Genomic DNA, 57,671 nt, shown 5'->3' with positions numbered 1-57,671 from the left:
TAACCTTTATTATTTAGTGGTTACTCGATATATAAGCTCATTTTGACTGGAAACCGTATGCGTCTGAAATCATTGCATACAATTTGGCTAACGTTATGTACAACGCTGATACTGCTGGTATCTAGCGTGGTAAATAGTGCGCCTTTAATGAGCCTAAAAATGATGTCGAGTGATGCCATGATGTCTGCTCACATGACGGAAATGGCAAGCGAGAACGATCACTGCGGCTCCCCGAGTATAAGCATGGAGATGGCCTCATCGTTGAGCTCCAACTCTGCAGAGATGACCATGAGCTGTGTTGATGGCTCCGGTATGATCCACAATTGCTGCACAGCATCTTGCTCATTCGTTTTTGTCCCATTACCAGTCACTGACAGCCAGCTCTCCCCATTGGCTTGTCGCGCATCCATTGCCTCAGAAATTACCGCACCAGTGGTACAAGTCACCCATGATTTGTATCGGCCTCCGATAGTTTAATCCATATAAAGCATTCGACCCTGCATCGCTTTGCAGGCAGTTTCTTTGCGCCCAACTGATAGCGTGCTTACCTCAGCTATTCGCTCGTAACTCCATTTGTTACCTGCTATTTAGCGATAAAAAAGTGCGTCATCCGTTTGGCAAATACCAACGCTCTCATGCTCGGTTCAATCGATCCGAAACGCAAAAGAGCTTGGTATCAATTTGGATGTAAATTATGGAATTCAACCCAAATCGCTTAGTGGCACCAGTATGCTCACTGGCTCTGGTTGCTCTACCTGCTTTCAATGTGGTGGCACAATCGCCAGCCAATACGAAAGCACAGCAAGAAGCGCAAGCTCAATCAATCCAAGCTCAGTCAACCAATGAGCTAGCAAACCTCATTAGCGTTGCGTTGAGTAACGATGGCAACCGTAAGCAGTTCTATGCTCAATCGGAAGCAATGCGTGAAACAGGCGTAGCCAGCGCAACCTTGATGGACCCGAAATTGAAAGTCGGTTTTGGTGGTTTGCCTGTCGATAGCTTCAAATTTGACGAGGATCCGATGACCAATATCTCCGTCGGTTTGATGCAACAGTTCGAACGTGGCTCGACGCTCGATCTTCAACAAAAGAAAGCCAATCAACAAGCCGATGGTTTGTCGTTGCAAGTTCACGCACGGGAGCTTGAAGTGGCAAACAGCATGACTCAGCTTTGGTTGGAGCTGGGCTATCAGCAGAAAGCAGAGCAAATTTTGCTAGAAAACCGTCGGCTCATGACGGAAATGGAAAACTTCATTCAAACCAATTACTCAATCGGCAAAAGCGAAGCGCAAGATTTACTGAATGCACAGCTTCAAGTGAGTAAGTTGGATGAAAAGCTGCAAGCCAACGCACAAATGCAGCGCCGTTTGGTCTCGCAACTCTCAGAATGGTTGGGCTCGGACTGGCTCAATACCTATACCCAAAACGGACGCTCAACACTTCAAGCCAGCAACACACTGACTTGGGCGTCATTAAACCAAAAGTTGTCTGCAAATAACGAAACGACCAAGCACTACCAACAGTTGAGTGAGCACCCGATGGTGAAAATGGCAGACGTAAGTATTTCTGCCAATGAAACTCAAGTGGACATTGCAGAGCAAGCTTACACGCCTCAATTCGGTGTGGAAGTGATGTACGCCTATCGTCAAGCCAACAATATGAAAGGCGAACCTGCATCGGATTTGGTGAGCGCGTATCTAACAATGGACATTCCCCTGTTCACTGGCAATCGCCAAGACCGCAACTTAGCCGCCGCTCAGTATCAAGTGGGTGCTGCTCGCTCACAAAAAGATACGTTACTGACTCAGATGAACGCGAAGGTCAACACATTGCTGGTTGATCGCGCCAACTTGAGTCAGCGTTTAGAGCGTTATCAATCCACCTTACTTCCCCAAGTTCAAGCTCGTATTCACGCGGTAGAAAGGGGTTATCAAAACAACACCGCACAGTTTAACGACGTGATCATGGCAAGCACAGACGAGCTGGCGCTAAAGCTCGAACAGCAACGTCTTATTACCGATTTAAACATCGTAAACAGCAACTTAGCGGCTTTATTGGGTGGTTTCGAATATCAAGTATCCGCACCCAACATCACGACTGAAGCAAGCGCGAACTAAAACAAAACATGAGAGAACCCAAGTTTGGGGACGATGGCGAATGCACACCAATAAACAATCAACATCGCTGTCATGCCTCATGGGGAAAATAAGGAATTAGGAATGAGTTCAAATTCAATCAAGATAGCAACCATCGCTCTGCTTGTTGGCGGGGCACTAGGGTTTGGCGTTAATCAGTACCTATCTGGTGCAAACCACGACATGAGTGGCTCAGGCGCTAACGCTGCAAGCAGCTCAAACGAGCCACTCTATTGGGTTGCTCCAATGGATCCAAATTATAAGCGCGACAAACCGGGCAAATCGCCAATGGGCATGGACTTGATCCCAGTGTACGCTGAAGATCTCGCGGGTGAACAAGACAAACCCGGCACGGTAAAAATTGACCCATCAGTTGAAAACAACTTAGGTGTAAAAACTGCTCAAGTCTCTTTAGAGCAACTTTCACCTCGGATTGAAACTGTCGGCTATATCGCGTTTGACGAAAGTCATTTGTGGCAAACCAACGTTCGCGTGGCTGGCTGGGTTGAAAAGCTTTACATCAATGCCGTGGGTGAAAAGGTCAACAAAGGCGATGTGCTGTTCACGCTGTATTCGCCTGAGCTAGTCAAAGCACAAGAAGAGCTACTGAACGCCTACCGAACTGGGCGTAATGGTCTGGTGAAAGGCGCGACAGAACGTTTAGTGACACTGGGTGTTGATCGTTCTCAAATCAGAGCCATCACTCAACGCGGGAAAGCATCGCAAACTATTGAAATTAAAGCTCCGGAAGATGGCGTCATCGCGAGTTTGAACGTTCGTGAAGGTGGTTACCTATCCCCTGCTCAAGCGGTAATCAGCGCGGGCCCACTTGAAAACGTATGGGTGGATGCCGAAGTATTTGAGCGCCAAGCGCACTGGATGAAAGCAGGAAGTAGCGCCACTATGACGCTGGATGCTATTCCAGGCAATGAATGGAAAGGGGTTGTCGACTACGTATACCCTATTCTGGATCCTAAAACTCGTACCTTGCGTGTACGCCTCAAGTTCCCTAACCCGAATGGCGATCTTAAACCTAATATGTTTGCCAACATTGCCCTTCAACCAGTCACTGATAACGCAGTTATGACGATTCCTAAGTCTTCCGTTATTCGATCCGGCGGTATGACCCGAGTCGTGTTGTCTGAAGGCGATGGTAAATACCGCTCAACGCGCATCAAAGTTGGGCGTGAAGCCGACGACAAAATCGAGGTGCTACAAGGTCTGTCTCAAGATGATCGCATCGTAACCTCTGCACACTTTATGTTGGATTCGGAATCGAGCCAAACGGCTGATCTATCCCGTATTTCATCACCTACTGAAGCCAAAGTAGAAACAGTTTGGGCTAAGGGTGAAATCACCGATGTGATGAAAGATCACCGTATGTTGACCATTAATCATCAGCCCGTAGCAGAGTGGGATTGGCCGGGTATGGTCATGAACTTTACCCTCGCAGATGACGTTGATGTGGGCACTCTGCAAAAAGGCCAAGCTATCGAGTTTGAAATTCAGAAAACAGAGTCCGGTCAATATGAAGTCGTTGACTACAAAACCGATGACAGCGTTGTCGTGACTGACGTATGGATTACCGGAGATATCAGCATGTTGATGGCGGATTTTGGGATGATAACTCTCAACCACCTCCCAGTTGCAGAATGGAACTGGGAGGCAGGAGAGATGAACTTCTCTGTGGGTGATGAAGTGGATCTATCCGGATTCAAAGAAGGTCAGAAAGTACGGTTTTTAGTTGAAAAACAAGGAGCTGACTACGTCTTGAAGCAACTTGAAGCGGTTGAGGGCTAACTATGATTGGAGCAATAATCCGCTGGTCGATCAAAAACCGTTTCATGGTTTTGATCGCTACCTTAGCGCTTGTTTTAACCGGACTTTACAGTGTAAAGAATACACCTGTAGACGCCATTCCGGATCTTTCTGATGTTCAAGTGATCATCAAAACAAGCTACCCAGGCCAAGCACCTCAAGTAGTTGAAGATCAAGTTACTTACCCACTAACAACCGCGATGCTCGCCGTACCGGGTGCAGAAACCGTTCGTGGTTATTCATTCTTTGGTGACTCATATGTTTATATCATTTTTAACGATGATACCGACATGTATTGGGCACGTTCGCGCGTTTTAGAGTACCTAAGCCAAGTAGCACCTAAATTACCACCGAGTGCAAAACCGACATTAGGACCAGATGCAACGGGTGTGGGCTGGGTCTACAGCTATGTACTGCAAGATAAAACAGGCAACCATGATCTTGCTGATCTACGCAGTATGCAAGACTGGTTCTTGAAATATGAGCTGCAAACCGTCGATGGCGTCTCTGAAGTCGCAACCGTTGGCGGTATGGTGAAACAATATCAAGTTCAGATTGACCCAGCTAAGCTACGTGCTTACAACCTGACACTGCAACAAGTGAACATGGCGATCCAAAACGGCAATCAGGAAACGGGCGCCTCTGTTGTTGAAGTAGCAGAAGCGGAACATATGGTTCGCACTACAGGTTACCTAACGAGTATTGAGGATATTGAATCACTCCCGCTCAAAGTGACAGAGAAAGGTACACCGCTCTTATTGGGCGACATTGCTGACATCAACTTAGGTCCGCAAATGCGTCGCGGCATCTCTGAGCTTAACGGCGAAGGTGAAGCGGTTGGTGGCGTTATTGTCATGCGATTCGGCGAAAACGCGAGTGAAGTCATCAGCAAAGTTAAAGACAAACTGGAAGATTTACAGCGCAGCTTACCGGATGGTGTAGAAATCGTGCCTACTTACGATCGCTCCACGCTGATTAACGCTGCCGTAGAAAACTTGTGGAAGAAATTGGCGGAAGAATTCATCGTCGTGGCGGTTGTTTGTGCCCTTTTCCTATTTCACATCCGTTCATCTTTGGTTATCGCACTGAGCTTGCCCGTCGGTATTTTATCCGCGTTTATCGTCATGCATTCTCAAGGCATTAATGCCAACATCATGTCGCTCGGGGGGATTGCCATCGCCATCGGTGCTATGGTGGATGGTGCCATCGTGATGATAGAAAACGTTCACAAGCATATTGAACGAACGCCTCTCACGGATAAGAACCGCTGGCAAGTGATTGGCAAAGCCGCTGAAGAAGTGGGCGCGCCCCTGTTCTTCTCACTGCTTATCATCACGTTAAGCTTTGTGCCAGTGTTTGCACTGGAAGGTCAAGAAGGCAAGATGTTCTCCCCTCTCGCCTTTACTAAGACTTATGCCATGGCCGCTGCGGCAGGTTTGGCAATTACCCTCGTACCTGTGCTCATGGGTTATTTCATCCGTGGCAACGTATTACCAGAGCATAAGAATCCAGTAAATAGAGGCTTAATTGCGCTGTATCGCCCGTTGCTGAATACCAGCCTCAAGTATCCTAAGAGTATGATCGTTATCGCTTTAGGCCTAATGGCGTCAGCTTACTATCCAACCAGTCAACTGGGTAGCGAGTTCATCCCACCATTGGATGAAGGCGACTTGATGTACATGCCGACTACGTATCCGGGAATCTCGATTGGTAAAGCACGTGAACTAGTTCAGCAAACTAACAAACTGATCAAAACCGTACCGGAAGTCAAAACGGTTTGGGGCAAGATTGGCCGTGCAGAAACGGCTACCGACCCTGCGCCACTCACTATGATTGAAACTGTTATTCAGCTAAAACCTCACGATCAATGGCGTGAAGGCGTGACGACAGAGTCGTTACGCAAAGAGTTCGATGAACTGATTCAGTTCCCGGGACTCACCAACGCATGGGTAATGCCGATCAAAACGCGTATCGACATGCTTGCGACGGGCATTAAAACGCCAATTGGGATCAAAATCGCAGGCCCAGACCTGAAAGAGGTCGAAAAAATTGGTGCTCAGCTGGAACCTATTCTTAATAGCGTTCATGGCACCTCATCTGTATATGCGGAGCGTGTCGCGGGTGGCCGTTACGTGACGATTGATATCAAACGCCGCGCAGCTGCGAGATATGGATTGAGCATCAAAGACGTTCAGCAAGTTATCTCAACAGCTGTTGGGGGTATGAATGTTGAAGAAACCATTGAAGGCTTGGAACGCTACCCGATTAACGTCCGCTATCCGCAAGATTACCGTGACTCGGTTGTTAAACTGCAAAACCTACCACTGGTAACCCCCAACGGCGCACGCATCGCACTCGCAGACGTGGCAGATATTCGTTATGAGGATGGCCCACCGATGATCAAAACCGAAAACGCGCGTCCAAACGGTTGGGTTTTCGTGGATATCGAAGGTCGTGACCTGGGCTCATACGTCGTGGAAGCACAACAAGTAGTAGCAGATCAACTTGAATTACCTGCGGGTTATTCGCTGGCTTGGTCAGGTCAGTACGAATACATGGAACGCGCCAAAGACCGCTTAAGTGTCGTAGTACCAATCACTATTGCGATCATCATGATGCTACTTTACTTCAGCTTCCGCCGTGTGGGTGAGGTGCTGATCATCATGCTGACGCTGCCTTTAGCAATGGTTGGTGGCTTATGGCTGATGCATTATCTGAACTACAACTTCTCTATTGCCGTGGGGGTTGGGTTTATCGCCCTCGCCGGCGTTGCGGTGGAGATAGGCGTCATCATGCTGGTGTATCTCAACCAAGCATGGCACCACCGAAAACTGGATGCAGAAGAGAAACAACGACCACTTCAAGCGCGGGATCTTACAGACGCAATTCGCGAAGGCGCTGGCTTGCGTGTGCGGCCTGTCATGATGACCGTATTAACGGTAATCATTGGTCTTATTCCAATCATGTACGGCGAGGGGACAGGCTCTGAAGTGATGCAACGCATCGCTGCACCGATGATTGGTGGCATGGCTTCTGCCCTGCTGTTAACGCTGCTTGTGTTACCTGCCATCTTCAAGCTGTGGAAACAGCGTGAAGTGAAATCAACTCAACACCAAGATAAATAACAACGAGCGCCATTATTCAGAGAGTAATGGCGCGATAGCTAATTGATAGTAAAGGAAATCAACATGAAAAAGACTCTTATCACTCTTGCTCTAACCATGGTATCGGGTGGCGTATTTGCTCAAATGGATAACTCAAACATGAACCACGAAAATATGGAGCATGGTCAAATGGATCACGGTTCCATGAACATGGATAAAATGCCGATGGATCATGGAAAAATGGACCACGGTAAAATGGATCATTCTGGTATGAGCGGCATGCCGGGCATGTCAGCGGTTGGTATGCCTGCAAATGGCGCAAAACCAGACAAAGTCGTTCATGTACTCTTAACGGATGATATGAAAATTACATTCAAAAAAGACGTGACAATAGAACCGGATGATGTGGTTCAATTTGTGGTAATGAATACAGGCAAAATCAATCACGAATTTACCATTGGCTCAGCAGAAGAACAACTTAAACACCGTGAAATGATGAAAACCATGTCTGGCGATCACATGCATGACTCCGGCAATGCTGTCACTGTTGAACCAGGCAAAGCGAAACAACTCCTGTGGCACTTCCATGGCGATAAAAATGTAGAGTTCGCGTGTAATATCCCCGGACATGCAGAAGCCGGCATGGTCAAAAAAGTGGAACTGTAGTAAGACCGGATTAACGCATTAACACGGTTCATAGACGTTAAATATAAATAAAAAGGAGCTAATATTAGCTCCTTTTTATTTCGCCCCAAATACTAGATTATCGCATCACAAACAGCTCTTCATGATAGCGATGTTCTATATCAAAACGATATACCTCTAACTCTTTTTTCAGGGTTCGAGAGAATACCTCCGGTCCACAGAAATAAAACTCATAACGCGATAAGTCGCCGCATTCCCTCGCAATTCGTTCAACATTAAGTCGAGGTGAAACCGCAGTATCTATCACGTTTAGTTTCACTTGTGCCTGATGCGCGGCATTCCACAGTTCATCCACTAAATGACTATCTAAGCCACGTGTGCAATAAAACAAATGCACTGGCGGATGTATTTTTAACGCTTTCAGTGAAGATAAGATGGCAAAGAACGACGCTATCCCGACACCACCAGCAATCCAAACTTGCGGCTTGTTGACATCAAACTCTAAACGTCCATACGGCCCTTCAACAACAACCTCATCGCTCGCTTTCACGCGTTGGTACAAATTGGTCGTGAAATCGCCTAGCTCTTTGATCAAAAAGCGAATCTCTGGATCGTGCTCACCTGAAACAATCGTAAACGGATGCGGATCTTCATTACCAAAACGAACATAAGCAAACTGCCCGGCTTTGTGTCCTTGCCAAGGTTTTCCTTGACCGTTATTGCTTGGCGCCAAAACCAGCTCCATCACGCACGCTTGAGGGAAGTAGCGAGTCGACACCACTTTGGCGGGATAGCGATTCGCTCGTCCGACAAAGCCAAACAAGCTATAAACGGCAGCCGCAGAGCCCATCAATGCAAAACCAAAAGCGATAAAATGAATGGGATCGCCCCAGTACGCGTGCTTGATCAGCAAAACGGAGTGAACAGCAACCATCAAATACACCACAGCCATTAAACGATGGGATAACTTAAACGGTTTGTATTTAACAACAGTCCAGAGTGACACTGCCAGCAATACCAATAGCAAATAAAAGCCCCACTCACCTAAATCCAAGCCTATATCACGCAGTTCTTTAACCCATAACTCAAAACCAACGAAGTTATTGCCTGATGGCCCTGCTCCAGTGTGTTTTACTGGTTTTTCCAACCAACCAGCAGCAACGAGCCACTTCGGCACTTTATACATAAGCCAATGGATCACACCCAAACTGACGCCTGCTATACCTAACCACTTGTGTACTCGATATGCCTTGTCCATGCCATGAACCCATTGCTCTATCACAGGTAAGCGCAGCGCCAGCACCATCGCAATAGACATCAAAGCTAACGACAAAACACCAGAATATTGAATAAGCGCGGAGCGCCATTGGAAGAATTGGGTCGAGGAAAGCAGTTGCGGTTCACTCATCCACCACAACACAGACACGGCGGCAATTATCATCCATACAAAATTTCGTACAGTTTTCATGAACATCACTCTCAAATTGACGACAACTCTAGTTTAGTTTTTCTAGCGTAATGCAACGTCAATATTCGTAAAGTTGAGTAAACCCACAATATGCCTAAGGTCAATAACAAACTTGGAGGTATTGCGCAGAATCCTACAAAAAATCGACATGGATTTAACAGTGGTTAGAGTATTCGCTCGTTATAGTTTGCGTAACATCGCCACAGTGCGAACCAAAACCAAAATGAAGAACACGACGCATGAAAAAGTTATTTTTGTTGGCTGGGCTAATGGTTTGCTCAACCCTAAGTTACGCTTCCCAACTGAATGAAGACATTTCTCTCATCGAACAACAAACCTCAAGCAGAATTGGAGTCTCGGTTTGGGATACGCAAACCGATGAGCGCTGGGATTACCGTGGCGATGAACGCTTCCCACTCATGAGCACATTCAAAACCTTGGCTTGCGCCACAATGCTAAGTGATATGGACAGCGGTAAGCTAAGTAAAAATGCGACCGCGAAAGTCGATGAGCGCAGCATCGTTGTGTGGTCTCCAGTGATGGACAAACTCGCAGGCCAAAACACACGCGTAGAACACGCTTGTGAAGCTGCGATGTTGATGAGTGATAATACTGCTGCCAACTTAGTATTGAATGAAATCGGCGGCCCTAAGGCCGTGACAATGTTTCTGCGAACTATTGGTGATAAAGCGACGCGCCTAGATAGATTAGAGCCACGTTTAAACGAAGCGACACCGGGAGACAACCGCGACACAACCACACCTAACGCCATGGTAAACACTCTGCGAACCTTGATTGAAGGAGAAACGTTGTCTTACGAGTCTCGCGTGCAATTAAAAATCTGGATGCAGGACAACAAGGTTTCAGACTCGTTAATGCGTTCAGTATTACCAACAGATTGGTCTATCGCCGACCGCTCTGGTGCGGGTGGTCACGGTTCGCGTGGTATTAACGCAATCATATGGAAGGAAAACCATCGTCCTGTTTACATTAGTATCTATGTCACAGAAACCGAGCTATCACTGCAAGCCAGAGACCAGCTCATCGCGCAAATCAGTCAGTTGATTTTACAGAAATACAAAGATAATTAATTCACTGCGTACATATTTACTTTCCTAAGTTTACCCTCTTTGCCCTTCTCTTCCCTGAAGGGCTTTCCTATTCTTTGGTTCTACCTCAAAAACACCCCTTATTGAGTAATGACTTACTTATAAATAGGTATAACATTTATTCATTTAGGCGTGAGTTAACGCCCACATTAAGCAATTGAACACACATAGATGGCGATAAATAAACCATAATCTTACGTAGAAACGCATTTTTCTTGAAAATAGCTTCGTGTAACTTATTGTTGGTATTTGCAACATCGCAAGGAGATGTCTATTGAGACTTGAAAGAACTTTTAACCCTGATGACTTATCGATGCAGAACATGGAAAGTCCGATCTGTATGCCGATAGGGTTTGTTCACTTTTTAGCTCAATCGGAAACATTGCAGCAGGTGCTTGATACGGTCGCAGAATGGATAAATCGTATATTCAATTCCGACCGCGCGAGTATCACGCTTTATGAAAATGATGATCATCTGAAGGTCTACTCTTTCTCTGGTAATAAAGCGATTCCGGCTGAATTCTTGGTACCTATTCACCAAGCTTTTGTTGGCCGAGTGTTCAAAAAACAACAACTGATGATCTGTGACGATGTCACTCAATCTGATGAGGTCGATTGCGTGATGCTGGCATCCAATGGCATGGGGACGTGTATGGATGCGCCTTTAATGCACGGTAAAGTCTGTTTGGGCACGCTCAATGTTGCACATCACCAAACGCACACTTATACAAATGAACAAGCGGCACAGCTTCAGTGCATTGCTAACTGGATTGCTTTAAACATTGCCCTTCATATACAAATTATGAAAATGGAGCATCTCGCCACAACGGATGATCTGACTGGCATTCCAAACCGCAGAGAATTCATGCGACAAATCGAAAGCCGCTTGACTGAATACCGTACCCAAGGCATTGACTTCCATGTTGCTATTCTAGATTTAGACAACTTTAAGAGCCTTAATGATCGGTTTGGTCATGATGCTGGCGATAAATCGCTGATCCATGCAGTCAACACCATTCAAAGTCATCTACTTGACTGTGACTTACTTGCCAGAGTTGGCGGTGAAGAGTTTGCCATCGTACTAAGAAGCCGCTCATCGCAAGAAGCCCTAAACACATTAGAAACGATTCGCAATGCGCTAGAAACTACGACGATTCAACACTCAGGTCGTGATATGAGCTTTACCGCTAGTATTGGTGTAACTCAAGTCTGTAGCTTGGATGACTCGTTTGAACCACTCGTAAAACGCGCCGACTTAGCCCTTTACAAAGCCAAAGAAACCGGTAGAAACCGTGTTGAGGTTCATAAAACAGAAGAAAACTAGAAAAGAGAGTGATAAAAAAGGTAGCGACTTGTTGCGCTACCTTTTATAAATTCTAACCCGCCTAAAATAAGTAATACGAACTTTAAGCCAGTTTAGAAATAAGAGTGAGCAAATTTAATTATGCTTTCTTAAGATCTTTAGCTGGGTAAGTTAGCGTTTTCTCGCCTGCTTTTACGTGTGTGTAAAAACCGCCACTGCTTAAACCTGTAACAACCATTTCGCCAAGATCGATACCTTTAGTCGCTACTACTACGTCACCGATTGAAAACATATTGAATACCTTGTTTATTTAGATTAAGACACTAAGTCGTTGCGCGGTATTTAATATGATATTAGGCAAACCACCTAATCGAATTTTTTATCGTAAAGATTAATTTTTATTTGGCGTGAACTCTAAGTTTCCATATTGAAAAAAACACAATATTTCCCAAAAACAGATGCGCTATTCTTGTTAAATACGTTAAGATTTTCTAGCATCAATTGCGGAGGTTTACTCCGCCTCATTGGAGATAAATGATGAAGAAAGGCCTAAAAATGCGTGCACTAGAACGCTCTGATTTGCGCTTTATTCACGAACTAAATAACAACCGAAATATCATGGCCTACTGGTTCGAAGAGCCTTATGAATCTTATGATGAGCTCGAAGAACTGTACCGAAAACATATACATGATGACGCAGAAAGACGCTTTGTGGTTGAAGATGAAGACGGCATAGTGATTGGATTGGTCGAACTTATTGAGATCAACTACATTCACCGAAGCGCTGAGTTTCAGATAATCATCGCCCCAGAGCATCAAGGACGAGGTTATGCGACAGAGATGATTAATCGTGCATTGGATTACTCCTTCTCGATTCTTAATCTACGTAAAATATACTTATTGGTCGCAGTGGATAATGAAGTCGCTATTCATTTATATAAGAAATGTGGTTTTATTGAAGAAGGCCATTTAGTAGAAGAATACTTTATTAACGGAGCCTATAGCGATGTTAAGCGCATGTATATATTAAAACACCAATATCAGAAAAAGATCGAAGAAAAGAACGCGATTCACTAATTTATTCCATCAAAGTAAAAACGCAGCCATCGTTGCTGCGTTTTCAATTTACTCAAATTGATATTGGTAAGATAATGCGACGCGCCTATCTGCCTCATCTAAATACGTGTTGTTGTCCATGACAAACGTCATTACGTTAAACGAGTGACGTTTATTCACGAGATAACCAAGGCCGATACCACCAAAGAAGCCTTTGTAGTTCTCTCCTTCACTGTTTTCTGAGCCGTAAGTGCCTGCTGCGAAGCTGATTAACGTCAGTTCTTTGGTAAACGATTTCAGCGCAAATGCACCAACGTAGCCGCTGCTGCCTGAAGAGCTCATCATATTGAAGCCATTCTCTGCACTTGGAGTGCCCGTAAAGTTAGGCTCGCTACAGTGGCTACTTTCTGCACCGTCACAAACAGGAACATCACCAGTGTTGTACGTATAGCCTGCCATTGGGAAAATTTGGAAGCCTGCTGGCTCAATCCCGAAATAACTTAGCGGCATAAAGGTACCAACGCTGTAGTTGGTTTGATCCGCGCCGTTTACGTATTCATTTTTACCGAAGTTGAAGTTCACGATACCGACCGGAAACAACCACGAGCCACCAATACGCCACTCGCTCGCATCATCATTGATACGCAGGTTAATTTTGCGCGCTTGGTCAAGCGCAAGTGAGCCCGAGAATGAGATGTTTTGATCATCAAAATCGTAGTTGTTTGCGTACGACGCGCCAAATTTCGTAATGACTTTTGTTGGGTCATCCGCCAACTTGTTTTTATTGTCTTTTACTCGGTGCTCGGCACCATGAGCCAGCGTACTGACCAACAAAGTCGTACACACTAACGCTAGTTTATTTTTCATTTTTAGTCCTTTGAGATGTTGAATACCCGCACTTAGCCGCGCAGATACTTTTTAAATCATCACTCACTGGGTGTGACAGAAGCGCCCTAACTACCTTAGATAGCGTTACAGCATCCAGTGCAGGTAGTTAGGGTAGAATGGCCTGTAAGGAAGGCGTTTTAGCGATTAGGAATGATTAGTTTTTCCAGTTGTAGCTCATGCTCATGAAGTACAGAGCAGGCTCATCAAAGCCAGCTTGTAAGCTTGGCGTTTCTGACGATTCCATCAAGATCGCTTCAAACGCGAAACCAATTGAGTTTTCTGAATCCAATGTGTAATCAATGCCTGTACCAATGCGGTACGCCTTGCCAGTAGGAACGGTAATATCACCGTTTGATTGGCTCTCATACATGCTGGTATCGAATGCAAAACCTGCATTCCACATCATTTTTTCATTCAGTTTGTACTGAGTACCCAATGCGATTTGGTAAGTGTCTTGTGTCTCTACGTTCAGCGTGGTTGTGTATTCGCTCCAGTCTTGCCAGTTCACGTTCCACATCACCGCTAGGTCATCATTCAATTCGTGGTAAGCACTGAAGATAAGTTGTTGTGGAGCAATGGAGTTGCTGTTGTCGAATTCAAATTCGGTTTCAGAAGAGTAAGACAGACCAAGACGCGTGCCTGGTGTTGCCTCATAAAGCACACCTACTCGGCCATTAACCTGAGTATATTGGTCTTCGTCATTGAAGTTCAAGGCTCCCTTCGTTTCCACTTCATACATACCGTACTGAATGCCAAGCGCCGCACCCACAGACCAGTGATCATTGATGCGGTAAGAAGCGGAAGGTTGAATGGTCAAGGCTTGCGTCGTTGCTGTAGGAATATCTAAATGATTATTCAAAAGACCTTCGTATTCTAGGCCAAGACCGTAGTTGCCATACAGACCAATACCCAGCGTCCATTTGTCGTTCACTTGTTGGCTGTAAAATGCCGACGCCATAGGAACAAAACCAATCACGTTGCCCGCAGCGCCAGTCATCGTGTCTAGTTGCGCGTCACCGTAAAGACCAATCAGGTTACCAGAGAAAGATTTACCAGAAACATTCGCCAGACCAGCCGGGTTTGCTGCCATTACTGAGGCATCTTGCGCACGAGCCGCCATACCAGCGGATGCCAAACCAATATCCGATGCTGTCGTTTCGTAAAGGTATAACCCACCCGCTTGCGCAGCAGCACACGTCAGTAGAGAACTCGCTACGACGATTTTTGAAAGATTTTTCATGTTAAAACCTATTATTGTTAGGGGAACCCACGCTGCGACGGTGGTTGTATATCAATGAAAGGCATTGGCCAATCGCACACAGCGTGGGGGTGTTGTGGAGTCAGTCGGTTGAAATCAGCGTTATTGCTCGCTCACCTCAAGTTCAGAGGGTTTCTTTCGCTTAAACTTCTCGCGCAGAGATTGCATCATCACGAAGAACACTGGCGTCAGCAACGTGCCTACAAACGTAGAAAGAATCATGCCGCCGAATACCGCAAAGCCCAGTGAGTGACGAGATGCCGCACCGGCACCCGATGCAATCACCAACGGGAATACCCCCCAGATGAAGGCGAACGCAGTCATCTGTACTGCACGGAAACGGATTCGAGCAGCTTCTTTGGCAGCATCAATGATTGATAAGCCCTTTTCTTCTCGCAGAACTTTGACAAATTCCACGATAAGAATCGCCACTTTGGCGGACATACCAATCAAGATGACCACACCAATCTGCACGTACAAATCGAACGGTTGTCCCACCAGCAGTAGCGTGCCCATTGCGCCGAGAATCGCGACTGGAACCGCCATCATTACCGCAGCAGGAATAGTCCAACTTTCGTACTGAGCCACCAAGAACAAGTAGGTGAACAGCAAAGACAATGCGAACGCGATTGGCGCCATGTTGCCTGCTTTCATCTCTTGGTACGTCATGCCTGACCACTCGTACGAGTAACCACTTGGCAAAGATTCCGCAGCCAGTTTTTCAATGGCTTTTACAACATCACCCGAGCTGTAACCTGGCGCTGGCGCACCGTTCACGGTTGCAGAACTGAACATGTTGTAGTTCGACAAGGTATCCGGGCCGAAGATCGGCTTCACTTTCACTAGCGTTGCCAGTGACACCATTTTTCCAGAGCTTGAGCGAACAAACAGATGGTCGATGTCGTCGATGTTGTCACGGTATTGCTCTTCTGCTTGCACTTTCACTTGGTACGAACGACCAAACAAGTTGAAGTCAGAAATGTAGGTACCGCCCAACTGCGCTTGCAGTGTGCTGAAGATTTCATTCAACGGTACGCCCATCGAAATCGCTTTATCGCGGTCAATATCGATGTAACGTTGCGGAATGTTCGCACGGAAAATCGAGAACGCACGCGCCACTTCAGGCAGTTGATTGATTTGGCCAACAAAATCAGCGGTTGTTTTTGCCAACTCTTGTGGAGAACGGCCCAAGTTGTCCTGCAGCACAAGGTTGAAACCATCCACCGCACCCATGCCTTTGATTGCCGGCGTCGCGAAAACGAACGAAGCGGCATCTGGCGTTGAGTTCAGCATTTGGTTAACTTTATTCATCAACGCGCGTTGGTGTAGCTCAGGGTCTTTACGTTTGCTCCAGTTATCCAGTTTGATGATCAACATGCCCGAGTTTGGAATCGACGCCATGTTAATTACCGAGAAACCCGCAACCGAAACCACGTTCTCCACACCTTTCATCTGTTTTAGCTCATCAACGTACTTCTTCATTAATGGTGCAGTACGCTGCAATGCTGCTGCGTCTGGCAAACGCATTTCGACCATGAACACGCCTTTATCTTCGTTCGGTACGAAAGAAGAAGGTACGGTCATGAACGCAAACGCCAGCACCGCAATAAGCGCGCCATACACAGCGATACTCAGCACAATGCGGCGGCTCAAGAAGCCAACTAAACCTTGGTATTTACGCGTTATTGCTTCAAAACCTCGGTTAAACGCACGCAAAGGTGCAATAGGTTGCGAGTGAGTTGATTTCAACATCAACGCACAAAGCGCTGGCGTTAACGTTAATGCGTTGATCGCAGAGATCAGCACCGACACACAGATGGTGACCGCGAACTGGTTGAACATTCGACCAGAAATACCCGGCAATAGCGCAACCGGTACGAATACCGCCAACAAAATAAGCGTTGTTGCCAATACTGGCCCCGTCACTTCTTTCATGGCTTGGATCGTGGCCGGAATCGGGTCTAAATGCTCTTCATGGATAACCCGCTCCACGTTCTCTACCACGATGATCGCATCGTCCACCACGATACCGATGGCGAGGATCAAGCCAAACAACGAGATGGTGTTAATGGTCATGCCCATCACGCCCATGATTGCGAACGTCGCAATAATGGAAACCGGAATCGCTAAGGTTGGTATGATGGTCGCTCGCCAGTTCTGCAAGAAAACGTACACAACGAAGGTTACAAGAAGTACCGCAATCACTAGCGTCTCGTACACTTCATCAATCGATGTCTCTACGTATTCGGTAGAGTCATACGCGATGTCGTAGACCAAATCATCTGGGAACGATTTCTCGTACTCTTTCATGGCCTCTTTCACGCGTTCCATCACGTCTAGCGCGTTCGCTGTCGGCAACTGGTACAAGGCCAGAACGGCGGCTGGTTCGTTATTCATACGACCATCAGCTTCGTAACCTTGTGCGCCAACTTCGACACGAGCCACATCTTTCAAGCGAATCAAAGAACCTTTCTTGCTCGCGCGGATGATGATGTTCTCGAACTCTTCCGCAGAAGTAAGGCGACCTTTGGTTTGCAAAACATATTGATATTGCTGGTCACCCGGAGCTGGCATACCACCGATCTTACCCGCCGCCACTTGGATGTTTTGCGTTTTAATTGCGCCGATAACATCGCTAGCAGAAAGCTTCAAGGTGGCCAATTTATTTGGGTTCAACCAAATACGCATTGAGTAGTCTTTCTTACCCAACAGCGTAATGTCACTCATACCTTCGATACGTTTTAGACGCTCAACGATATTGAGATCCGCATAGTTAGAAAGGTAGATACTGTCGTAAGACTGTTTCGGAGAACGCAGTGTGATAACGCCTAGCATGTCGGAAGATTTCTTCTTAACCGTCACACCGATTTGGTTTACTTCTTGTGGTAGAGACGACGTCGCCTGTGCAACCAAGTTGTTCACACGAACCTGCGCCATATCGCCATCTGCGCCCACTCGGAAGTAAATACGCAATGTATATGAGCCATCGTTACCAATCACAGAAGACATGTAAATCATGTCTTCAACGCCGTTGACTTTGGCTTCTATCGGTTGTGCTACGGTCTTTTTAACCACGTCCGCGTTTGCACCCGGATACATGGTGCTCACCGTAATTACCGTTGGAGAGATTTGAGGATACTCAGAAATTGGCAAGACTTTCAGGGCGATCATACCCATCAATGTCATCGCCAGTGAGATCACCAAAGCAAACTTCGGCCGGTGAATGAAAAATTTACTTAACATCAGTACTCACTCAGCCTTGCTCACTCTGTAGTTCAACGTCTTTCACCGTTGCACCCGGACGCACTTTTTGAAGACCATTGACGATGACTTTTTCGTTAGCCGCCAAACCAGTCAGCACAGCACGTTTCACACCGTAGGTCTGACCGAGTTCAACGTTACGACGAGACACCACGTGATCATCACCAACCACCATGACGTAGTCACCCGCTTGGTCTTGTTGAACAGCCGCCGATGGGATAAGCAAACCATCAATGGTTTTGTTGCGCAGCTTGATGGTCAAGTTGCCATATTCACCCGGCATAAGCGCGTAAGTTGGGTTATCGAATTGTGCTTCTGCTCGAATTGAGCCTGTTTCTAAATCGATCTTGTTGCCAACGGCGTAGATCTTGCCATCAAGCGGATACAATGAACCGTCTGAAAGCGTCAGTGTTAAATCAACATCCAGTTTGTCATCGTTACGATGAGCCACATCAATGGCACTTCTTACGCGGCGGTAGAGCTTCTCATCCACATCAAAGCCAAAGCGAATTGGGTCGATTTGAGTGATCGAAACAAGAGGAACGAGTTGAATTTTCGAAATACGGTCACCCACTCGGAAGTTGCTGAAACCCACGCGGCCAGAGAAAGGAGCACGCACAGAGCTAAATTCAAGATCGAGCCTTGCTGAAACCAGCGTCGCTTTCGCCTCTTCTACCGAAGCAATCGCTGCGGCGTGCGCAGCAATGGCGTCATCGTATTGCTGCTCACTGATGCTTTTATCTTTGATGAGTTTCTTCACACGTTCTGCATCACGCGTAGTTTGAACGAGTTGTGCTTTTGCTTTTTGCAACGACGCTTTTGCATACGCCAGTGCCGCTTTGTAAGGACGGTCGTCGATTTCAAACAGCAATTGGCCTTTTTCGACCATATCGCCATCTTTAAAATGAATCGCGGTTAATTCGCCACCGACTCGAGGCATAATATCAACGTCATTTACCGCTTCAGTTCGACCGATAAAAGTATGATAAGGAGTGATTTTTGTTTCGGTTAGAGTAACGGTTTCAACAGAGGGTGCTTGGGCAGTTTTCGTTGCGATATCGCCAGTTTTGCATCCTGATAGTAATGCAGAAGATATAGCAATAGATACCAACGCAAATTTATATTTGGCTTTCATGATAAACCTACTTTATGTAGAAAGTGCCCTATCCTAAATATTTAAATATATGGATAAACACACTTTCTATTCTGGAAATAAACGAGGGAGTTAGAATTGGTAGTTAAATTCGATACGGTGATCACCATCACCGAAATTAACGTGCTCATTCCAGTTTGCAAAGTAGCGAATATTTGCGCGAGGATTAATTTGATAAGACAACGCAAACTCATGAGTTAAGATATTATCTTCACCCGCGTAATAAGTATCTTTATATTGACTAGACCCTGACAATGTATGCATATACATTGGGTTGTAGTTAATCCAGATCTTATCGGTTAATTCAATTTTTGAGTACATACCGACAACGGTGAAAGTACCTGGAATTTCATAACCTTTGTCATCACCACTAAAATCATTAGCAATAGTGACACCCGCACCAGCCAAAGGAAATAACTGCAACATGCCAAACTTAGGTAGACCTTGAATAAAGCTATAAGATGCATCTAATTTATCGTTATCAACATCGTAGTTTACATCTAATTGACGGCCTAGACCTTTTGCGACTTCTACTTGGAAATTACGTAGTCGGAAAGAGTCAATGCTGTCATCAACATTGGCATACATTGGATCGTCATTGTCGCGAATGCCAAATAGCTCACCACCAATGCCTTTCATTTCGATGATGTTCATCGCCATGGTGCCAGGCTGGCTAGATTGGTAAGTTTGACCGATTTTGATGTTCGCGCCTTTGTCAGTAATACCAAAGCCCGCTTGGGTGTAAACCGCAAGTGGGTCAGACATGTCTTGTAGTTCTTCGTCATTATTTGTCTGAGCATAAGCAGAAGACGCGAGTTGAAGGGCTGCTGCCATGATAACAACAGACGGTTTCACTAAATTCATAAAACTGTATCCATTTTAATGATTATAAAATTATTCACGTCATGAGGTCATCATAAATAGCAAGCAACACAACTCGCTTTGGATAATATAAATTATCAAAGCAAATTTAATAATGACGAAACATTAGACGTTTTAATTAAAATAAAATAAAGCGTCGTAAAAGTTCAATCACTGCTACTTATATCTTATATAACTTGAAATTTGGTAAGCTTTACGAAGAAGGGAATATTAAAACTTATGAAAATTCAATTATCATTAGAACAAATGATTAATTAAATTTACCATATAAATAAGGAGTGCAATGGTGTTAAGTGATCGCGATCAAGTTTTATTTGTATCGCATATTACTCTTCAGGTAAATAAGAGAGTTGTAATAAATTGCAAATACCTTAATTTAATTAGCCTTGCGGTCAATTTAGAATAGTTACTCCACAATAAAATAAAAGGAAATCACACTCTGTGATTCCCTTTTATTTTCGAGTGCAAAAGCACCAATGCATTTCGTTAACTAAAAACGCAAACGATTCGCACTATTGCAGTTTCTCTATCCCCATATTGAACAGTGCAAAGCTATAAATATCTGCATTTGTCTCAATTATTTTACGCGTTGGTGTGCCAGCACCATGCCCTGCATTGGTTTCGATGCGAATCAAGGTCGGATTTGAACCCGCCTGTTTTGACTGCAACTCAGCAGCAAATTTGTAAGAGTGAGCAGGAACAACACGATCATCATGATCACCCGTTGTAATCAATGTTGCTGGGTATTCCACCCCCGCCTTTACATTGTGCACTGGCGAATAATCTTTCAGATATTGGAACATCTCTTTACTTTGCTCTGCCGTACCGTAGTCATACGCCCAACCAGCACCTGCGGTAAAAGTATGGTAACGCAGCATATCCAGTACGCCGACTGCTGGCAGCGCCACTTTAAACAGCTCTGGACGTTGCGTCATAACGGCCCCCACTAACAAGCCACCATTCGATCCACCGTTAATGGCTAACTTGTTTGATGACGTTACCTCTTCATCAATTAGAAATTCAGCCGCAGCAATAAAGTCATCAAACACATTTTGCTTTTGCATTTGAATGCCAGCGTTGTGCCATTCTTTGCCATATTCCCCACCACCACGAATGTTCGCTACCGCGTAAACACCACCAAGCTCTAACCAAGCCACACGTGTCGGGCTAAAAGATGGTGTGAGGCTAATGTTGAAACCACCATAACCATATAGGATGGTTGGTGCACTGCCGTCCATCGGTGTCCCTTTTTTATAGGTGATGATCATCGGCACTTTTGTTCCGTCTTTTGAGGTGTAAAACACCTGACGAGATTCATACAAAGCTGGATCAAATGGCGCTTTAGATTTGTAGTACACCTCGCTATCACCATCTTTGATGTTCAGACGATACGTAGTGCTTGGCATCTTGTAGTTGGTGAAAGAATAGTAGACTTCGGCTTCTTCTTTTTTACCTGAAAAACCGTACGCACTACCAATATCAGGCAGCTTGATTTCACGGATGAGTTTGCCGTTCATGTCGTATTGCTTCACCATCGAGATCGCATCAACAATATAGCTCGCAAACAAATTGCCACCCGCGGTAGAAACACGTAACACGTTCTTTGTTTCAGGGATCAAATCTTTCCAGTTTTTGGGCTGCGGCTGACTCGCATCCACCGTCACGACGCGTTTGTTCGGCGCATTAAGGTTCGTAACCAAGTACAGTTTCGTGCCTTGGTTGTCTATTACCCAAGTATCAGAACTGGTGTTATCTAAAATGGTTTTAAGCGGGCTGTTTGGCTTACTCAGATCTTTAAAGAACAGTTTGTTACCCGATGTCGATATGCTGGCTGAGATAAACAAGTAGCGTTCATCTTCCGACGTATAGCCGCCAACATAACGGTATTTCTCTTCCTCAAAGCCGCCGAAAATCAGCTGGTCTTCACTTTGTTTCGTCCCAAGCTTATGAAAGTAGAGCTTGTGTTGATCCGTCTTCGCGGAAAGTTCACTCCCCTTTGGCTTGTCATAACTTGAGTAATAGAAGCCTTGATTGCCGAGCCAACTGATGCCGCTGAACTTAATATCCACCAGCGTTTCGCCGACGGGCTTTTTGGTTTCTGTCTCTAGAACTATGACTTTTCGCCAATCGCTACCGCCTTCCGAAATGCTGTATGCAACTAAAGATCCATCTCGTGAAAAGCTCACTCCCGCTAACGATGTGGTGCCATCTTCACTAAAAGTATTTGGATCGAGGAAAATTTCTGCTTCACCATCACCTAGCTGCCGATAAAGCACGTCTTGGTTTTGTAACCCGTCATTTTTGTAGAAGTAAGTGAACTTACCCTCTTTGAACGGTTGGCTTTGCTTTTCGTAGTCCATGAGCTTAGTGATGCGCTCTTCAATCTGCTCGCGGTAAGGGATTTTCGACAGATAATCAAACGTCACTGCATTTTGTGCCTTCACCCATTCTGCGGTTTCTAGGCTGAGATCGTCTTCCAACCAGCGATAAGGATCACTCACTTTTGTACCAAAGTAGTCATCGACAACATCCACTTTTTGTGTGATTGGATACGTGATGGCTTTCGGGGTTACTTGTTCAACCGACGACTGCGCCGCTTCATTTGCATGCGCCACAGACAACACACTTCCGAGTGCGAGAGCCGTTGCTAATGCTAGGGTGTTCTTTTTCATGAAATTCCTTTTTATTTTTCTGTTGTCTTTTTGTGCAATACATCAGAGCTCTACTATATATCGACAAAATGAATCTAATTTCATTAAACGAGTTGTGAAAGCCATCCTAACTCCCTCATTTCCTGCCAATTCTACATATCGGTAAGTGGCGGTGTAGAGCTTAGAAACAACGCTGAAGAGCTACGATGGCGTTTACTCTCTTTCGTTTAATTCAGTTCGATTTGACGCAAAACCCCACACTCAGAAGCGAAATCTTGGTCGTGACTAATCAGAACAAATCCACCTTTGTATGCATTTAACGCCTGACTAAGCATTATTTTTGAATCGAGATCGAGATGATTATCTGGCTCATCAAGCAGCAGCAAAGGCTGGGAGTGTTGATGGCTGACGATCAGCATTGCGAGCTTCATCTTCTCGCCACCACTGAGTACGCACCCCAACCGAAACACAGCGTCTCGACGAAAACCGATCCCCGCCAATAAGGTTCTCGCTTCACTTTCCGTCATCTCTTGGCAGGTCTCCATTACGCTCTCAAGTAACGAAAGATTTGGATTCACTGCGCCAAAGTTTTGGTCGAGATAATACAAGGGAGTATTCACTTGCAGCTCACCACTGAGCAACGACAACTCGCCAAGCAACGTCTTTAACAAGGTTGACTTTCCGCAGCCATTTATCCCTTTGAGATGGACTTTATCGTTCGCAAAAATCTGCAAAGTGATAGGAGTAGAATCTCCAAAAGGCAATATACCTTCTTGTATCGACAATACTTTTCGCGAACGGTTCGGATTATCTGCAAGATAAAGCTTTTGCGCTTTGAGCTGCTCATGTCGCGATTGCAACGCCCGCTCTTTGGCTTGTAAATGCGCTTGTCTGAGTTGCTCATTCTTATTGCGACTTGAGGTGCTGGCGGTCGCGCTATCCTTTTTGCCATCAAGCAAAATTTTGGGCTGACTGCCGTCTTTGCGCAGTTTGTTCCCTTGCGCGGCGCGTTGGTCTGCTTTTTCGCGATTTTTCTGGGCTTGCTCAGCTAACTGTTTTTTCTGTTTATCGACCTGCGCTAACTGCCTTTCGATCGCTTGTAGCTCAGTGCGTTTTTGCTCGGCATACACATCGTAATTTCCACCAAAAACCTGTAAACCTAGGCCCGATAGTTCCCAAATTTCCTCCATTGATCGCAGCAGCTCACGATCGTGACTGATGAGTAAAATCGCGCCGCCGAAATGCGTCATAGACTCTATCAGCCATTGTTTCGCCTCGGTATCGAGGTGATTGGATGGCTCATCGAGAATCAAAAGCTCCGCTTCGTTTTCAAACAATTGCCATAACTGCAAACGCGCCAACTGACCACCACTGAGCCGAGCACATGAGAAATCAGGGTCTTGCGGTAATCCCATCGCAGCGAGCTGCTGTTTGAGTTTCGGTTCAATATCCCACTGCTCGCCAACCAGTTCGAACCAATGTTCAGAAACATCACCTTGTTCAATCTGCTTTAAAGCATGCAAGACCGCATCTTTGCCCAGAAACTGGGCGATCGATTGCTGACCTGAAAGCAAATCAGACGGCTGCTGGCGATACATCATGAAAGAAGAGGGAGAAGTCACAACACCGCTGGCAGGCTGAGTTTCTCCCGCCAAAATGGAAGCCAAAAGTGACTTACCGATGCCATTGCGCCCAACCAAACCAACACGTCGTTTAGTCATGGAACAAGAAATAGACTGGAATAGCGTCTCGCCATTATCAAACTGATGGCTAACATTAAAAGCTTGTAAAACTGGCATAATTTGCCTCCTGTATGACAGGGACAACAGCCGTAGCTATGATTTGAGATTGCAACAAAACGCGTGCACAAACGCATTAAGCTCTATGTAAAGCTCGACGATAAACGTCAAATTAAAAAGTCGTCTTGTTGCAAAGAAATATCGGAAAGTGAGCTACGCCTACTAACCCTGCAGATCCAAAAAATAAGTAAAAATATGGATAACAGGTTTAGTTCTTCATGTTGGCGTAATCTCCTAGAGAAATGATTTGCGAAGTTTAGCGGGTTTTCTGACTAAAAAGCAAGCAGCATTATTTATCAAAACTTTGAACGATTTCGAGATCTTATCTACACAAATTTTGCCCAAGCCATACTATGCTTACAGTAAAGCTAATCCACATAAGGGCGTGGTAATGAAATACAAACATATCCTTGTTGCACTCGAACTGTCCGATGAGAGCACTGTTCTGATCGACAGAGCCGTAGCGATGGCTAACTATCTCGACTCCGATATTTCATTCATCCATATTGATGGAACTCACGGGGAAATTTATCGTGAGCTCGTAGACATTAAAGAGAACCCAGACCAAAGGCCGCTGAATGAGCACTCTATGGAATGTTTGAGAACATTCAGTGAGTACATGGATTATCCACTCAAACACTTTTTCGTGGGTACTGGTGATTTAGCCGATAAGCTCGAAATTACCATCAAAGAGCAAGAAGTGGACTTGCTGATTTGTGGCCATCACCAAGATTTCTGGAGCAAAATCATTTCCTACTCAAGACATCTTATCAACAAGTCACCAGTCGATATTTTAGTCGTTCCTATTCATGATTAATTAAAATTTGACGCTTGCCAAAACCACCAACTTATTTGGTGGTTTTTTATTGATATTGAAACAGCTTAAGCACTTTTCCAAGCTAGCTTGACGGCCATTTATGAGTTACATTTTCTAACCAACCTGCGCTCCTACCGGGCATGGTTATTTAGATAGCAAGGATCCTTATGGCGAATAAAAAAGTATTAATTCTCTTTGCTCATCCTTCCCAGCATCGTTCAGAAGTGAATACTCCACTTTTCAAAGAAGCTCAAAAAATTGAAGGCGTGACATGTGTTGATCTCTATGGTGAATACCCTCGTTTCGATATCAATATCGACCGTGAACAACAACGCTTGCGCGAGCATGATGTGGTGGTTTTTCAATTCCCACTATATTGGTATTCAACCCCAGCAATTTTAAAAGAGTGGCAAGATCTGGTTTTGGAGTATGGCTTTGCTTACGGCACTGAAGGAACCGAACTACAAGGTAAAACCATGCTGTGCGTGCTTTCTGCCGGCGGCAAAGAAGAAGCCTATAAAGCCGAAGGCTACAACCATTTTACGATTCGGGAACTGCTCGCTCCTATCGAGCAAATGTCAGCGCTCACGGGCATGCACTACATTGCGCCTCTTGCTTTGTTCGGCGCACGTACAGCCGAAGAGGAAGGACGAATTCCCCGTCATGTCGAACGGTACAAAAGCCTGCTAACAGCATTAGTCGAAGATAGACTGGATGTTGAAGCTGCTGCGTCATTAATCAAACTCAACAGCGCACTTCCGAAGCTCATCAAGGAGGCTTCATGACAGGGATATTCTTACAAGCCTTCGTGTATTTGATTGCCGCTGTGATCGCGGTGCCACTTGCCAAGCGTTTAGGGCTCGGTTCCGTTTTAGGTTACCTCATCGCTGGTGTGGTAATTGGTCCAATTATCGGTTTAGTCGGTGAGGAAACAACGACAATTCAGCACTTTGCCGAATTTGGCGTGGTGATGATGCTATTCCTAGTGGGGTTAGAGCTAGAGCCTAAAATGCTCTGGTCAATGCGAAATCGTTTAATGGGCTTAGGCGGTCTTCAAGTTGGCGGTACCATCGCGGCGATTATGGGTATTGCCCTGTACTTTGAGCAGCCTTGGACTATTGCCTTAGCCATCGGTTTGATTTTCGCCCTTTCTTCTACCGCGATTGTTTTGCAAACTTTTAGCGAAAAAGGGTTAACGAAGACAGAAGGCGGACAAAACGCGTTCTCTGTTTTGCTTTTCCAAGATATCGCTGTTATCCCGATGTTGGCCTTTATTCCATTGCTGGCCCTGCCGGAGTTAGTCGAACAAGCACAAAATGCTGTTCAAACGGCCGCGCAGCATCATGACGATTTAAACCTCGTGGCCGATTTACCAGGCTGGGCGTACGGAATAGTCATCACAGCATCGATAGCGATTGTTGTCGTTGGTGGTCACTTTTTAAGTCGACCTCTGCTGAGCTATGTTGCTAGCTCTGGGCTGCGTGAGATTTTTACCGCCACCGCATTGATGCTGGTGATCGGCATCGCAGCACTGATGAGTTTGGTTGGCTTATCTCCTGCATTAGGAACTTTCTTGGCTGGCGTTGTATTGGCGAACAGCGAATTTCGCCACGAGTTAGAGTCCAATATCGAACCATTTAAAGGGTTGTTGCTGGGTCTGTTCTTCATCACCGTCGGAGCTGGGATCAATTTCTCAGTTCTATTTGGTGACTTCTGGTTGATCATGGCACTGACCATTGGCGTGATGGTATTGAAAGCCTTGGTGCTATTTATTCTCGCGCTGATATTTAGAGTGAAAGGCAGCAACCGTTGGCTGTTTACTCTCAGCTTGGCTCAAGCGGGTGAATTTGGTTTTGTGTTGCTAAGCTTCTCTGTGCAAAACCACGTCATTCCGTTTGAACTCTCGCAAACGCTTGCGCTGGTTGTTGCTATCTCAATGTTCTTAACGCCAGGCTTGTTCATTCTATTTGACAAATTAATACTGCCGCGTTTTGAAACTCAATCAAACGAAAGAGAAAGCGATACGATTGAAGAAAAAGGCACAGTAATCATCGCTGGTATCGGCCGCTTTGGTCAGATTGTTAACCGCTTGCTTGTTTCTAATGGTGTAACAACCGTGGTGCTCGATCACCAAGCCAACCAAGTCGATAACATGCGCCAGATTGGCACTCGCGCTTATTTTGGCGATGCGACTCGACCAGATATGCTGCACACTGCAGGCATCGAGCATGCGGCTGCGTTGGTCGTCGCAATTGATAACCAAGAATCGAGTGTGGAATTGGTGAAGTACGTCAAACACACGTACCCCAAAGTAACGGTGATCGCACGCGCCTTTGACCGTGGTCACGGCTATCTTTTGCGTCAAGCTGGGGCTGATATTATTGAATCGGAAACCTACCATTCCGCATTGGAGATGGGCGGTCACACGATGAAAGCACTTGGTATTCATCCCTTCTTTGTTGAGCAGCAAAAAGCGACATACAAGCGTGTTGAAGCACGCAAGTCCGAGCTACTCTACAAAGCTTGGGAAGATGATTCTGAAGGCGAACGTTATGACAACAATTTCCGACAACTGTTTATTCAGTTAGAGGAAAAAATGGCGGAAGAGATGCAAAAAGATCGCCATGACAAACTCTCGCGCTCAGAACGTGGTTGGACGCCACCGCCGAAAGGTTACGCCGATGACTTCAATGAAGATAACGTTCAAGAACTAACGCCGCCGAGAGAAGAGCCGCTCTGACGGTAACTTGCTCAATGTTAAAAACCTCCCGTTTGGGAGGTTTTTCTTTTTCAGTACCGAGTCACATGCCGTGCAGGATAAAATGATCTTCTCACGAGATTACATAAGATCATTCATTAAAATCTCATACTCTTCGTTTGCTTCTTCCACTAAGTGAGAAAGCTCTAACGCATCAGTAACTGCAAGATTGAACTGCCACGGAGTTGTGTCTTCTTTACCACAGATTCGAGTTTCACACCCACGGCTCTCAAAAGACAAATCATCAAACTCTGTGGTATGGCGCTCTTGAAGTTCTACAATCTCAACTTCTAATTTACCGACAGGGTTAACTTTAACGTGAGCATGTAAATCTGAACTGTTAGACAAACAATAATCTCTATGAACCGCAATCATGGCCGCCTCCTTGGTCTGCCAACTGACAACTCACCCATGAGTGTAGACGAGGGAGTTTGAACGTGGGGTGAAATAATAATGAAGATTGATCTGTCTCATTGGAGTAGACAATTATTGTTGTGCTGGTATGAGCCGGTATGAATCTCATCTGATTTAAATCGTTCCTAGATCACAAGAGTTGGCATTTACCGAGACTTTCCCTATTATCGAAACAAATTTACTGTAGTCATTCTTTAGAGGTCAGTATGGAGCTTGAAGCCGTCGCTAAAGCACTAAAAGAGTTAGGTCATCCTACTCGTTTAAGTATTTACAAAGAAGTTGTCAAAGCGGGATACAAAGGTATCGCGGTAGGCGGCGTACAAGAAAAGCTTGGCATTCCTGCATCCACTCTCTCTCATCATATTTCTAGTCTAGCCTCAGCCGGGCTTCTCACCCAACGTCGTGAGGGGCGAACCCTTTTTTGCGTTGCAGAGTACCAATGTTTAGATGATGTGATCGGCTTTTTAAAGGCTGAATGTTGCGTTAATGAGTGCTCATAACCTCATAGCAGAGGCGAAAGACTTCGGTTTTACATTAGACTTTACCCGTTCTTGAATGACCGCCGATAAATATAAACACCGAGCTCGCTAAGCTCGGTGTTTTATTTTTTAGTTTCCGACGAGCAACATTGAGGCTTTAGGTGGCACAATTAACTTACCGTCAGATGGAACGTCCTGATCCGTCATCAAATCCACCCAGTCACCATCCATTTTCAATGCCAAAGACTGCTGACGCTGCGATTTATTAAGCACGACAATGCCTTTGCTCCCTCGCTTAAATACCAGCATATCATCGTTACCTTCAAGAACACTCATCGACTCGCCATGCGTCATATTATGGAACTGGATCATTTTCGCCATTCGCGGATCGTTCCATGCGCCTTGCCATCTTGGTTTGCCATTTTTATCTGTAATACCGCTAGTGTTTAAGTCGGTATAAACCAATGGCACACCACCATCGCGGCCTAGAATGTAGGCATAAGCTAACCATTCGTTTTCCTCATCCATGATCAGATCAAGAAAAACGTCATTGTTAGGAATGTCATGCGTGACAACAAATGTAATCGCGCGACCAGGCGAAAGGGCCTGACCGAAACAGTATGGGTCAATCAACGACTTGAAACTGCCCTTTTTAGCAAACGCCTTAAAAATGGTCGAGAACAACGGGAAATCGTAAGCGCCTAAGCGTGTTTCCTGCAAATACGGCTCAAGAAACAACTGATACTCTTCTTCTGTCGCACCGCCATCGGTAATAATTTCGCCAAATATATGCACATCGCGTGTGATGTCGTCTGTCCAAACACGTTTAAGATGCTCTAGCGTCATGTGTTTCGCGGCATCAATACGAAAACCTTTCACACCAATGGCTTTCAATGCTTTTAGGTAAGCGCGTTGCTGCTCAACGACATGGTCACAAACACGGAGGGTTGGCAAGCCAGGATCGGTTGGTCCACCTGTGATGCGTCCATTTTGTACCTGCCATTTATCTTTCCAGTCTTTAATACCGAACGCTTCAACAAAGTCCTCTTCATCAAAAAGCGGTTGAGATAAGTCGCCAAATAACGTTAGCGACTGATATTTCTGTTTGTTTTGTTGGTATTCCTCCAAGACCTCTTTTCTTGGGTATTGGAGATCTCGGCGAAGGTGGGCCTCATTTGCCATGTGGTTAAACACCACGTCAGCGTAAACCCACACGCCAACTTGCTCCAGTTCACGAACCATACGGATAAAGTCTTTGGTATCACCCAACGCATTGTCGATGACACGGTAATCTTGAGGTTGATAGCGCTGCCACCAGCGATCATCGTGGGCGCTTTTCATTGGTGGCGAAACCAACACGGAGCCGTAACCTAGCTCGTGGATTTCTTTTGCTCGTTGGGCAATGTCAGCATACTTCCAATCAAACGCATGTAAGATAACATTCGCACCGAATGATTGTATTTCCTGTGAGCCACTCATGTTGTTCTCCTACTCGTTTTCACTCACGATTACTTGTTTGCATTTTTTTGTGAGTGAATTCAATAGTCGAAATTATAAGAGCTATTCATCAGACGCCCTCACCCTTTTCGCCCTAACTCAAGGCTGAAAATGAAGGCGTAGTGACTCCTCCATTGCACAAGTAGAAACGGTTCTGGACGTAAACGAGTAGATGACATTCAAGCACATCGCACACAAAACAAACTAAGTCATTGTTTTGTATTGCAAAAAATCGCGTTCAAAATATATAAAAGAAAATGCCCGGGTACGCCCTAAAGGAGGCCAAAGACTAAAAACAGCCAAACCACTCTATTGAGTAACTAATTTTTAATAAAGTGAAACTGGCAGGTGGATCACGTTTGGCGCGTATTCAAAATAGCCCCCTTCTGCGTATCCCACCTTAAAACATGGAAGATTACCGTTTGTATCTATCCCGAAATGACTTCAAAATGCGGAACTTAGCTTATGCCTATTGGTATGAATTACCTTGGAGGGTAATCATGAATATCAAAGAGTTTTCTAGCCTCGTCGGCTTGTCTGCTCATACACTTCGATACTATGAAAAAATTGGCTTACTTAAACATGTCCATAGAAACGCGAGTGGGCATCGAGTGTATAGTGCGAAAGATCTAAGCTGGATTAGCTTCGTAAAGCGATTAAAAGAAACTGCAATGCCACTTGAAGAGATTCTGGAATATGCAAAATTAAGGGAAGTCGGCTCAGAGTCTGTACGACAACGCCAAGCCTTGCTAGAGCAACATCAAGAAAACCTCAAGATCCACATTGAACAGCAGCAGAAGCACTTAACGGCTCTAGAAGAAAAAATTGCCTTGTATAAAAGCGGAAAAGTTCGTTGACTTAGAGTTAACTCTAAGGATTAAGGTATGTTTGCATTTATTCACTAGGAACATATCAATGGAACAATCACGCTTTAACAAAGGATTAGAACTACTCTCTCACATTGATGGCGACGCTGGTCATAACGTCATCGAAAGCTTACAAGATATTTGCCCAGATTTAGCTCAGTACACCATTGAGTATCCGTTTGGCGATATTTATGCTCGCCCAGGCTTAGACCTAAAATCGAGAGAAATCGCAACCGTCGCCGCGCTAACGGCAATGGGGAATTGTGCGCCACAACTGAAAGTACATCTCAATGCAGCACTTAATGTAGGCTGCAGCGAGGCTGAAATTAAGGAAGTCATCTTACAGATGTCCGTCTACGCAGGGTTTCCAGCGGCATTAAACGGCATGTTTGCCTTCAAAGAAGTGCTGGCGGAAAGAGCAGAGTAATCACGACGTTGAAATCAATTTAAAGGCAATTAAAAACGGCCCTTGGGGATCGGGCCGTGATTTAAACAACGAGTGAATTAGCGCTCAGGGGTTTCAAGCAGTTTAACCGCGCAATCTACCGCGTTGTTAATGCCTTGACTACTCTCCAACTTGCCTGAACTTGCAGGACCAAGGGCACAAGAATACAAAGCCAGCTGCTTATCGAACGGCAGATCCAACTGTTCATATAGATTTTGTCGGATTCTTGCATGTTGTTCAGGTTCTTGGTTAGCAAGGCTAATCAACGTTTCATAAATAAGCGTTTTCATGTCTTTCCCTTTTCACTTTATTGCACGGGGTGCATATATATTGTATCCGTTTGGAAAGCACAAATCAGAAGCTAGGTCACAGAACGCGTCGCTAAAAAAGTTTATGTGCGCGGTAAATTGTAATACAAACCTAAAGCCGTTTAGAAAAAGAGCAAAGGATAACTCGATAAATCAGCCTATTAACTGGCATTCGCCGCTGTTTGATCACAATGGCATCCGATACAAACAAAAACGCCGCTCTATGAGCGACGTTTTTTATCTCGATTTCAGCTAATCGAGCATGTTTTAGTTGAAGTGCACTAACATTTCAACGTCATCACCTTGTTCTGGTGCTTGAAGAGAGAAGTGCACATAGCCCGCTTCAGTAACAGGAATCGCAAGGTATTCGTTGCTACCTGCATAGTTGGACACGTACTCGTGTTGCTCAACCGTAGGCCAATGCTCTCTGCTGGCGTATAGATCGACATTACCAGTTTGAGAGTGAGCCGTTAGCCATACACGAACCTCTTCAACACCTTCAGGTACATACACTGCCGCATAACGCTGCTTGTAAACGGTCAGCATTTTTGCTTCACCAGACTCTAGTACCACCGGTGCCAAATCGTCTTGCACTTGTGTTGGCGGTGTTTGCGCTTCAACGTCTAAAGCTGCCACAAGATTCACAGAGTCATAGCTATCACGGCCAGTTAAACTGATGTAGTAACGACCTGCTTTCACGTAACCATCCTGCTCTGGCTCAAATACAATCTCTTCATTGCTGCCATCGCCATACTGGCTCATTTCAAAGTCGTAGTAATGCGCAACTTTGTTGTAGCTCATGTAAAGATCCGCATCCCCCGCACCTTCAATAGATACATTAAAGCGCACGGTGTTGGCTGGTACGTCAACGTAGAACAGTTTTTCGCTGTACGCTTCGCCACTGAGTTGAAGGCTTTGGTTCGCCGTCAATTCAGTCACTTGTGCTTCAGGTTCTGTTGGCTCTTCTGGGTCAGTACCTGGTTGCTCTGGCTCCACTTCTAACGTATCCAACCAGCGCTCAAACTCTGCGTCATATTGTTGACCTAATGTCGTCACCTGTTGCGCCCACTGTTCAAACTGACCAGTGCGCGACAACGCCAACAAGCTTTCTACGTCTTGCGGATGATTTTCCAGCATGAATCGAACGGCCAAGTAACCCCAACGATAGATACGATTAGTATCGTGAGAATATGTGGTATCAAACACAGTTGAAAGGCTCAGTTTACCGCCTGCAATCAGTTCGATCGCCGCTTGGTAGCCTTGTTTGTAATGCATGTATTCAGCAAAACCTTCCAGCCACCACACGATATGACCGTGGGCTAAGTTATCACTGAATGAGCCGTACTGGTTAAATCGCGCATCCAAATAGTGCGTGTACTCATGCTCTAGATTCAAGATCGATAAATCTTCGCCATTCGCATAGCGATAAGCCACGAAACGGGCGGTATTGTCCGCTTTTGATGGATTCCCCTCAAGGTACTGACCACCGTTGTCCGTTGTGTTACCAAACAGGAACGAAGAATAATCAACGTAGCTGTCGTTACTAGCAAACACCGCCACTTCAACACGATCATTCAAGTCATCAGCAACAGGTTGATTGCCCGTATTCGCCACTTGATGGAAGTCGGCTTCTTTCGCAGCCAGTACTTCACACGCTTTCGCAGCTTGAGCATCAGTTAGATCTTCAGAGCGAATGATGGCAGGCCCCTGACACTCAAAACGATTTGGCATCACGCGCGCAGCTAGATCTTGCTTAGCTTGCTCAATATTCAGACCATTTAGGCCTTCTGGTGCGTAGTAGCTCATCATTTCAACGGCAGCGAGCCACAGTTTGTCATGCTCACTGCCCAATGGGTAACGCTGCATCACTTGTTGCATCACAGCCAAGGATTTGCGTTTGGTCTCCTGATCTGGGCTCGCGAGCAAACGACCAGTTTCACGTAATGCATTGAAAACAATAAAGCTCGCATCCGTATCCAATGCCCAAGCGTTATCAGATGCGAATCTCGCTAATGTATCAATATGGTGAGTATTGTTTGCCATGTATCGGTAGAACTCATCGTTTGCTACATGACCTGCCATAGAACGGAACAGGTTGTTTAAACCATCGACCCATTGCGTGTCCTGCGCGGTTTCACGGTTAAAGTGCATCAACGCGGCCATCATGCTATCCATGGTCAGCGGCAACTGCTTCACGTTATCAACCATCAAAGTCAAGCTCTTCATTGCGCCAACTTGTTCACGACCTTGATCCAAAGCATGAGGGTTGTTAAGGAATAGGTTCGTCGACTGAGCAAAACGCTGACTCAACGCTTGCGAAAACTCAGGTGTACCTGTGCCAGCATTGTAACGAACGTAGTATGCAGCACGAATAAACTCGCCCAGATTTTCTAGAACACGAGCTTGCTCTGCTTCTCCACGATAGCGGGCAATTTCTTGATCCAACGCGACTTGGATACGGCTTAAGCTCGCTTCGCTGTAAATATCGTTCAGCGTTGCGGAAGGAGCTGAAAACCAAGCGTGGTAGCAATCATACTCAGCACCAGAAACGGCAGCAGCCAAGTCTCTCGATTGTTGTAAATCAGCAACAGCGCACTGGTTTTGTGCAAAAGAGAAGCTAGACACACTCGCTAGCATACAAGCAAGCGCCAAACGATGGCGCGGGAAAAAACGGATATGAGACATAACAACACTCATTGATTATTAACATACATTGAGTGGGGGTTTATATTCTTTACAGCTCAAACAGTGAAATCAGTATCATAAAATTTATGAAATCGCTCCCAAAAATAGGCTTTTTACTCTAAATTTATGGGATCAATCCCAACCCAAGCTTTCTCACAATTATCAATAAAAACATTAATTTACCTTTTTCTAAATAACGACTTCATGAGGAAAATTGCCCTTAAACGCCCCCCTTAACTCTTCCAGATAGAGTTCACGACAATCAAAGGTTCTAAATTAAATTTTGATGCTTGATACCATCTATTTTTATTTGTGACTCATTCCTAATAAGTCATCGAGTGCATATCAAAAGGTTGGCATTAATGGTAAATTCTCCGCCAAATGAAACACATTTACTCCTCGAGTCATTGATGAGTGAATAAAGCAGATATTTGGCTAGGGATAATACATGTCACTTTGGGGATTTTTGGGAGCGGGGATTGCCTACTTCATGACAACGTTTGCCTTTGTTTTTGGTGGCATTTTTTGGTTATGTGCTGAAGGTAATACATTAAGAGAAACAAAGCGCCAATCATCAATAATGTCCGGGATTATTGCTTGTACTATTGGAACTTGGGTGCTTGCTTTTGGTGTTTACGTTTACGGTTACTTTTGGGATAACTCTTCTCACTATTATTTTTATTTGCTCGCTCCATGGGGACTTGCCATTTTTGGGGTAAACCTTCGTAACCGCTGGGTTAAGCAATACGCTCGTGTAAAACACGCAAAAGAAGAACAGTGGCAAAAGCGCTGGCGAGAATTATTAGGGGAAGATACGAAGATCTTCCACCATATCCACATGATTACGAGCTCTACTCGGGCATTTGGCAAGCCAATGACGCGCTCCGAGAACAGTGCTTTGCAGCGCTTCCTCACGGGAAAGCAGTCTACGAGAGAGTGAAAGCCTTCCAAACGATGGCCTCCCCCGCTGGTGACATAAACAATCAAGTTTTGCTGAGTAAACTCGATCAGCTAGAGGATGAAATCATTCAAGTTCTTGAGCAACACTCGCAAAAGAAAGTAAGCATTGAAACTGGCGCAGGTACTTTACGCAAAGAGTCAAAACGCAATGTTTATCACCATGAGAATAGCCCAACAGAAGAGCAACTGTACGACTCAATCAACCTCCAACATGATTTGGATCGAGAGCTACGCAACATTATTTATGATCGGCTCGGTTACGATGGCGAAGATGAGTACTTTTTCCTCCAAGCGCCACTCGAAGAGCTTACCGAGAATGAAACCGCAATCAACTGGATGCTCTGGGGTTTAGTAAGCGACCATTTTGCTGTTGACCCATACCAAACGGCGTTGGATCTCAGCCTAATGAATGCGGAACCAAGATGGGGGCAAAATGAACGGTTTGTAATGATTACGGCTCAATAAACGCAAGTACTAAATCTAACTTTAATACAACCTATTCTGAGACCACCCTCGCGTTGGTTAACTTAGCCAATAAGCCGCCAACGCGATCACGCATTTCACGTCTGTCTACAATCATATCTAATGCACCATGTGCCAATAAAAACTCACTTCTTTGAAACTCGTCTGGTAGCTTTTCACGTACCGTTTGTTCAATAACACGCCTTCCCGCAAAGCCAATGCTTGCTTTAGGTTCACCAATATTGATGTCTCCCAACATGGCTAAACTCGCCGAGACGCCACCATAAGTTTGGTCCGTCAATACTGAGATATAGGGTAATCTGTGCTCAGATAAGTGGTTTAACGCGGCGCTGGTTTTTGACATTTGCATTAGTGCTACCAAAGACTCTTGCATGCGCGCCCCTCCGCAAGCAGAAAAACACACTAGCCCAGATTTTATATTAATCGCAGTTTCAACGGCGCGGACAAATTTCTCGCCAACCACCGCCCCCATCGAGCCAGCCATGAAAGAGAATTCAAACGCACAAGCTACAACAGGCAAGCCTAGCAACTTCCCCTGCATCACAACCAAGGCATCTTTTTCTCCAATCGTTTTCTGCGCGATGGCAATTCGCTCTTTATATCGCTTTAAGTCTTTAAAACCCAAAATATCCTGCGGTTCCAACTCACTTGCCAACTCTTGCTGTGTTCCATGATCCAGAAAAGTGTTCAACCTTTGACGTGCCGCCATTCTCATGTGATGAGAGCACCTAGGACATACTTCCAAATTCTCTTTTAATGCCGCGCGATAAAGTATTTGTTCACATTCAGGGCATTTTGTCCAAACGCCCTCAGGAATAGACGCTTTGCGCGAACCTATTATATTCTTATTCTCAAATAACCTTTCTAGCCAACTCATGAGTACCTCATTATTGATCACCTCGTAGCACGACATCTGCATCGTTTGCCCGCTCTGACTGTTAAATAAAATTGTATGCAACTCAGTCTGAGGATAAAGTGCAATATGCTGGCTTGATAATCCAATAAAGTGGGACAATAGAATGTTTGATAACGTCGACCAAATCTGGTTAAAAAGTTTTCACTGTGTGTATGAAAACAACAGCTTTAAGCGAGCCGCTGAGTGTTTGAATATACCAACATCGAATGTCAGCCGACATATTGCCCTGCTTGAAGAAAAGTTAAACATCAGGTTGTTCAATAGAACGACAAGGCGAATGACGCCTACCGAGGCTGGAGAAGAGCTCTATAGCAGCACTCGTCCATTATTGGAACAACTCAACAACGCGCTAGAAACCGTGACTCGCCACTCGCACACAGTAACGGGAGAGCTACGTATTCTTATGCCAGACACACCTGTACTGGCCAAAGCGGTTGTCACCTTTTGCACGCAATACCCGTCAATCTCTTTGTCTTGCGATACAACGCTAAACCCTAAAGATGAGGTTATTGATAGCTTTGATGTCATTTTGAGTTTTCATAGAGGGACTTTGTCTGACAGCAATTGGGTGGCGAGGGAAATCAAACGCTGGCCCAGTGTTATTTTGGCTGCGCCTCAACTGCTTAATAAGTGCGGCCGCCCTTACAAAATTACGGATTTAAATCATGTTCCCTGTATCACGACACTTACTGCTGTAAATGGTGCTCCCTGGGTGTTTAAAAATCCCGACGGAGGTCATATTACGCAAACAGTACAATCCTCGTTCAAAGTAAACAGTGGTCATCTCGCTAAATCTGGCGCGTTATCAGGGCTTGGATACGCAATACTTCCAATAGAATCATGCAAAGATGAGATCGAGAGCGGCAAGCTTGAAGTCATCCCTCTAGAATACGAACCTGAAGATTTAGTGCTTTATGCGTTTTACTCTTCTAGAAAGCACTTAGCCAAGAAAATCTCTATGTTTGTAGAGCACTTAAAACAACACGCGAAGATTAACGCCTAGTTAAGCACTAATCATTTATCCCAATAACTATAAAAACTGGCATAGTAGAGCAAATCGACATTCGATTTTCTCAAATAAAAAAGCCAGCAATCGAGATTTACTGGCTTTTGCAAAAGGATTTCCGTTGGCGTTTAAATTCTAAACGCTCCTACGTGACGATCGAGAGTTCTCGATAATTCCGCAAGTTGTTGACTTGATTCTTCCAATTGCTCACTCGCCGTTAGCGCGTTTTTCACGGAGTGACTGACGGTATCCATATTCATGTTAATTTCATTTGCTACCGTCGATTGCTGTTCTGTTGCCGTTGCCACCTGAGTATTGATATCCAAAATAGTAGTAACTTGATCAGCAATTGCCTCTAGTGCTTGTCGAGCGAGCTCCGTTTCTGCAGTGCCTTCTTCAATTAGGGCTCTACTATTACTCATTGAATTAACCGCACTTTGGGCTTCGGTTTGCAACTGATGGATCATGTTGTCAATTTCATCAGTGGACTGAGCCGTTTTAGTTGCAAGATTACGAACCTCGTCTGCCACTACGGCAAAACCTCGTCCGGCATCACCGGCGCGCGCTGCTTCAATAGCGGCATTTAACGCCAATAGGTTAGTTTGCTCAGAGATCCCTCTAATGACTTCAAGAATACTACCAATCGACTGAGTGTTGTCCGCAAGGCTTACGATAATATTGGAAGTACTGTTCATCTCGTTTTCAAGATTCGTCATCGCCGTCTTGGTGCGTTCTAGCGTCTTGTAGCCATCTTGAGTTTCATTACTTGCCGTACTCGCAGCACTCGCTGCACCAGCAGCATTTGACGCAATTTCGTTGACGGTCGCGATCATTTCGTTCATAGACGTGACAACCAGCATGGTTTGCTCATTCTGCTCCTGCCCTCTTGCAAGCGCTTGTTGAGATTGTCCACGCAGCGCGACAGCGGAACCATTCAGATCCACACCAGTATTTACAACTTGTGTAATGATTTCATGTACCTTGCCAACAAACACGTTGAACGCCGAAGAAATTTGTGCGACTTCGTCATTACCTTTTGCTGGTAAACGAACCGTTAAGTCTCCGTCACCTTTCGAGATGTCTTGCAACGCCTCCTTAAGCGCAGAGAGCGGTCGCATCAGCTTGTTGAGTAGAAGCGATAGAGCCAAAACACACAGAACGAAGATCACCACCATGGAAATCAGTTGGGAAGTAATAATTCCATTCGTCGCTTGGCTTACTTCTGTAATAGGAATACCAATATCAAACGTGCCGTACAACTGACCATTCACGTAGATCGGCGCCATGATATCAAACACCCACACTTTCTGGACATCGGCATACCACTTTGAATACTGTTGTACACCTTTGGTTGCACCTTCAACGGTGTAGTTATCATTGTAGATTTTATTTAGCTTTTGCTTATCACTGTGAGCAACCGCCGTCACATTGCGATCAATTACGACTGCATAGCTTACGTCTGAACGTTGTTTCAAACCCTCAACGAGCGATTGTAAGTCTTGCATTGGGTTGGCTGAGTTCTCCAAAATATAACTTGCATTTCCTGCTAAAAACTCAGCTTGAACTTGGGATTTGTTTAAGATGATGTCATCGATTTTCTGACTCGAAATTAGGTACGTTGATGCCATACTTGCCACGACAGCAATACCAAACATGGCGCAAACGGCTAATAAGATGATTCTTTTCATTTTAATTGTCTCGGTACAATTCAATGTGATGCTCACGACAGAGCGTTAAGCCTTTCGCCTCTTATAACCAACACAAACTGTATTTTTAGCCTGTCTGGCAAAGCTAGACGTAACTTTGTAGCCACTGTATCTGCCTGATTACCGATAACTTTAGAATGAAGGAAGAAAAGTCTTCAAAACGTCACATTTCTACGAGGTTTGGCTGAAAGACAAGAGAGCAATCGCTAACTTCAAGTAAGCGGCCACACTAGCATCGAGAGTTAAAAAAAGAGTTCTAGTTAGAGCCTTGAAAATATAAATAAGCGAGCGCTTCGACCTATATTCTTACAATTCTCCTTTGCTCAATTAAGTTAATTCTATTCCAAATTCTTTGATAACGATGGTCACAATAAAGAAACAAACGATTGAAATAATGGCGCAAATTCCCAAAGAGAACCAAAACGAATATCGGCTCAGTAAGAAAGGAAAAACTAGAAACATCGGCAATGTAGGCAGTACATACCAAAAAGTATAAAACGCGTGGTTCGCGAGCTTTTCCTGACCTTGCCCTTCAATATACATCCAAATCAAAGCTAAAATAGTGACCGTCGGGAGCGCGGCAATCAGCGCTCCCGCTTTATCACTTCTCTTGGCAACTTCAGATATCAGCACCACTATTCCTGCGGTTAACGCGTACTTAGTAATCATCCACAACATGAAAGAGCTACCTTTAATAAACAAAAAGCGACGTAATAATTACAACAGAGCTTAGCTCATTAACGTCGTAAACCCGTGCATGCCCATATATACACCAACGGCGCTAATCAAGATCCCCGATAGATAAGGTGCACGACGAGCCACATCGTTCAAACCACTCCACTTCGATGTTGCTTTTTGAACGCCCACTGCCGCGACAACACCAACTGCAACTAAAGTTAACGCTAGACCAATACTGAAAGACACCACCAAGGTTGCACCAAGTGTCATGGCCTTAAGTTGCAAACAAATGAGTAAAACAGTGACCGCCGCCGGGCATGGTATAACCCACCCGTCAAACCAAACAGAAGTATTTGTCCATTGGTAACATCTCGATCGCCAAAGCGCTTTTGAATATCTAGAGCGTGAGCACGCTCATGAGCATCTTGGTACTCTTTATTCTCACCTTCCGAGTGGGAATCCGCATGAAAATGCACCTCGAAATCGTGGGTGTGATCATGGTGCCCGACCATCAACGTGACGAAAAAATCATCATAGGCTTCAATACAGGAGGCGGATTCCAAATAGCCATCGCGCTCAATAAAGTGATAAATATCAGAAGGCTGCCTGATTGCGTTAGGTAGCACTAGTTTAACGTTTTCAGCCGTTAAAGGCTTACCGTTAAGTGTGCGTAACTGAAAACGGCAGTGATGCCCTTCTTCTACGATAGAAAGCGATAGATGCCCATGACCAGTATCGACAACTTGCGTTCTCCAGTCTCGAGCTTGCTTATGAGCTTTGTGCCAAGCTCGCTCATCGCTCCACGTTCTCCAGAACATCCATAAACCCGTCGAAACGATAATTACCCCAGAGATAAGCTGCATCCATGGCTCCGCAGCTTCTGCAGTAAATCTTTGACTTATATACATCCCACCCGCAGCAATTATCCATACGATCGCCGTATGGGAAAGCGTTGCAGCCAGCCCCAACATAACCGCCTGCTTCACTGTTCCTTTTACGGCCACAATAAACGCCGCCATCATCGTTTTTGAATGTCCTGGCTCTAATCCATGTAACGCTCCTAATAAAATGGCGCTGGGTATAAAAAACCATCCATTACCTTGTTGTAATAATGCGACAAAATCCATTGTTATTCTCAATATGCTCTTCTAAAGTTGCCCTAAACTATACTCCCCCCCAGTATTTAATACTACCCCCCAGTATAAGATGAGTGCTACATTATCAGTTAGAATCTCGCAGTCAGTAACTTAAAGAAGATAAGTCATGTCCCATACAACCAGAGATCAAAAGAAGCTCAATACCCGTGTCAGCAAAATACAGGGTCAGGTGAGTGGTCTTAAAAAAATGCTGGAAGAAGAACATGAGTGCCAAGATGTGTTGCAACAAATCGCTGCAATTCGAGGGGCTGTAAATGGCTTAATGAAAGAGGTGATCAAAGGCCATCTCATCGAACACGTCGTATTGGAGGAAGAATTAGAAAAGCGTGAAGCTGATATGGAAGTTGTACTGAAAGTGTTGGACTCCTATATCAAATAACACGATTTCATGAATTTTTTGAAGTGCCATTATCGAATTTCATTAAAATAGATAACGCACGTCCTAAGGCGATAATTTGCAAATGCCTCGCTCGATATCCAACACATAAACATTTATTTTTTATAAGACTCGAGTCGCAACGAACATATTGCCTGCATAGTAAACTCCATGCATTTAAACTGTACATGGAGGTTACTATGCCTGGTGCTTTCGCACATATCACAGCGGTAAATGAAGCTTCTGCTAATAATGCATTGATGAAGTTAAACATACCTCGAGAAGCAAAAAAGGCTTTAGCTCAAAATAAACGGTATTTAGAGCTCGGTTGTGTGAGCCCCGACTATCCTTACCTTGCTCTAATGAATTCTGCGCAAAATAAGTGGGCAGATAAAATGCATTACAACCACGTTGGTAAGCTAATTGATGCTCTTATTCAGCAGGTAAAGGCCGCAGATAACGAACACTTTGAAAAAACCTTCTCATGGTTATGTGGCTTTGTAGCACATGTAGCAACCGATATTACTCTTCATCCTGTTGTTGAATTAAAAGTGGGCCCTTACGCAGAAAACGCCCAGCAACACAGAATTTGTGAAATGCACCAAGATGCTTATATTTGGCCGTCCAGGATGCAACTCGGAAGTATTGGCCTTGCAGATAGAGTCAGAGAAAACATCGGCAATTGTGTGGACCAGAGTAACAACAACCTAATAGATCCAGTTATTCGTACTATTTGGTCTAGTGCCCTTTCAGCCACTTACCCTGAATATGCTAAAGAATGCGAGCCTGACGTAAACGTCTGGCACGAAGGATTTCAATCCATTGTAGATAATGCTGAGGAGTCGCATCGCTTATTTCCTTGGGCGAGGCATGTGGCTTCTAAACTAGGGTTAACTTACCCGCTTCCAAACGAAGTTGACTCTACTTATATTCAGGATTTAGAAACGCCAGATGGTATTAAGCACTACGATGAAATTTTTGATAAGGCGATTAAGACAATCCAAATATTTTGGGAAAAGCTGGCAGCTACCATTTATGAAAACCAAGATACTGGCTTTTTTGAAAATTGGAATTTAGACACTGGCCGAAATGAAAGCGGACAGCTTAGTGCTTGGAGAAATCTATGAAGCTAATCATCGTTATCACCCTTCTTCTCTCATTGACTTCTTGCGCTAACAGCTCTCAATATCCTGAAGAGGTCATGTTTGATATGGCCTCGATTTTAAAAGATGTAGCCCAAGCTGTTGACGGTGAGCTCAAGTTTGGAGACACAGCAGGACTAACAGAGAAAGAAATATTCGAAAATGCGATATCAGCTAATCCAGCTCAAATCACCAAACTCTCACAGTTAGCTATCGATGGAAACATTTCTAATTATCGAATTCTTTCAGAGTTTCAAGGTAATAATGCAGTTATGTTGATATGTGACGGGGATACAGCACTAATGGAAGATGCAGGTTGCAACTCAGAATTTGATAAGATCTATTGGGACTCCCCAAAACCTTACTCATGCCAAATCAAACTTGATGCGGCATCTCTTTGTACTGATTAACAGTAGGGAAAATAGAGGAAATTTATGAGTAATACATGGCTTTAACTTATGCCTGTCATGTATTACTCACAATATGCAGAAACAGGTAATATTTAAAAAGCTCAAGCTTACCTGTAAGAAATCACTACGTTCTGTAAAGCACTTTTACAACATGCCAACCGAACTTGGATTTGACTAGGTGTGGCGTCAGAACCTCGCCAGAAAAGCACACTTTGTCGAACTGAGGTACCATTTGACCACGGCGGAACTCACCAAGATCACCACCGCGCTTGCCTGACGGGCAAGTGGAATACTTCTTCGCTAGTGTCTGAAACTTTGCGCCTTTTTTCAGTTGCTTGATAATGTCTTCTGCTTGCTCTTTGTGCTTCACAAGAATATGTAATGCGGCTGCTGTATTTGCCATTGATCTATCTCTCACTATTCTGGTCGCGCAAGTGTACCCAATCCCTTTTAACACGCCAAACATTTCTTGTTTATACCTAGGCGACTTCAAGGCTCAAATACATGGGACTATAAAACTTTCGGCATAACAAGATTAAAATACAACCAAGTTTTGCTCAGTTAATCACTATTCTTTAAGAGATTGTCTAAAAAGCTCACATTTGTCTCTCCGATGGTTGAAGCCTTCGTCTGATAAGATTAGATTAGACACAATTCGGTGGTATTTATAAGGTTATTTCATGGCAAAAGTCGTTAGTAAAGCGAATCAATCTCAGGGCATGTTGATGTTCAAACTCACCCTGCAACAGCGTTTCGCGATAGGCACGCTAAAAGTCCGTGAAATCGTTCCGTATATGCCAACCACGAAGATCCCTTACTCGCATCATCACGTTATTGGCACCGTCACAATACGTAACTTAACAGTGCCTGTTATCGACATGTCAGCGGCTGTCGGCTTTCGTCCTATCAGTGAAGAAGAATACAAAAATTGCTACTTGATCGTGACAGACTGTTTGCGAACCGTGGTCGCCTTTATGGTTCGTAGTATTGAGAAGATCATTGAATGCGATTGGAAAGCCATTGAAACCCCACCAGCGAGCGCTGGGAAAAATATTTTCGTAACGGGTATTACTCGCTACGAAGACAAAACGGTTCAGATGCTGGATGTAGAACTGCTGCTTTCCAAAATTTATCCGCAATACGAAAACTCAAAGATCCCGATGCTGACAGATGTTGAACGTGAGCGCCTAAAAGCATTAAGCATTCTTTTGGTGGATGACTCTTCCATCGCTCGTAAACAGCTGTGTGATGCTCTTGATAGTATCAATATCGGATACCAAATTTGTAAAAATGGTTTAGACGCATTAGAGCTGATGAAAAGCGAGGCTGAGGCTCATCGACCAATCGATATTTTGGTCAGTGATATTGAGATGCCAGGGCTTGACGGCTACGAGTTAGCATTCGAAGTACAAAATGACTCCGCTCTTAATCACTCATACCGCATTTTGCATACGTCGTTATCGAGCGAAATCTGTGTAGACAGAGCTCACCAAGTTGGCGCACACGAGGCGCTTGAGAAGTTCAATGCTGGTGAACTGATTGAAGCCATGCTGCGCGGTGCAAAAGAACTAGAAGCCAAAGCTATGGCTTCTTAAATCTTAACTAAACAGCCAAGAAACAAATTGTCGAATATGGTGTTTTGCGGCTATTTTTTCGCGCAGAAGCTTTGATGTTCGCAGCTGCTAGTTTCTCAGGTCACTTCTTTGGCATCGAGTAACTACGAGATACAAACTCTGTCTCTTCGACTTGATTGATGTGATTAATATAAGAAGCCAAGCTATAAAGTACATTCGCCAATAAGTTCGCGTAACGAAATAGAATGGGGGCAGGTTGCTTCTTACCTGCATGTTCGATCGCAACTAATGCTCGTACCGTTTTTTTAGCTTGGCAACGGCACAAATGCAATTGACTGGATGCAGGGTGCCCTCCGGGTAGAACGAAACCTTTGAATCCACCATCAATGCGTTGCTTAAGCAAGTCATAATCTGCCTTTAGCTCTTCAACTTCCGCTTCTGTAATCGCTAGCTTTCCGCGAACCGAACCATTTAGGTGATAAACATTAGGCTGCATTCTTGTCAGTATGTCGCGGCTAAACTCGTCCAGATCCATCGCGAGAACTAAACCAATACGACTACAAAGTTCATCAGCCGTGATTTCAAAGTCACAAACCGGACTGTCCTCGTAAATAAACGGATAGCAAATCTCGCTCAATTCCTTGCTCACAGGCTTCATGCTTTTGTTCCAATATAAAAAAGGGAGCCAGTATAACCTAACTCCCCTTATGCGTTCATTATTCCGAATGATCGATATTTACATGACCGATTTACAATCAAGCACTTTCGATTTTCTTGTGACCTTCTTGAAGGTGAACAAAATCTACTAAATCATCACCAGACACTTGATACGCCTGACCAAAGCCTTTAACAAATAGCCCCGATTCTGGCTTTAAGTTAAACAACACGAAATCCTCTAGTTGGCTGAGACCATCAATTATCTCCCCAAAACGTTCTTTCATTTGTCCAACAACTTGGTGCCACATCTCCGTGTCACGCTCAACCATATTTGCCACAGCATCAAAAGTTAAGCGCTTACGAGCAAACAACTGCTTTGAAGATTCTTCATCTTCGATCATCATCAAAGAAACGTTTGGATTTTCTAGGAGGTTACGAGCATGACGAGCGATTTTAGAAATGAGTACGAAGTAACCTTCCTGATTTTGGACATAAGGCGCGTAACTTACATTAGGGCGACCTTCTGCATCGACAGTTGCAAGCTGAAGCGTACGACGCTCCTGACGAAACTCTTTGATCTCTGGCCCTAAACGACCTTGCAAACGCTCTTGTTTAACTTGTTGATCCATAATGATACCTGACTTTACTAATTAGTATTCGAGTTGAGCCTCGATTATGTTTGTGATTACTTTTTCAATTCGGCTTGTAGGGCGCGGAATGCGGTGACTTGATCTTCAAGTAGCTCGCGCTTTTCGTTACGGCCTAAATAAACTTTGAAAATATTGCTTCCGCACTCAGAGAAAAAGCCAAAATAGTGACTCTCTCTACCCATAAACGGTTTGCTGACCAACGCTACATTTTTAACATTATCTAGCTTCAAGTGACCGTGTAGCTCACCTTCTCTGCCCATTAAATTGTAATAGCCACGCGCCACTTTTCCTTTTGGGAATGGCGCTTTGACTTCAAAAATAGAGCCAAAAGAGTGAACAATAGTCGTCACCGGGCCGAAACCAACCAAACCTTCTAGAATGCTCTGTGCTTGCGCTCCTGGAGCGATGGCCACCATTTCCTGCGGCAAAGCCGCAACAACCTCAAATTCAGAAATACCGAGGCGTTCTGCCATTGCTGCTGGCAATAATTTCGGTTCTTGCTCTAGTAATGCTTCAACTTGTTGTTTGATTGATTCCATATGTTTTCCGTCTTTGTTCAATTTTTTCATTAATTATTGGATACTTTCGGTACGGTTTCATTCATCTCTGACGCAAGTACCTGAATACAACCTTGAGCCAATGAAACAGCCCAGAAACTACCAGCAAGAGTAAGAAGTAGGCTGCGTTCATGCAGTTCCACTAAACCTTTTTGCTGCCACACTTTAAATAGAGGCATTAAAAACCCGAACGTGTCCTCCCCCATAAACGATGGCAGTTGGTTCGCCTGAACGATACCGCGATCAAACCCGGATTTGAGTGCAGCAAATAGTGGCTCTAGAGGGCTTTGCTTCATCATCATAGCGATGGTGCTTTGCCCTTCTTTGATGGCTTTAATATAGGTCGCCAATGTTCGATGTTGCATCATTCCGTAACCACCGATATTACCTCCAGCGCCACAGCCAATTGGCAGTACCTCTGCATATGTCTTGGCTAAACTGTTGTATAAACTACGTTCACGGTTATCGATTGCCCAATGGTTCACACTCAGTTGCTTCATATGGTGTTTGGCCATAAAGTTCACACCGAGCTCATACATGCCTGCTTTTTCTGGCGTGGTAGCTGGTGGGGGGATTTTTCCTTTTTCTACAAGGTTAAGCATGGGTGCTGAACCACCGACTACCAACTGATATAAGTCCAACCCGTGTGCGCCAGTCGAGAGAAAATCATTTAAATCTTGCTCTAACACTTCTTTGGTTTGATAAGGCAAGCCGTAGAGTAAATCGATAATGACAGGAATTTTGTCTTCGTTGGCAATCTCGCTAACTCGCTTGAGCACATCTTCTCTATCATCTAATCGTTTCGCGCTGCGACGCACTTGTGTATTAAAACTTTGCACACCAAAAGAGAAACGATTAAATCCACCGTCTCGAGCGCCTTGGTATAGCTCATCAGAAAAACGGTTGATGCGACCTTCTAAGGTGATTTCACAATCCGCAGCCAAAGGAAAGTGATCATGAACCACCTGACCTAACACGCGAACCTGTGCTGGAGACAGATCCGTTGGCGTTCCACCACCAATATACACAGCATGGAAAATACCGTTTTGTGTCCAAGGCAATGCAGCTTTCTCCTTGAGCTCCTGCATCAGTGCGTCAAAGTACTCATCAACCAGTGCGCGGCTCGCAGCATTTTGAAAGAAGTTACAAAAGGTGCAACGTACGCGACAAAATGGAACGTGAATATAAAGACAACGTTTATTGGTCGCTTTAACCGAGTTAGCGGTAACGCTTGAAAAAATCGCCTGCTGCTGAGGTGGAGGTACAGGCACGCTCGCTCCGCCAGCGTGTGCCGAATGTTTCTTAACAAAGGCAAATCGCAATGGGTCAGGGCTATCGCTTCCCAACACTGATTCGTCAAATTTATCGATATCGACGCTCATATATACTCGCTTAGCTCCCACCATATAAGGGGTAGAGGCCGGTCTTTAAAAATCTGCAAGAATCATAATTTGAGCGTAATGATAATGCAATTGATAATTGATCTTATTTCGTTTGTGGGTAATAATCTGCTCAAGTTTTCATAGTTTCCCGAGATATTCCGTGAACGTACAAAGATATGTCATTGCAGGAGGTGCTTCCCTTGCCATCCATGCCGCACTTCTTTTTGTTTCTCAAGAAACGAAAGTGTTCGCGATGCCTGCTGGAAATCCAGCAAGTTCGGTAAGTTTAAACCTTGTATCGGCACCACCACCTACCGTCGAAACATCCACGCCAGAAAATGTGGCGCCACCAAAAGAACCGCAGCCTCAGGAGCAGCCTGAGCCGGAAAAGAAGATCGTAAAGAAACAGGTCGTTAAGAAAGACGCTGTCAAGAAAAAGGTAGTGAAGAAAAAAACAGAGCCGGTTAAACAATCTAAGCCTAAGACGGTGGAACCAGCCAAAGCCGTAACAAAACAAGAGAATCAGCCCGAAGCCAAACCGAAGAAAAAAACGGAACCGGCGAAGAAAGAGATGGTCGCTCAGCAAACCGCGCCAGCGAGCCAATCCAAAGGGGCAACGTCTCAACCTATTTTGGTCGACAAACCTACGTTTGTGAATCAACCAACTCAGCCTCGCTACCCAAGATCTGCACAAAGACGCGGTATCGAAGGCGTAGCCTTATATGAAATATGGCTCGATGAAAATGGCAATCAAATTAAACAGGTTTTGATTGAGTCTTCCGGCACAAAATCGCTGGACGCCTCAGCGCTTCGTGCCATCAAACAGTGGCAATTTACACCACATATTTCGGGCGGGCTAAAAGTGGCTCACCGAGTACAAGTACCTGTTCGTTTTAAGTTGGATGGATAATGGAACAACTACAAGAATTACAAACTCAACTTGGCCTAATGACATGGCCTTTGATCATTTGCTCAGCCCTCACCGTCATGATCATTACCGAGCGGTTATTCCACGTTTTGATTAGCCTTGGCGTAGGGAAACGAGCCATTCGCCAAAAACTCATTGGGTTAGACCCAACGAATGGAAACGATCTTGAGACGCTTGCAGAAGAATTGTCGCATAAGCGACCGCTCCTTTATCGTGGCGTTGCCATGTTGCTTGCCCATCACTCTTTCTCAAAGTCTCTAAGAGAAGATGCCGCAGGCATTTGGCTACAAGAAAAACGTCATCAGCTGCATTCTGGCCTTCGCTTACTGACGTTGATTGGCGTCATTAGCCCTTTGATTGGTTTGCTTGGTACGGTACTTGGCTTAATTGAGATGTTCAAAGGCATCGCTGTCTCAACGGGGAATATCACCCCGAATGATTTGGCAGACGGTCTAGGTTTGGCCATGCGCACTACTGCAGCAGGTCTTATTATCGCCCTTCCTGCGATTTCAGGAGCACAAATCATTGGTTTGTGGGCGGATCGTGTGATCGCCAAACTCGAACACACATTAAACTATGTCAACTTATGGCTTGAAGGTATCTCTCTGCAACACGTGTCGCCAGACAATTCAACATTAGCAGTGCGCTCTTCTGCAAAGGTCGAGGCAGAAGCACAATGATTAAAACGCCACAAGACAACACTCGTAACGACTTAACTCCTGATTTAACACCGCTGTTGGACATCATTTTTATCGTAATGGTTTTCCTGATGTTAACTGCAGCGGTCAAGCTCGATTCATTAGATGTCAATTTACCGAGTACAGAATCTCAGACCGTTGCAAATGTCGATAAGCAATCCATCACGGTAAATATTCTCAAAGACGAGCCTTACTGGGCCATTAACGGCAAGACATACATCGATTGGGACAACTTTACCCTCGCGCTGCTAGAAGAGAGTAAATCAAGCGATAAACCGATTGTGATTGGAGCAGAAAAAACCGCGAACATTCAGTCGCTAGTTCAACTTCTCGGCTTTTTGCAAGAAAACGGAATTCAGGCAACTCAGTTACTCACTGAAGAGCCATCATAAAAATAAGTAAGATAGAGATCCTTTCAAAATGAAGAACACACGTGCCACCATTCATGCTGTTGTTACGGCAGCCATTTCCCTACTTGCGAGTAGCCAACTTTTTGCCAATGAAACACCATCATCAGAGCGTGTTGTTAGTGCAGGCAGTGCCGTCACTGAACTGTTGCTTGAACTCGACGCCAAAGATAGCTTGGTTGCTATCGACGTAACCAGTCAGTTACCAAAAGGCATGGAGCTGCCTAAAGTAGGCTACCATCGCCGCCTTTCAGCAGAAGGGTTGCTCGCCTTACGTCCGACAAAAGTCATTGGCTCTGATGAGATGGGACCGAAAACGGCATTGAACCAATTAAAAGCAGCGGGGGTAGATGTAGAAATCGTCAATACCGATGCCAACGTTGAGGGCCTTTACCAACGTATCGATCAAATTGCGAACCTTATGAATCGCCAGGCTAAAGCGGAAGATTTAAAGCAAGATGTGAAAGCACAAGTTCAAGCACTCAATGCAAATCAACCTGCTCAAGCTCAGAAAAAGAAAGTACTGTTTCTACTCATCCATGAAGGTCGACCTGCGAACGTTGCAGGATCAGAAACCACACCCGATGCAATTATCCAGCTAGCAGGAGGACAAAACCCAGCTGCTGACCAGCTGTCTTCTTACAAGCCTTTATCCACAGAAGCCATGGTAGAGATGCAGCCTGACGTTATTCTCGTTAGCGGTCGCAGCTATGAAACGCTGGGCGGTGCCGATGCGATTTTAAAAGCAATGCCACTTCTCGCCGCAACACCTGCGGGAATGAATAAAAATATCATCACGATTGACGGTCACGCCCTTGTTGGTGGTTTGGGTCTTAAAAGCCTTGCAGAAGCCGAGCGTTTGAATACGCTGCTTTACCCATAGAGACATGGCATGTTGTTAAGACGTATCTCCCTTTCAACGACGTTATCCGTACTTAGTGGCTTTTTAGCATTTGTTGCTATCGCCTCTATTACAGTAGGTCCAATGAGCATTAGTTTCACTGACAGTTTGCGTAGCCTAACAGGAAACAGTTCTGATCTCGCTCCTCACATTCAGTTGGTGATTAATGAGATCCGATTACCTCGCACCATTTTATGTATGTTCATCGGGGCTATTTTGGCGATTTGTGGCGTGGTTATGCAGGGCTTATTCCGTAACCCGTTGGCCGAGCCCGGCATCATTGGCGTGTCTGCTGGCGCTGCTCTTGGTGGTGCATTCGCTATTGTTGTATTTGCTGAGTTTAGCCAAAACTATCCTCAATTGATGAACTTAGCTGCGCTGCCTCTTTTTGCTTTCCTAGGTGGTGCGTTGACGACCATTCTCGTTTATAAACTCGGCACAAGTAAGTTTGGTACCTCAGTTACGATTATGTTGTTAGCTGGTGTCGCCATCAGCGCGCTTTCAGGAGCGGCGATCGGTTACATGAACTTTATTGCTGATGATCAGATGCTACGAGATCTAACACTTTGGTCGATGGGCTCATTAGCTGGCGCAAATTGGTCGGGGATAGGCCTATCCGCTGTCACGCTGGTCGTCCTATTATTCTGGTTCCAGAAAAAATCGATGGCGCTGAATGCTCTTCTGCTAGGGGAATCAGAAGCAAGACACTTGGGAGTTCCGGTCCAAAAACTCAAACGACAGCTTATTTTGCTCTCTGCATTGGGGGTTGGTATTACGGTGAGTATTAGTGGTGCAATTGGTTTTATCGGGCTCGTGATTCCTCACTTAGGACGCATGCTAGCAGGCCCCGACCATCGAACGCTACTGCCAATCTCTGCACTCATGGGAGCGCTGCTTCTTACCGCTGCTGATATGTTTGCTCGTATTGCCGTGGCACCAGCAGAATTACCCGTCGGTATCGTGACCGCCTTGATCGGTGCGCCCTTCTTCATCTACTTATTGTTCCAGCAGAAAGGGAAGATTTTGTAATGAACCAGATCGTTTTATCGGGTAAAAACATTTCGATGAAATATGGCAAGCGCATTGTTCTCGATGACATCAATATTGATATCCGAGCTGGTGAAGTGACCGCCCTACTCGGCCCCAACGGTGCGGGAAAAAGTACTTTGCTCAAGCTTCTGTGTGGTGAAATCTCTTCAAATCATGACATCGCCTACTTCGGTAAACAAAAGCATGATTGGGAGCCTGAAAAAAGCGCAAAACACATTGCGATGCTCCCACAGCACAGTACGTTGACCTTCCCATTTTTAGCCAGAGAAGTGGTCGAATTAGGCGCGATTCCGCTATCGCTGTCCAATAAAGAAACCACTAAGTTAGCTTTACATTACATGAAACAAACCGATGTAATGCATTTGGCAGAAAGCCTCTATCCATCTTTATCTGGTGGCGAAAAGCAACGATTACATCTAGCACGCGTGATGACACAGCTACACCAATCTGGCGAGGAACGAATCTTGATGCTTGATGAGCCAACCTCTGCGTTAGATCTCGCCCACCAACACAACACGTTAAAGATTGCTCGTGAGGCCGCGAAAATACAGAACGCCGCAGTCGTTGTCGTGTTGCATGACTTGAATTTAGCCTCCCAGTACGCAGACCGACTTGTACTTTTGCATAAGGGAAAACTGGTTTGTGATGACACACCATGGAATGCACTGACGCCAGAGCGCATTGAGCACGTTTATGGCTACCGCTCCATCGTGACAAAACATCCAACTTTAGACTTTCCTCAAGTTCACGCCGCCGCTTAGCGTGTATCTCTTCTGAGCCGTCTCTTCTGCTTTCCAAACGACAAAGGCCCGCAATAATCATATTGCGGGCCTTTGCTTTGATATTTAATCGAATCTTGGGCTCAAAAGAGCGGCGAGAAAATTACTGTGTTCTGCCTTGGCTTTACAACCAAAGCAGCAAACAAGTGTTCATCTAGCGCTCTCAATTGCGATTACTTACTCATTTGGATCAATGAACGACCAATCAACCACTCGAGCTCTTTGTCACCACCTGCGCCAAACTGGCTTTCAACCATTTTGTATAAACGGTCAATTCCGTTAGCAGCAAATTCTTGCGCATTTTCGGCCGTGACAATGTGATGGAATAGCAGTCGTAAAATCGCGAGGAACTCAGCATCTTCCAGTGCTTTAATCCAACTTTGTGAAAATGCACTTAGCCCTTTATCAAACTCTAGGTGTTCAATAAACATTTTAAAGATACGGCCATCCAGTGCGGCGGTGAAGTCCGTTTTCTTAGGGAAGTGATGGCTAATACCGGTACGAGATATACCTGTCTGCTGACTTAGAGTCGTGTACGACATTTTGTCGTAACCTAGTCTTAGTAGCTGATCAACAACGGCATCCATGATCTTTTGGATAGTGATTTCGGTATCTTCTTTACTACGCTTTGGCATATTTTAAGCTCTTCTCTTTGTAAATCCATCTAACTCACTATTAAATGAGGCCAGAATGAAATCATTCTTAGCATTATACCCAAGTTGCCCAAGGCACTTCGTTAAGCGAAACCTAAAAATTGAACCGCTAACACCTGCGCATTAAGGCCATTTGGATATATGTACTGCGACTACTTAATATAAAGTTAAGTTCCAAATCATAACGTCTTTACACTGCGTAATGTGCAATTTGCAGTTATGTTTTTGTCAATACATGCTACTCAAAATAAGGCGAAAAGTTAGTCTCATCAAAACCTTGCGCCAATTATTCATCAAAACTATTCAAAGACCAAGAATGATAATTATTAAAAATAATCAATCAAGAAATAGTCTTATAAATTGTCCATTAGTTCAACTGGGCTGAGCGAAATCTCGTCACTATGTTCGTTAATTGATTTTAAATGTTGATATATATCACATTAACGTTCTTGATGATTTAGTAATCCAATCTTTAACCCTTACTTAACAAGCGCCTATTCTGTTCTTTTTTTATTCAAAACTCGTCATTTTTGTAGATACAGATCAAATACCTGATAGAATACCCTTAGTATTTACAAGAGGATTCGTTATGAGTGTCGAATTAGAAAAAAACCAAGTATGTGAAGCTTGCGGCTGCGCAGGCGAGATTGGCTTCATCATCAAAGAAGGTGACGAAGTTGCCGACGTAACGGTTTTCGCACAGACAAAAACAGAGCTAGAGTCTGAACTACAAAAATACATTGAGCTCGCTAAATCAGTATGTGCTGATGTTGAATACAATGTTTCTGAAATAACAGAAGAGTCAAACCAAGCGACGGCTCGATTCAAATTTGAAGTAAGTGCTGAAAAGCTTATCTTTGAATTAAAAACTCGCTCACTCGCGCGTTAATGGAAAAAGCGAGCTCTGTGCTCGCTTTTTTATTTTTCCGTTATCCTAATATTAAACAGACCGTTTTTTGGCGTTTATTTATCTTTTTTGAATACCACCCACTTTAACGAACCATTCGTTTCAAAATCGTTCTCAGCTGTACACATCAGTAATACACCCTCAACATTAATCACGGCTCCGGTGGTGTAGGCTTTATCATCGTAGTAACAGATACGCTGACCTACCTTGCCGTCAGCGACCACCAGCGCTTTGCTTTCTGGCGTACTGTATGATTTAGCAAAAGCGGCCCCAGATAGTAGTACTGCTACAACACCAGCGACAAAAATAGACACTCTTTTTAACTTCATGAAAATCTCCCTCAGACGCTCATGATACTAACAAGGACGCTTGTTCAGTTCTTGGCAGAACCTCATATTCTTCATATCTCTACTGATATTTTTCTCACATTTACTTTTAAATAAACTATATTATCAATCACTTAATCATTCCCTAACTTGCACACTGAAGCAACTCGGCATCATGAGAGCGTGTATGCTTTCAGATAAAGCCCTAATTTGAAGTTCTTGGGCTAAAAATCAAAAACTGTTAACAAAGTATGCATAATAAGTCTATTTAAGTATAAGATGAGCACTTAAGATCTCTATGTTTAACTAAGTCTCTGGCTATGCGTATTGTTTCCCTTTTCCTTACTTTGATGCTGCTCTGCTTCTCATCTTACGCATATGAGCTAGATTACTACTCTAAGTTTGGTCACACCGATAATTACGGTAATCTTGATCTACGAAACAAACCTTACACCCAATTACCTTCTGGGTTAGTGGTCAAAGGCAACTTAAATATCTCGCAAACCCCGATCAAAAAGCTGCCTAAGGGGCTTGATGTTGGAGGCAGTTTGGAAGCAACCAACAGCGCGCTCAAAACCATTCGCTCAGGTACAAAGATAAAAGGTTATGCGAATCTACTGGGTAGTAAGATCGAAAGCTGGCCTAGGGGCATCAAACTCGGCGGTTATCTGAACTTGACGGATACACCATTAAAAACGCTCCCAGCTAAACTTCGAGTCAAAGGCGATTTAAGTGTTATTCGCACTCCTATCTCTGCTCTTCCTGAAGGATTGGTGGTTGATGGTAACCTTTATATAGGAGGATCCGCGCTACAAGTATTTCCAGACACGATGACGGTGAAAGGGAATATCTTTTTAGGTGGTAACAAGATCACCAAGTGGCCTAGCAATTTAACCCTTGGCGGGGCTGTTGCACCTTAAAAAGCAGACAAGAAAAAGCCCCGGGAAACCGAGGCTTTAAGGCGTTCATAATCCATCAAGTTCAGTGATGAATATTACTCTTGATTGTTCACTGGGTTGGCATAGCTCGCCACCAAATAAGGTCTTGCCCCTTCAGGTAACTGCTCCAATTTATCCGCGAGGTGACGCTTCACCGCCTCTGTGATGATGCTTGAATCTTCGCGTCCAGCAGCTAGCAAGTTGATTGGGTACAACTTGTAGTTGTTGTGAATTTGGCGGTCGATTTCGCCGGCAAGAGATTCTGGCGTTTCAAACTCTTGATCAATCACATCACCAAACGCGACATGCACACGGCCTTTATAACCAATGATGCCCTGAATGATGCTTTCGATATCTTCAAATTCACCTTTTTCATAACGGCCATTTTCTGCTTTTTCGTACAGCTCTTTTGCTTTGGCAATGTCACATGGATCATTTTCATAGGCAATCGAGACAGGAACGATTTTCAAAGAACGCGTGTATTCACCAAAGCTGATCTTCTGCTTGCGGCCTTCAACATGGAACATTTTTAAAATCGCAGGATCAGTAAAGTCGTTTCCATCTTTGGCACGACCTTCCTTTTGGGCAATCCAAATTGAATTACCGGTATCAAGCGAGTGTTTAATGTAGCTCGACAGTTGTCCTAATGCTTTCATCATTTCTCTAGGCGCCTTAGCAGAGCGCTTAACGATGAAGCTTTTATTGAGTCGCATCAATTCTGTCGCACATGGTTTCTTCAACAGGTTGTCACCAATCGCAATACGAACCGTACGGTGCCCACTTTGGTACAAGCCATAGTTTACTAGCGCAGGGTCCATCGCAATATCACGGTGGTTAGAAACGAATAAGTACGACGTGTTTTTATCCAGCTTATCCAAACCAGAAAAAGTGACGCCATCCGTTGTCTTATTCAATGTATCTTTCAGATACTTCTTCACTTCAATCTGAATCGCTTCTACAGAATCAAGCTTGCTCCATTTAGCTTTCAGGTAGATGCGCAGGATCGGGCTCATTAGCGTTTTAAACCACGCTGCTTTATTAGCAAAGCGATGATCGAGAATAGCAGTGATAAATTCATCATCTTGGATTAGACGATCCAGCGCTGCTGGAATTTCTTCGTCATTGTAAGGACGAATTTCAATATAAGGATCGGTATTGGCAGTCATTGTTCATTACATATCAAAAAAAGCTGACACATTTTACGCATAGTTTTGCTGACAAGCAGCATTTCAACCCATACTTTTAACATGGTCATACCAGTTATGGCTACAATTTCTCATGCTAAAAAATTCTCTCAGCTGGTTGGAATCGTATAGGTTTAACGTTACCCTTAGCGCCAAAAAACACTGGTACTCATAATGAACTACGCAATTGAATTTCACGACGCTAAATACCCCTTTCTTGAAGTAGCTGCGCGCAAAAAAGCACTGAAGCACAGTCTGCTGTCTGTCGTCGAAGGGTTAGCCGTCATTAAATTGGGTAAGCAGGAGTATGCCATTGAACCAGGCCAATATTTTTGGATTCCTCAAGGATGTTTGAGCTCCCTCACCTTTTTACCTAATTCTCGTGTATATCGTTGTGATTTTTCTGTGCGTTTAAATGATGACTTCTCACAACAAGCAGGGTTTGTGA

Annotated in this window: 54 protein-coding genes and 1 pseudogene (1 of these 55 cut by a window edge); 30 read left to right on the top strand and 25 right to left on the bottom strand. The window is 44.7% G+C overall.

Features of this window, described 5'->3' with window-relative positions; translation table 11 throughout:
* Window positions 1–57 precede the first annotated feature (57 nt).
* From ACHFJ9_RS07290 to ACHFJ9_RS07270, 5 genes are all read left to right on the top strand, one after another.
* Entirely contained in the window at window positions 58–477 is a 420-nt protein-coding gene (locus ACHFJ9_RS07290; protein WP_395354492.1) for a hypothetical protein, read from the top strand.
* 217 nt (window positions 478–694) lie between these two features.
* Complete coding sequence (locus ACHFJ9_RS07285) at window positions 695–2,116, top strand: TolC family protein (RefSeq protein WP_053313547.1); 1,422 nt, start codon at window positions 695–697, stop codon at window positions 2,114–2,116.
* Window positions 2,117–2,218: 102 nt separating this feature from the next.
* Window positions 2,219–3,934, top strand: a complete 1,716-nt coding sequence (locus tag ACHFJ9_RS07280) for an efflux RND transporter periplasmic adaptor subunit (RefSeq protein WP_258504957.1) — start codon at window positions 2,219–2,221, stop codon at window positions 3,932–3,934.
* 2 nt (window positions 3,935–3,936) lie between these two features.
* Entirely contained in the window at window positions 3,937–7,077 is a 3,141-nt protein-coding gene (locus ACHFJ9_RS07275) for an efflux RND transporter permease subunit (protein ID WP_395354490.1), read from the top strand.
* Window positions 7,078–7,140: 63 nt separating this feature from the next.
* Window positions 7,141–7,722, top strand: a complete 582-nt coding sequence (locus ACHFJ9_RS07270; RefSeq protein ID WP_005391258.1) for a cupredoxin family protein — start codon at window positions 7,141–7,143, stop codon at window positions 7,720–7,722.
* Between the two features lie 97 nt (window positions 7,723–7,819).
* On the opposite strand, the gene ACHFJ9_RS07265 is transcribed toward ACHFJ9_RS07270, so the two are convergent.
* The gene (locus ACHFJ9_RS07265) at window positions 7,820–9,169 is read right to left on the bottom strand and encodes a ferric reductase-like transmembrane domain-containing protein (RefSeq protein WP_395354487.1); all 1,350 of its coding nucleotides are present in this window, start codon (window positions 9,167–9,169) and stop codon (window positions 7,820–7,822) included.
* A gap of 239 nt (window positions 9,170–9,408) precedes the next feature.
* Between ACHFJ9_RS07265 and blaCARB the strand changes: the two genes are divergently transcribed.
* On the top strand, window positions 9,409–10,260 hold the full coding sequence (blaCARB, locus tag ACHFJ9_RS07260) for a CARB family carbenicillin-hydrolyzing class A beta-lactamase (protein WP_395354485.1): 852 nt from the start codon (window positions 9,409–9,411) through the stop codon (window positions 10,258–10,260).
* 292 nt (window positions 10,261–10,552) lie between these two features.
* Window positions 10,553–11,602 carry a sensor domain-containing diguanylate cyclase gene (locus ACHFJ9_RS07255; protein WP_031780198.1) on the top strand — a complete coding sequence of 350 codons (1,050 nt, stop codon included), beginning with the start codon at window positions 10,553–10,555 and terminating at the stop codon, window positions 11,600–11,602.
* Between the two features lie 118 nt (window positions 11,603–11,720).
* On the opposite strand, the gene ACHFJ9_RS07250 is transcribed toward ACHFJ9_RS07255, so the two are convergent.
* Complete coding sequence (locus ACHFJ9_RS07250; RefSeq protein ID WP_005375418.1) at window positions 11,721–11,873, bottom strand: hypothetical protein; 153 nt, start codon at window positions 11,871–11,873, stop codon at window positions 11,721–11,723.
* Window positions 11,874–12,118: 245 nt separating this feature from the next.
* On the opposite strand from ACHFJ9_RS07250, the gene speG reads away from it, so the two are divergent.
* A complete protein-coding gene (speG, locus tag ACHFJ9_RS07245; RefSeq protein WP_041853120.1) occupies window positions 12,119–12,658 on the top strand; it encodes a spermidine N1-acetyltransferase in 540 nt (179 codons plus the stop codon).
* A gap of 48 nt (window positions 12,659–12,706) precedes the next feature.
* On the opposite strand, the gene ACHFJ9_RS07240 is transcribed toward speG, so the two are convergent.
* The 7 genes from ACHFJ9_RS07240 to ACHFJ9_RS07210 form a co-directional block, all read right to left on the bottom strand.
* On the bottom strand, window positions 12,707–13,504 hold the full coding sequence (locus ACHFJ9_RS07240; protein ID WP_104970180.1) for a hypothetical protein: 798 nt from the start codon (window positions 13,502–13,504) through the stop codon (window positions 12,707–12,709).
* Between the two features lie 175 nt (window positions 13,505–13,679).
* Window positions 13,680–14,765 carry an OmpP1/FadL family transporter gene (locus ACHFJ9_RS07235; RefSeq protein WP_395354482.1) on the bottom strand — a complete coding sequence of 362 codons (1,086 nt, stop codon included), beginning with the start codon at window positions 14,763–14,765 and terminating at the stop codon, window positions 13,680–13,682.
* A gap of 120 nt (window positions 14,766–14,885) precedes the next feature.
* On the bottom strand, window positions 14,886–18,026 hold the full coding sequence (gene vmeQ / locus ACHFJ9_RS07230; protein WP_395354480.1) for an efflux RND transporter permease subunit VmeQ: 3,141 nt from the start codon (window positions 18,024–18,026) through the stop codon (window positions 14,886–14,888).
* A 10-nt stretch (window positions 18,027–18,036) separates the two neighbouring features.
* A complete protein-coding gene (gene vmeP, locus ACHFJ9_RS07225; RefSeq protein WP_005391278.1) occupies window positions 18,037–19,179 on the bottom strand; it encodes an efflux RND transporter periplasmic adaptor subunit VmeP in 1,143 nt (380 codons plus the stop codon).
* 90 nt (window positions 19,180–19,269) lie between these two features.
* Window positions 19,270–20,061 (bottom strand): hypothetical protein, encoded by a 792-nt coding sequence (locus ACHFJ9_RS07220; protein WP_005479226.1) that lies wholly within the window; start codon window positions 20,059–20,061, stop codon window positions 19,270–19,272.
* Between the two features lie 530 nt (window positions 20,062–20,591).
* Window positions 20,592–22,751, bottom strand: a complete 2,160-nt coding sequence (locus ACHFJ9_RS07215) for a prolyl oligopeptidase family protein (RefSeq protein ID WP_395354476.1) — start codon at window positions 22,749–22,751, stop codon at window positions 20,592–20,594.
* A 206-nt stretch (window positions 22,752–22,957) separates the two neighbouring features.
* A complete protein-coding gene (locus ACHFJ9_RS07210) occupies window positions 22,958–24,529 on the bottom strand; it encodes an ATP-binding cassette domain-containing protein (protein WP_395354474.1) in 1,572 nt (523 codons plus the stop codon).
* 391 nt (window positions 24,530–24,920) lie between these two features.
* On the opposite strand from ACHFJ9_RS07210, the gene ACHFJ9_RS07205 reads away from it, so the two are divergent.
* From ACHFJ9_RS07205 to ACHFJ9_RS07195, 3 genes are all read left to right on the top strand, one after another.
* On the top strand, window positions 24,921–25,346 hold the full coding sequence (locus ACHFJ9_RS07205; protein ID WP_005392539.1) for a universal stress protein: 426 nt from the start codon (window positions 24,921–24,923) through the stop codon (window positions 25,344–25,346).
* 167 nt (window positions 25,347–25,513) lie between these two features.
* Entirely contained in the window at window positions 25,514–26,131 is a 618-nt protein-coding gene (locus tag ACHFJ9_RS07200) for an NAD(P)H-dependent oxidoreductase (protein WP_005392538.1), read from the top strand.
* Entirely contained in the window at window positions 26,128–28,086 is a 1,959-nt protein-coding gene (locus tag ACHFJ9_RS07195) for a monovalent cation:proton antiporter-2 (CPA2) family protein (protein ID WP_046873745.1), read from the top strand. The genes ACHFJ9_RS07200 and ACHFJ9_RS07195 overlap by 4 nt, the downstream gene beginning before the upstream one ends.
* A gap of 99 nt (window positions 28,087–28,185) precedes the next feature.
* Here the strand turns inward: ACHFJ9_RS07195 and ACHFJ9_RS07190 are convergent, their stop codons facing one another.
* A complete protein-coding gene (locus tag ACHFJ9_RS07190) occupies window positions 28,186–28,479 on the bottom strand; it encodes a hypothetical protein (RefSeq protein ID WP_005392536.1) in 294 nt (97 codons plus the stop codon).
* 245 nt (window positions 28,480–28,724) lie between these two features.
* On the opposite strand from ACHFJ9_RS07190, the gene ACHFJ9_RS07185 reads away from it, so the two are divergent.
* Window positions 28,725–29,018, top strand: coding sequence for an ArsR/SmtB family transcription factor (locus ACHFJ9_RS07185; protein ID WP_005375388.1), 294 nt, complete (start codon window positions 28,725–28,727; stop codon window positions 29,016–29,018).
* Between the two features lie 108 nt (window positions 29,019–29,126).
* Here ACHFJ9_RS07185 and ACHFJ9_RS07180 read toward each other — a convergent pair whose 3' ends face one another.
* Entirely contained in the window at window positions 29,127–30,476 is a 1,350-nt protein-coding gene (locus tag ACHFJ9_RS07180; protein WP_395354470.1) for an alpha-amylase family protein, read from the bottom strand.
* A gap of 518 nt (window positions 30,477–30,994) precedes the next feature.
* On the opposite strand from ACHFJ9_RS07180, the gene ACHFJ9_RS07175 reads away from it, so the two are divergent.
* Together ACHFJ9_RS07175 and ACHFJ9_RS07170 are read left to right on the top strand one after the other, a co-directional pair.
* Window positions 30,995–31,351 (top strand): MerR family transcriptional regulator, encoded by a 357-nt coding sequence (locus tag ACHFJ9_RS07175; RefSeq protein ID WP_053809604.1) that lies wholly within the window; start codon window positions 30,995–30,997, stop codon window positions 31,349–31,351.
* 58 nt (window positions 31,352–31,409) lie between these two features.
* A complete protein-coding gene (locus ACHFJ9_RS07170; protein ID WP_104972819.1) occupies window positions 31,410–31,787 on the top strand; it encodes a carboxymuconolactone decarboxylase family protein in 378 nt (125 codons plus the stop codon).
* A 77-nt stretch (window positions 31,788–31,864) separates the two neighbouring features.
* Here the strand turns inward: ACHFJ9_RS07170 and ACHFJ9_RS07165 are convergent, their stop codons facing one another.
* Window positions 31,865–32,095: a PAS factor family protein gene (locus ACHFJ9_RS07165; RefSeq protein ID WP_005375384.1), complete on the bottom strand. Its 231-nt coding sequence runs from the start codon at window positions 32,093–32,095 to the stop codon at window positions 31,865–31,867.
* A 285-nt stretch (window positions 32,096–32,380) separates the two neighbouring features.
* Window positions 32,381–34,798 carry a M9 family metallopeptidase gene (locus ACHFJ9_RS07160; protein WP_395354467.1) on the bottom strand — a complete coding sequence of 806 codons (2,418 nt, stop codon included), beginning with the start codon at window positions 34,796–34,798 and terminating at the stop codon, window positions 32,381–32,383.
* Between the two features lie 448 nt (window positions 34,799–35,246).
* Here ACHFJ9_RS07160 and ACHFJ9_RS07155 point away from each other — a divergent pair, with 448 nt between their 5' ends.
* Together ACHFJ9_RS07155 and ACHFJ9_RS07150 are read left to right on the top strand one after the other, a co-directional pair.
* A complete protein-coding gene (locus ACHFJ9_RS07155) occupies window positions 35,247–35,738 on the top strand; it encodes a hypothetical protein (RefSeq protein ID WP_395354465.1) in 492 nt (163 codons plus the stop codon).
* Window positions 35,735–36,223 (top strand): hypothetical protein, encoded by a 489-nt coding sequence (locus ACHFJ9_RS07150; protein ID WP_395354463.1) that lies wholly within the window; start codon window positions 35,735–35,737, stop codon window positions 36,221–36,223. The genes ACHFJ9_RS07155 and ACHFJ9_RS07150 overlap by 4 nt, the downstream gene beginning before the upstream one ends.
* Before the next feature lie 31 nt (window positions 36,224–36,254).
* On the opposite strand, the gene accD is transcribed toward ACHFJ9_RS07150, so the two are convergent.
* A complete protein-coding gene (accD, locus tag ACHFJ9_RS07145; protein ID WP_395354461.1) occupies window positions 36,255–37,118 on the bottom strand; it encodes an acetyl-CoA carboxylase, carboxyltransferase subunit beta in 864 nt (287 codons plus the stop codon).
* A 142-nt stretch (window positions 37,119–37,260) separates the two neighbouring features.
* Between accD and ACHFJ9_RS07140 the strand changes: the two genes are divergently transcribed.
* Entirely contained in the window at window positions 37,261–38,160 is a 900-nt protein-coding gene (locus ACHFJ9_RS07140) for a LysR family transcriptional regulator (protein WP_395354459.1), read from the top strand.
* Between the two features lie 131 nt (window positions 38,161–38,291).
* On the opposite strand, the gene ACHFJ9_RS07135 is transcribed toward ACHFJ9_RS07140, so the two are convergent.
* From ACHFJ9_RS07135 to ACHFJ9_RS07125, 3 genes and pseudogenes are all read right to left on the bottom strand, one after another.
* Window positions 38,292–39,851 (bottom strand): methyl-accepting chemotaxis protein, encoded by a 1,560-nt coding sequence (locus tag ACHFJ9_RS07135; protein WP_395354457.1) that lies wholly within the window; start codon window positions 39,849–39,851, stop codon window positions 38,292–38,294.
* Window positions 39,852–40,196: 345 nt separating this feature from the next.
* Entirely contained in the window at window positions 40,197–40,547 is a 351-nt protein-coding gene (locus ACHFJ9_RS07130; RefSeq protein ID WP_005392525.1) for a DUF3147 family protein, read from the bottom strand.
* Between the two features lie 51 nt (window positions 40,548–40,598).
* Window positions 40,599–41,674 (bottom strand): annotated as a pseudogene (locus ACHFJ9_RS07125) (nickel/cobalt efflux protein RcnA).
* A 136-nt stretch (window positions 41,675–41,810) separates the two neighbouring features.
* On the opposite strand from ACHFJ9_RS07125, the gene rcnR reads away from it, so the two are divergent.
* The 3 genes from rcnR to ACHFJ9_RS07110 all read left to right on the top strand — a co-directional run bounded on the left by rcnR (window position 41,811) and on the right by ACHFJ9_RS07110 (window position 43,632).
* Window positions 41,811–42,083, top strand: a complete 273-nt coding sequence (gene rcnR / locus ACHFJ9_RS07120; RefSeq protein ID WP_395354454.1) for a Ni(II)/Co(II)-binding transcriptional repressor RcnR — start codon at window positions 41,811–41,813, stop codon at window positions 42,081–42,083.
* Between the two features lie 197 nt (window positions 42,084–42,280).
* Window positions 42,281–43,207 carry a zinc dependent phospholipase C family protein gene (locus ACHFJ9_RS07115; RefSeq protein WP_395354452.1) on the top strand — a complete coding sequence of 309 codons (927 nt, stop codon included), beginning with the start codon at window positions 42,281–42,283 and terminating at the stop codon, window positions 43,205–43,207.
* Entirely contained in the window at window positions 43,204–43,632 is a 429-nt protein-coding gene (locus ACHFJ9_RS07110; protein WP_395354450.1) for a hypothetical protein, read from the top strand. The genes ACHFJ9_RS07115 and ACHFJ9_RS07110 overlap by 4 nt, the downstream gene beginning before the upstream one ends.
* Before the next feature lie 124 nt (window positions 43,633–43,756).
* Here ACHFJ9_RS07110 and ppiC read toward each other — a convergent pair whose 3' ends face one another.
* Complete coding sequence (gene ppiC, locus ACHFJ9_RS07105; protein ID WP_395354448.1) at window positions 43,757–44,035, bottom strand: peptidylprolyl isomerase PpiC; 279 nt, start codon at window positions 44,033–44,035, stop codon at window positions 43,757–43,759.
* A 277-nt stretch (window positions 44,036–44,312) separates the two neighbouring features.
* Here ppiC and ACHFJ9_RS07100 point away from each other — a divergent pair, with 277 nt between their 5' ends.
* Window positions 44,313–45,227: a chemotaxis protein gene (locus ACHFJ9_RS07100; protein WP_395354446.1), complete on the top strand. Its 915-nt coding sequence runs from the start codon at window positions 44,313–44,315 to the stop codon at window positions 45,225–45,227.
* 100 nt (window positions 45,228–45,327) lie between these two features.
* Here the strand turns inward: ACHFJ9_RS07100 and ACHFJ9_RS07095 are convergent, their stop codons facing one another.
* From ACHFJ9_RS07095 to hutW, 4 genes are all read right to left on the bottom strand, one after another.
* A complete protein-coding gene (locus ACHFJ9_RS07095; protein WP_074189872.1) occupies window positions 45,328–45,864 on the bottom strand; it encodes an ATP:cob(I)alamin adenosyltransferase in 537 nt (178 codons plus the stop codon).
* Window positions 45,865–45,961: 97 nt separating this feature from the next.
* A complete protein-coding gene (gene hutZ, locus ACHFJ9_RS07090; protein ID WP_139059240.1) occupies window positions 45,962–46,492 on the bottom strand; it encodes a heme utilization protein HutZ in 531 nt (176 codons plus the stop codon).
* 56 nt (window positions 46,493–46,548) lie between these two features.
* The gene (gene hutX / locus ACHFJ9_RS07085; RefSeq protein ID WP_203347914.1) at window positions 46,549–47,052 is read right to left on the bottom strand and encodes a heme utilization cystosolic carrier protein HutX; all 504 of its coding nucleotides are present in this window, start codon (window positions 47,050–47,052) and stop codon (window positions 46,549–46,551) included.
* Window positions 47,053–47,081: 29 nt separating this feature from the next.
* Complete coding sequence (hutW, locus tag ACHFJ9_RS07080; RefSeq protein WP_395354443.1) at window positions 47,082–48,452, bottom strand: heme anaerobic degradation radical SAM methyltransferase ChuW/HutW; 1,371 nt, start codon at window positions 48,450–48,452, stop codon at window positions 47,082–47,084.
* 160 nt (window positions 48,453–48,612) lie between these two features.
* Here hutW and ACHFJ9_RS07075 point away from each other — a divergent pair, with 160 nt between their 5' ends.
* From ACHFJ9_RS07075 to ACHFJ9_RS07050, 6 genes are read left to right on the top strand one after another with little or no spacing between them, the layout of a single operon-like run.
* A complete protein-coding gene (locus tag ACHFJ9_RS07075; protein WP_109169152.1) occupies window positions 48,613–49,362 on the top strand; it encodes an energy transducer TonB in 750 nt (249 codons plus the stop codon).
* Entirely contained in the window at window positions 49,362–50,060 is a 699-nt protein-coding gene (locus ACHFJ9_RS07070) for a MotA/TolQ/ExbB proton channel family protein (protein WP_005392513.1), read from the top strand. Before ACHFJ9_RS07075 ends, ACHFJ9_RS07070 begins: the two co-directional genes overlap by 1 nt.
* Window positions 50,057–50,470 (top strand): ExbD/TolR family protein, encoded by a 414-nt coding sequence (locus ACHFJ9_RS07065; protein WP_395354440.1) that lies wholly within the window; start codon window positions 50,057–50,059, stop codon window positions 50,468–50,470. The genes ACHFJ9_RS07070 and ACHFJ9_RS07065 overlap by 4 nt, the downstream gene beginning before the upstream one ends.
* A gap of 28 nt (window positions 50,471–50,498) precedes the next feature.
* A complete protein-coding gene (locus tag ACHFJ9_RS07060) occupies window positions 50,499–51,368 on the top strand; it encodes a hemin ABC transporter substrate-binding protein (RefSeq protein WP_237311258.1) in 870 nt (289 codons plus the stop codon).
* A 9-nt stretch (window positions 51,369–51,377) separates the two neighbouring features.
* Window positions 51,378–52,415: a FecCD family ABC transporter permease gene (locus tag ACHFJ9_RS07055; protein ID WP_395354438.1), complete on the top strand. Its 1,038-nt coding sequence runs from the start codon at window positions 51,378–51,380 to the stop codon at window positions 52,413–52,415.
* Entirely contained in the window at window positions 52,415–53,197 is a 783-nt protein-coding gene (locus ACHFJ9_RS07050) for a heme ABC transporter ATP-binding protein (protein WP_065645727.1), read from the top strand. Before ACHFJ9_RS07055 ends, ACHFJ9_RS07050 begins: the two co-directional genes overlap by 1 nt.
* Window positions 53,198–53,388: 191 nt before the next feature.
* On the opposite strand, the gene ACHFJ9_RS07045 is transcribed toward ACHFJ9_RS07050, so the two are convergent.
* On the bottom strand, window positions 53,389–53,850 hold the full coding sequence (locus ACHFJ9_RS07045; protein ID WP_005392508.1) for a TetR/AcrR family transcriptional regulator: 462 nt from the start codon (window positions 53,848–53,850) through the stop codon (window positions 53,389–53,391).
* A 607-nt stretch (window positions 53,851–54,457) separates the two neighbouring features.
* Between ACHFJ9_RS07045 and ACHFJ9_RS07040 the strand changes: the two genes are divergently transcribed.
* Window positions 54,458–54,757 carry a YfcZ/YiiS family protein gene (locus ACHFJ9_RS07040; protein ID WP_005375307.1) on the top strand — a complete coding sequence of 100 codons (300 nt, stop codon included), beginning with the start codon at window positions 54,458–54,460 and terminating at the stop codon, window positions 54,755–54,757.
* 74 nt (window positions 54,758–54,831) lie between these two features.
* Here ACHFJ9_RS07040 and ACHFJ9_RS07035 read toward each other — a convergent pair whose 3' ends face one another.
* Window positions 54,832–55,104 (bottom strand): YnjH family protein, encoded by a 273-nt coding sequence (locus ACHFJ9_RS07035; protein WP_046873765.1) that lies wholly within the window; start codon window positions 55,102–55,104, stop codon window positions 54,832–54,834.
* 317 nt (window positions 55,105–55,421) lie between these two features.
* Here ACHFJ9_RS07035 and ACHFJ9_RS07030 point away from each other — a divergent pair, with 317 nt between their 5' ends.
* Window positions 55,422–56,021: a hypothetical protein gene (locus ACHFJ9_RS07030; RefSeq protein ID WP_046873766.1), complete on the top strand. Its 600-nt coding sequence runs from the start codon at window positions 55,422–55,424 to the stop codon at window positions 56,019–56,021.
* 74 nt (window positions 56,022–56,095) lie between these two features.
* Here the strand turns inward: ACHFJ9_RS07030 and ACHFJ9_RS07025 are convergent, their stop codons facing one another.
* Window positions 56,096–57,205, bottom strand: a complete 1,110-nt coding sequence (locus tag ACHFJ9_RS07025) for a 1-acyl-sn-glycerol-3-phosphate acyltransferase (protein ID WP_006742201.1) — start codon at window positions 57,203–57,205, stop codon at window positions 56,096–56,098.
* A gap of 192 nt (window positions 57,206–57,397) precedes the next feature.
* Here ACHFJ9_RS07025 and ACHFJ9_RS07020 point away from each other — a divergent pair, with 192 nt between their 5' ends.
* Window positions 57,398–57,671 carry the 5' portion of an AraC family transcriptional regulator gene (locus ACHFJ9_RS07020; RefSeq protein WP_395354434.1) on the top strand. 335 nt of this gene lie beyond the right edge of the window, so only the first 274 of its 609 coding nucleotides appear in the window; its start codon is at window positions 57,398–57,400; its stop codon lies beyond the right edge, outside the window.

This window comes from Vibrio sp. D3, assembly GCF_043995865.1.
In the GTDB taxonomy this organism is placed as follows: Bacteria; Pseudomonadota; Gammaproteobacteria; order Enterobacterales; family Vibrionaceae; genus Vibrio; species Vibrio diabolicus.
This window is presented reverse-complemented; position numbering and strand designations above follow the sequence as displayed.

Bases quoted from the DNA above. Each gene is read 5' to 3' on its own strand.
- ACHFJ9_RS07290 (WP_395354492.1), top strand. From the start codon at position 58: ATGCGTCTGAAATCATTGCATACAATTTGGCTAACGTTATGTACAACG.
- ACHFJ9_RS07285 (WP_053313547.1), top strand. From the start codon at position 695: ATGGAATTCAACCCAAATCGCTTAGTGGCACCAGTATGCTCACTGGCT.
- ACHFJ9_RS07280 (WP_258504957.1), top strand. From the start codon at position 2,219: ATGAGTTCAAATTCAATCAAGATAGCAACCATCGCTCTGCTTGTTGGC.
- ACHFJ9_RS07275 (WP_395354490.1), top strand. From the start codon at position 3,937: ATGATTGGAGCAATAATCCGCTGGTCGATCAAAAACCGTTTCATGGTT.
- ACHFJ9_RS07270 (WP_005391258.1), top strand. From the start codon at position 7,141: ATGAAAAAGACTCTTATCACTCTTGCTCTAACCATGGTATCGGGTGGC.
- ACHFJ9_RS07265 (WP_395354487.1), bottom strand. From the start codon at position 9,169: ATGAAAACTGTACGAAATTTTGTATGGATGATAATTGCCGCCGTGTCT.
- blaCARB (WP_395354485.1), top strand. From the start codon at position 9,409: ATGAAAAAGTTATTTTTGTTGGCTGGGCTAATGGTTTGCTCAACCCTA.
- ACHFJ9_RS07250 (WP_005375418.1), bottom strand. From the start codon at position 11,873: ATGTTTTCAATCGGTGACGTAGTAGTAGCGACTAAAGGTATCGATCTT.
- speG (WP_041853120.1), top strand. From the start codon at position 12,119: ATGAAGAAAGGCCTAAAAATGCGTGCACTAGAACGCTCTGATTTGCGC.
- ACHFJ9_RS07240 (WP_104970180.1), bottom strand. From the start codon at position 13,504: ATGAAAAATAAACTAGCGTTAGTGTGTACGACTTTGTTGGTCAGTACG.
- ACHFJ9_RS07235 (WP_395354482.1), bottom strand. From the start codon at position 14,765: ATGAAAAATCTTTCAAAAATCGTCGTAGCGAGTTCTCTACTGACGTGT.
- vmeQ (WP_395354480.1), bottom strand. From the start codon at position 18,026: ATGTTAAGTAAATTTTTCATTCACCGGCCGAAGTTTGCTTTGGTGATC.
- vmeP (WP_005391278.1), bottom strand. From the start codon at position 19,179: ATGAAAGCCAAATATAAATTTGCGTTGGTATCTATTGCTATATCTTCT.
- ACHFJ9_RS07220 (WP_005479226.1), bottom strand. From the start codon at position 20,061: ATGAATTTAGTGAAACCGTCTGTTGTTATCATGGCAGCAGCCCTTCAA.
- ACHFJ9_RS07215 (WP_395354476.1), bottom strand. From the start codon at position 22,751: ATGAAAAAGAACACCCTAGCATTAGCAACGGCTCTCGCACTCGGAAGT.
- ACHFJ9_RS07210 (WP_395354474.1), bottom strand. From the start codon at position 24,529: ATGCCAGTTTTACAAGCTTTTAATGTTAGCCATCAGTTTGATAATGGC.
- ACHFJ9_RS07205 (WP_005392539.1), top strand. From the start codon at position 24,921: ATGAAATACAAACATATCCTTGTTGCACTCGAACTGTCCGATGAGAGC.
- ACHFJ9_RS07200 (WP_005392538.1), top strand. From the start codon at position 25,514: ATGGCGAATAAAAAAGTATTAATTCTCTTTGCTCATCCTTCCCAGCAT.
- ACHFJ9_RS07195 (WP_046873745.1), top strand. From the start codon at position 26,128: ATGACAGGGATATTCTTACAAGCCTTCGTGTATTTGATTGCCGCTGTG.
- ACHFJ9_RS07190 (WP_005392536.1), bottom strand. From the start codon at position 28,479: ATGATTGCGGTTCATAGAGATTATTGTTTGTCTAACAGTTCAGATTTA.
- ACHFJ9_RS07185 (WP_005375388.1), top strand. From the start codon at position 28,725: ATGGAGCTTGAAGCCGTCGCTAAAGCACTAAAAGAGTTAGGTCATCCT.
- ACHFJ9_RS07180 (WP_395354470.1), bottom strand. From the start codon at position 30,476: ATGAGTGGCTCACAGGAAATACAATCATTCGGTGCGAATGTTATCTTA.
- ACHFJ9_RS07175 (WP_053809604.1), top strand. From the start codon at position 30,995: ATGAATATCAAAGAGTTTTCTAGCCTCGTCGGCTTGTCTGCTCATACA.
- ACHFJ9_RS07170 (WP_104972819.1), top strand. From the start codon at position 31,410: ATGGAACAATCACGCTTTAACAAAGGATTAGAACTACTCTCTCACATT.
- ACHFJ9_RS07165 (WP_005375384.1), bottom strand. From the start codon at position 32,095: ATGAAAACGCTTATTTATGAAACGTTGATTAGCCTTGCTAACCAAGAA.
- ACHFJ9_RS07160 (WP_395354467.1), bottom strand. From the start codon at position 34,798: ATGTCTCATATCCGTTTTTTCCCGCGCCATCGTTTGGCGCTTGCTTGT.
- ACHFJ9_RS07155 (WP_395354465.1), top strand. From the start codon at position 35,247: ATGTCACTTTGGGGATTTTTGGGAGCGGGGATTGCCTACTTCATGACA.
- accD (WP_395354461.1), bottom strand. From the start codon at position 37,118: ATGAGTTGGCTAGAAAGGTTATTTGAGAATAAGAATATAATAGGTTCG.
- ACHFJ9_RS07140 (WP_395354459.1), top strand. From the start codon at position 37,261: ATGTTTGATAACGTCGACCAAATCTGGTTAAAAAGTTTTCACTGTGTG.
- ACHFJ9_RS07135 (WP_395354457.1), bottom strand. From the start codon at position 39,851: ATGAAAAGAATCATCTTATTAGCCGTTTGCGCCATGTTTGGTATTGCT.
- ACHFJ9_RS07130 (WP_005392525.1), bottom strand. From the start codon at position 40,547: ATGTTGTGGATGATTACTAAGTACGCGTTAACCGCAGGAATAGTGGTG.
- rcnR (WP_395354454.1), top strand. From the start codon at position 41,811: ATGTCCCATACAACCAGAGATCAAAAGAAGCTCAATACCCGTGTCAGC.
- ACHFJ9_RS07115 (WP_395354452.1), top strand. From the start codon at position 42,281: ATGCCTGGTGCTTTCGCACATATCACAGCGGTAAATGAAGCTTCTGCT.
- ACHFJ9_RS07110 (WP_395354450.1), top strand. From the start codon at position 43,204: ATGAAGCTAATCATCGTTATCACCCTTCTTCTCTCATTGACTTCTTGC.
- ppiC (WP_395354448.1), bottom strand. From the start codon at position 44,035: ATGGCAAATACAGCAGCCGCATTACATATTCTTGTGAAGCACAAAGAG.
- ACHFJ9_RS07100 (WP_395354446.1), top strand. From the start codon at position 44,313: ATGGCAAAAGTCGTTAGTAAAGCGAATCAATCTCAGGGCATGTTGATG.
- ACHFJ9_RS07095 (WP_074189872.1), bottom strand. From the start codon at position 45,864: ATGAAGCCTGTGAGCAAGGAATTGAGCGAGATTTGCTATCCGTTTATT.
- hutZ (WP_139059240.1), bottom strand. From the start codon at position 46,492: ATGGATCAACAAGTTAAACAAGAGCGTTTGCAAGGTCGTTTAGGGCCA.
- hutX (WP_203347914.1), bottom strand. From the start codon at position 47,052: ATGGAATCAATCAAACAACAAGTTGAAGCATTACTAGAGCAAGAACCG.
- hutW (WP_395354443.1), bottom strand. From the start codon at position 48,452: ATGAGCGTCGATATCGATAAATTTGACGAATCAGTGTTGGGAAGCGAT.
- ACHFJ9_RS07070 (WP_005392513.1), top strand. From the start codon at position 49,362: ATGGAACAACTACAAGAATTACAAACTCAACTTGGCCTAATGACATGG.
- ACHFJ9_RS07065 (WP_395354440.1), top strand. From the start codon at position 50,057: ATGATTAAAACGCCACAAGACAACACTCGTAACGACTTAACTCCTGAT.
- ACHFJ9_RS07060 (WP_237311258.1), top strand. From the start codon at position 50,499: ATGAAGAACACACGTGCCACCATTCATGCTGTTGTTACGGCAGCCATT.
- ACHFJ9_RS07055 (WP_395354438.1), top strand. From the start codon at position 51,378: ATGTTGTTAAGACGTATCTCCCTTTCAACGACGTTATCCGTACTTAGT.
- ACHFJ9_RS07050 (WP_065645727.1), top strand. From the start codon at position 52,415: ATGAACCAGATCGTTTTATCGGGTAAAAACATTTCGATGAAATATGGC.
- ACHFJ9_RS07045 (WP_005392508.1), bottom strand. From the start codon at position 53,850: ATGCCAAAGCGTAGTAAAGAAGATACCGAAATCACTATCCAAAAGATC.
- ACHFJ9_RS07040 (WP_005375307.1), top strand. From the start codon at position 54,458: ATGAGTGTCGAATTAGAAAAAAACCAAGTATGTGAAGCTTGCGGCTGC.
- ACHFJ9_RS07035 (WP_046873765.1), bottom strand. From the start codon at position 55,104: ATGAAGTTAAAAAGAGTGTCTATTTTTGTCGCTGGTGTTGTAGCAGTA.
- ACHFJ9_RS07030 (WP_046873766.1), top strand. From the start codon at position 55,422: ATGCGTATTGTTTCCCTTTTCCTTACTTTGATGCTGCTCTGCTTCTCA.
- ACHFJ9_RS07025 (WP_006742201.1), bottom strand. From the start codon at position 57,205: ATGACTGCCAATACCGATCCTTATATTGAAATTCGTCCTTACAATGAC.